The following is a 57186-nucleotide window of genomic DNA, read 5'->3' on the forward strand; positions in this document are numbered from 1 at the left end:
ACCTCACTCGGAGGTCTTCCTCATGTCATCGACCCACGCCGTCCGCCGTCACCAACGTCCGTGGTCAGTACAGCTAGTCGGGCCGCTGGGTCCGGCGCACGTCGGCACCCAGGCCGCGCAGCTGGTCGACGAAGTCGGGGTAGCCCCGGTCGACGTGGTGCACGTCCTGCACCTCGGTGACGCCGTCGGAGCACAGCCCGGCGAGCACCAGCCCCGCCCCGGCACGGATGTCGGTGGCGAGCACCGGCGCGCTGGAGAACCGCTCACGACCACGGATGACGGCGTGGTGGCCGTCGATGCGGACGTCGGCCCCCAGCCGCACCAGCTCGTTGACGAACATGAACCGGCCCTCGAAGACGTTCTCGGTGATGAGGGCCGTGCCGGTGGACACCGCGGCCAGCGCCACCGCCATGGGCTGGAGGTCGGTCGGGAAGCCCGGGAAGGGCAGCGTGACGACGTCGACGCAGCGCGGGCGCCCGTCCATCGCCACCCGGATGCCGTCGGGCAGCGCCTCGACGGTCGCCCCGGCGTCGGTGAGCTTGTCCAGGGCGACGGTGAGGTGCTCGGCCACCCCGCGCTCGATGACGACGTCGCCGCGGGTCATGACCGCGCCGATGGCCCAGGTGCCGGTCACGATCCGGTCCGGGACGGTCGTGTACTCGACCGGCGAGAGCGACTCGACGCCCTCGACGGTGATCGTGGACGTGCCCGCCCCCTCGATGCGGGCCCCCATGGCCCCGAGCATGCGGCAGAGGTCGACGATCTCCGGTTCGCGGGCGGCGTTGTCGACGACCGTCGACCCCTGCGCGAGGACGGCGGCCATGACCAGGTTCTCCGTGGCGCCGACCGACGGGAAGTCCAGCCAGATCGAGGTGCCGGTGAGCCGCGGTGCGGTGGCGATGAGGAAGCCGTGCTCGCTGACGATCGTGGCGCCCAGCCGCTCCAGGCCGGAGATGTGCATGTCCAGCCCGCGTGAGCCGATGGCGTCGCCGCCGGGCAGCGCCACCCGGGCGCTGCCGCACCGGGCCACCAGCGGGCCGAGCACGCTGATCGAGGCGCGCATGCGGCGCACGAGGTCGTAGTCGGTCTCGGTCGAGGGCTTGTCCGGCACGTCGATGGTGAGCCGCCCACCGCCGCCGCTGCCCAGGGTGAGCTCGTAGGCGACGCCGCAGCCCAGCCGGCGCAGCACCTCGCTCATGATCGTGACGTCGAGGATGTCGGGGACCTCGTGGATCGTCGACCGGCCGGGGGCCAGCAACGCCGCCGCCATGAGCTTGAGGGCGCTGTTCTTGGCGCCGGTGACCCGTACCCGGCCCTCGAGCCTGGCCCCGCCGGTCACCTCGAAGCAATCCACCGGCCCACCCTACGCACCCAGCCCGCGACACCCCCGGCACCGCACGGAGCGCGCCGCCTAGGCTGCGGCCATGACGGTCCGGCTGACGCGCATCTACACGAAGACCGGCGACGCCGGGCAGACGCACCTGGGCGACATGAGCCGGGTGTCGAAGACCGACCCGCGGCTGATCGCCTTCGCCGACGTCGACGAGGCCAACAGCGCGATCGGCGTGGCCCTCGCCCTGGGCGCCGCCGATCCCGCGGTCGCCGAGCTCCTGCGCAGCATCCAGAACGACCTGTTCGACGTCGGTGCCGACCTGTGCACGCCGATCGTGGAGTCCCCGGCCTACCCGCCGCTGCGGATCACCGCCGAGTACACCGAGCGCCTCGAGGCGGCCTGCGACAGCTACAACGAGACGCTGCCGAAGCTCAACAGCTTCATCCTGCCCGGCGGCACTCCGCTGGCCGCGCTGCTGCACCAGGTGCGGGTCCTGGTCCGGCGGGCCGAGCGGAGCGTCTGGGCCCTGCTCGAGGACGACGCCGAGCGGACGAACGCCGAGACGGCCCGCTACCTCAACCGGCTCTCGGACCTGGTGTTCATCCTGGCCCGGGTGGCCAACCCCGACGGCGACATCCTCTGGGAGCCCGGCGCGCACAGCGGCGCGCACAAGCAGCGCGAGGCGGCCGCCGGCACGGAGTGACCGGTTGGCGCCGCCCGCGGACGGCTCACGTACCGGGCGGCGCCGACTCCAGCCAGGACAGCAGACCGGTCTCGGTCGAGGGCTCCATCGCCAGCTCGCGGGGCCCCTCGGCGGTGCTGCACGCCAGGACGACCACGTCCGGGGGCAGCGCCAGGTCGTCCCGGCCGGCCGGTCGACGATTCAGGACGCGGAACTCCGCGCGGCTGAGCCGGTGCTGCGGCCGCACGGACAACGACAGGGCCCGGTACCAGAGCAGCGCGTCGCCGCCGTACCAGGCGACGCCCACCGACCATCGCGGCGAGCCCTCCGGGCGGAGCCACATGGTGACCGCCCCGAGGCCGAACAGCAGGAACCGACGGCGCAGCAGGAAGACCACCACGACCAGCAGCAGCAGGACGCCGGCCAGGACCAGCAGGACCGTGGTCATACCGCTGGAGCCCGGGTCAGGCGCGGGTCAGACGTTCTCGCCGGCAGCCCTGAGCCGGGACTGCGCCCGGCGGACGGCCGCCTGCGCCTCGGGGCTGTCGTCCTCGCCCTCGGCGCGGCGCAGCGCCTCGCGGGCGCGCTCGACGTCGATCTCGGAGGAGATCTCGGCGGTCTCGGCCAGGATGGACACCCCGGACTCGCTCACCGACAGGAACCCGCCGTGGGCGGCGACGACCAGGTCCTCACCGGAGTCGGTGCGGATGGTCACGACTCCGCCGTCGGCGAGCTGACCCAGCAGCGGGGCGTGACCGGGCAGGATGCCGAGCTCGCCCTCCGTGGTGCGGGCGACCACGGTCGTGGCCTCACCCGACCAGATCTTGCGCTCGACGGCCACCAACTCGACCTGCAGGGTCGCCACGACACTCCTCGGTTGAACGATCGGTTGGTGTCACTGTAGCGGCGCGCCGACACGGCCCCCTCCCGGGCACCGCCCCGAGCTCGCGCGGGGTGGGGAGGAGCGGTCCTCTGTCAGGCAGCGCGGCGGTACAGCAACGTCCAGCGCCCGACGCGGACCCAGGGATGGCGGACACAGGTCGGCGGGGCCCAGCGGTCGGTGTCGAAGCTCCACTCCGGGGCCTCGACCGGCGCGTACGGGGGCCACGTCCAGTCGCCCGGCTCCCCGTCGGGGAAGCGCAGCACCGCGCTGTCCTGCTCCACGTCGCCCCTCGCCCTGCCGCCCGTCGCTCGGGCGCACCTGCGGGAATGGTCGGCAGTCCGGCCGTCCCGGCGGAGGATCCGGGCCGCGAAATCACCCGATCCGGTGACGTGGCGAGCGCGCCCCTGCCGGGGGACGCCGACGGCCGGGCCCCTCGAGAGGGGACCCGGCCGTCGACGACTGCTGGAAGGTCAGGCCTTCTTCAGCTTGGCGGCGTTCTTCTCGAGGTCCTCGAGACCACCGCACATGAAGAACGCCTGCTCCGGCACGTGGTCGTAGGTGCCCTCGGTGAGCGCCTTGAAGGACTCGAGGGTCTCCGACAGCGGCACGAACGAACCCGGCTGACCGGTGAAGGCCTCGGCCACGAACATGTTCTGCGAGAGGAAGCGCTCGATGCGCCGGGCCCGGTTGACCGTGACCTTGTCCTCCTCGCCGAGCTCGTCGATGCCGAGGATCGCGATGATGTCCTGCAGCTCCTGGTAGCGCTGCAGGATCCGCTGGACCTCGCGGGCGACGTCGTAGTGCTCCTGCCCGACGTACTGCGGGTCGAGGATCCGGCTGGTGGAGTCCAGCGGGTCGACGGCCGGGTAGATGCCCTTCTCCGAGATCGGCCGGGAGAGCACCGTCGTCGCGTCGAGGTGGGCGAACGTGGTGTGCGGCGCCGGGTCGGTGATGTCGTCGGCGGGCACGTAGATCGCCTGCAGCGAGGTGATCGAGTGACCACGCGTCGAGGTGATCCGCTCCTGCAGCAGACCCATCTCGTCGGCCAGCGTCGGCTGGTAACCCACGGCCGAGGGCATGCGACCCAGCAGGGTCGACACCTCGGAACCGGCCTGGGTGAACCGGAAGATGTTGTCGATGAAGAGCAGGACGTCCTGGTTCTTCTCGTCCCGGAAGTACTCCGCCATGGTGAGCGCCGAGAGGGCCACGCGCAGACGCGTGCCCGGCGGCTCGTCCATCTGGCCGAAGACCAGCGCGGTCGAGTCGATGACGCCCGACTCGGTCATCTCCGTGATGAGGTCGTTGCCCTCACGGGTGCGCTCGCCGACGCCGGCGAACACCGACACACCACCGAACTCCTGCGCGACCCGGCGGATCATCTCCTGGATGAGCACGGTCTTGCCCACGCCGGCACCGCCGAAGAGGCCGATCTTCCCGCCGGCCACGTAGGGGGTGAGCAGGTCGATGACCTTGATGCCGGTCTCGAGCAGCTCGGTGCGGCCCTCGAGCTGGTCGAACCGCGGCGCGCGCCGGTGGATCGACCAGCGCGGGGCGTCGTCGCCGTACCCGGGGGTGTCCAGGCACTCGCCCAGGGTGTTCCAGACGTGTCCGGTGACGGCGTCGCCGACCGGCACCATGATCGGGTTGCCGGTGTCGGTGACCTCGGCGCCGCGGACCAGGCCGTCGGTCGGTGCCATCGAGATGGTGCGGACGACGTTCTCACCCAGGTGCTGGGCGACCTCGAGGGACAGCGTCTTGCCGAGGTCGGCCAGCGTCACCTCGACCTTCAGGGCGTTGAAAAGGTCGGGCATCGCGTCGCGGGGGAACTCGACGTCGACGACCGGCCCGGTGACCCGCACGACGCGGCCGGTGGCCTGCGTCTGCTGGGTGGTCGGACGGTCCTCGGTGACGGTCATCTGTACTGCTCTCCTGCCCTGGGGCTCGGTGGTTCAGCTGTTCGGTGAAGGTCAGTCGTTCGAGCCGGCCGAGACCAGTGCGTCGGCACCGCCGACGATCTCGCTGATCTCCTGGGTGATCTCCGCCTGGCGAGCCTGGTTGGCCTGCCGGGACAGGTTCTTCGCCAGCTCCTCGGCGTTGTCCGACGCCGACTTCATCGCACGCCGGCGCGAGGCCGACTCGGAGGCCGCCGCCTCGAGCATCGCCGCGTAGATGCGCGTGGTGATGTACTTCGGCAGCAGCGCGTCGAGCAGTCCCTCGGCCGAGGGCTCGAACTCGTACAGGGTCGGCACACCGGAGTCGTCGGTGCGGCCGGCCTCCCGGTCCTCCCGCTCGTAGTCGAACTCCTCGACCTCCTCGACCTCCAGCGGAGCCATCCGCTTGGCGACCGGGACCTGCGAGAGCAGGGAGCGGAACTCCGTGAAGACGATGTGCAGCTCGTCCACACCGAGGATGCCGTCGTCGCCGGCACCACCGGTCTCGTCGTCGTCCGCACCAGCGGTGAAGACGTCGATGAGGGCCCGACCCACCTCCTGCGCGTCGGCGTAGTCGGGCATCTCGGAGAACCCGGTGAAGGTGGCAGCCATGGGGCGGTCACGGAAGGAGTAGTACGTCTCCCCCTTGCGGCCGACCACGTACAGGACCGGATCCTTGCCCTCCTGCCGGAGCAGGGAGAGCAGCTCCTCGGTCCGCCGGAGCACGTTGACGTTGTACGAGCCGGCGAATCCGCGGTCGGAGGTGATCACCAGCACGGCCGCCCGGCGCGGGGTCTCCCGCTCGGTCAGCAACGGGTGGTCGAGCGACGCGGACGAGGCCAGCGCGGACAGCACCCGCGTGATCTCCCGGGCGTAGGGCTTGGACGCCTCCACCCGTGCCTGGGCGCGCACGATGCGGGCACCGGCGATCAGCTCCTGGGCCGAGAAGATCTTCTTCGTCGACTGCGTGGAGCGGATGCGGCGCCGCAGCGCGCGGAGTGAGCCGGCCATGGGTCAGCTGCCCCGCTTGACCTGGACGCGCTCCTGGCCACGCTCGGACGCGTCCATGGCCTCGGCCTCGGGCTCGTTGACCCGGAGCGACTCGCCCTCGGAGGTCGTGAACTGGCCGTAGAACGTCTCCACCGCGCGCTCGAGGCTGGCCACCGTGTCGTCCTCGAGCTTCTTCGACGTCCGGATGGTGTCGAAGATGCCGTTGTCGCCACGGCCGATGTACTCCAGGAACTCCGACTCGAAGCGCCGGACGTCGGGCACCGGCACGACGTCGAGCTTGCCGGTGGTGCCCAGCCAGAGCGAGACGACCTCGCGCTCGACCGGGAACGGCGAGTACTGCCCCTGCTTGAGCAGCTCGACCAGGCGCTGACCGCGGTCCAGGGTGGCGCGGCTGGAGGCGTCGAGGTCGGAGGAGAACGAGGAGAACGCCTCGAGCTCGCGGTACTGCGCCAGGTCCAGGCGCAGCCGGCCGGCCACGGACTTCATCGCCTTGATCTGCGCCGAGCCGCCGACGCGGGACACCGAGATGCCCACGTTGATGGCGGGGCGGACACCGGAGTTGAACAGACCCGTCTCGAGGAAGATCTGGCCGTCGGTGATCGAGATGACGTTGGTCGGGATGTAAGCCGAGACGTCGTTGCCCTTGGTCTCGACGAGCGGCAGGCCGGTCATCGAGCCGGCGCCGAGCTCGTCGGACAGCTTCGCGCAGCGCTCCAGCAGGCGGGAGTGCAAGTAGAAGACGTCGCCCGGGTAGGCCTCGCGGCCCGGCGGGCGGCGCAGCAGCAGCGACACCGCGCGGTAGGCCTCGGCCTGCTTGGACAGGTCGTCGAACACGATCAGGACGTGCTTGCCCTCGTACATCCAGTGCTGGCCGATGGCCGAGCCGGTGTACGGAGCGATGTACTTGAAGCCGGCGGCCTCGGACGCGGGCGCCGCGACGATCGTCGTGTACTCCATCGCACCGGCCTCTTCGAGCGAGGCACGGATCGCCGCGATCGTGGAGCCCTTCTGGCCGACGGCGACGTAGATGCAGCGGACCTGCTGCTCCGGGTCGCCGGTCGCCCAGGCTTCCTTCTGGTTGATGATCGTGTCGGTGACGATGGCGGTCTTGCCGGTCTGCCGGTCACCGATCACGAGCTGGCGCTGCCCGCGGCCGATCGGCGTCATGGCGTCGATGGCCTTGATGCCGGTCTGCATCGGCTCGTGCACCGACTGGCGCTGCATCACGTTGGGGGCCTGGAGCTCGAGGGCGCGACGGCCGGTGGTGGCGATGGGGCCACCACCGTCGATCGGGTTGCCCAGCGGGTCCACGACGCGGCCGAGGTAGCCGTCGCCGACGGCGACCGAGAGGACCTCACCGGTGCGGCGGACCTGCTGGCCCTCCTCGATCCCGGCGAAGTCACCCAGGATGACGACGCCGACCTCGCGGACGTCGAGGTTCAGCGCCAGTCCACGCACGCCGCTCTCGAACTCGAGCAGCTCGTTGGTCATGACCGAGGGCAGGCCCTCGACGCGGGCGATGCCGTCGCCGGCCTCGGTGACGGTTCCGACCTCTTCGCGCGAGATGTCCGGCGAGTACTCGGTGACGTAGTTCTGGATGGCACTGCGGATCTCGTCTGCGGAGATCGTCAACTCGGCCATGGCTCGAAGTCCTCTTCCCTGCGGGTCGTGTCTGTGGTGGGTGGGCGGTCAGCCGGCCAGCTGCCGACGGGCAGCTTCCAGCCGATGGGCGATCGTTCCGTCGATGACCTCGTCGCCCACCTGGACCAGGAGTCCGCCGAGCACCGTGGGGTCCACGGTGATCTGCAGTCCGATGGTCCGTCCGTAGATCTGGGCCAGCACGCCGGCCAGCCGCTGCTCCTGCGCAGGCGTGAGCGGTGCGGCCGTGGTCACGCGGGCCACCGACTGCCCGCGCCGCCGGCTGGCGACGTCGGACAGCCGCTCGATCGCGACACCCGCCGTACCGACGTGCGAACCGGTCAGGACGTTCCGGAGTAGCTGCTCGGTGACCGGGCTGACCCGGCCCGACAGCAGCCGGTCCAGCAGCTGCGCCTTGCCCTCCGCCGACCCGGAGCGGTCGCTGAGGATCCGCGACAGCTGCTGGTCGTTGGCGACGATCCGGCCGAAGCGGAAGAGCTCGTCCTCCACGTCGTCCAGCTCGCCCCGGGCGTCGGCCGCGTCCAGCGCGGTCTCGGTGGCCAGCGTCGTGGCCGCCTCGACCAGGTCCAGCGGACGCGACCACCGCTGCCGGACGGTGACCTCGACGACGTCGAGGGTCACCGGCTGCAGGCGGGAGCCGAAGAGACGCTGGGCCAGGGCCGCGCGCTCCTCCGGCTTGCCGGCCGGATCCGACAGCGCCCGGCGCAGCGACGGCTGCCCGTCGAGCAGCCGCCCCACGGCGAAGAGCTCGTCGGCCAGCGCCAGCAGCTCATCGGCCGTGGTCGCCCGCGCCTGACCGGTCAGGCGGTCCCGCGCCTTCTCCACGATCCCCGCGGGGCCACGGGTCAGCTCGTCGAGCCGCTCCCGGGCCGCCACGAGGGCAAGCCGGCTGGAGGCCTCCATCAGCGCGTGCCCTCCGGAACGGCCACGGCGCCGGAGCCGGACATCCCGTCGAGCTCGTCCAGGAACCGGTCGACCGTGCCCGTGCGGCGGGCGTCGTCGGCGAGCGACTCGCCGACCACGCGGCCGGCCAGGTCGACGGCGAGCGCACCGATCGAGCCGCGCAGCTCGTTGATCACCTGCTGGCGGGAGGCAGCGATCTGCTCCGCACCGCGGGCGACGATCCGCTCCGACTCCTCCCGCGCCTGGGCCCGCATCTCCTCGAGGATCTGCTGACCCTCGGCGCGGGCCTGGTCACGAATCTGCGCGGCCTCGTTGCGGGCCTCGGCCAGCTGCGCGCGGTACTGCTCCAGCGCGGCCTTCGCCTCGGCCTGCATGGCCTCGGCGCGCTCGATGCCGCCCTCGATGGTCTTCTGCCGCTCCGCCAGCATGGTCTCCAGGCGGGGCACCACGTACTTCTTGTAGATGAAGTAGAGGGCAGCGAAGGAGATGATGCCGACGATCAGCTCACCCGGGTGCGGGATGACCGGGTAGGTCGACTCCCAGAAGCCACCCTCGCCACTCTCGGCGGCTGCGAGGACGCCGGCCGCGTTGTCGATCGCCATCAGATGTACTCCTTCCCGGTCCTCGCTCAGCTGAAGACGAAGGCCAGGGCGATGCCGAAGATGGCCAGCTGCTCACAGAGCACGAAGCCCAGGATGGCGATGGTCTGCAGCACGCCGCGGACCTCGGGCTGACGGGCCACGCCACTCACGTAGGCGGCGAAGATCAGACCGATGCCCACACCCGGGCCGATGGCCGACAGGCCGTAGCCGATGATCGCGAGATTGCCTTCCAGCATGGGTGTTTCCGTTCCTCTCGGTCGGTCAGTGCGGCCGGGCGGCGCACACATCGGTGGTGCAGTTCAGGGCAGGCCCTGCGGACGTCAGTGGTCGTCCGCGTAGACCTCGGCGATGTAGATGGAAGCCAACAGGATGAAGACGTAGGCCTGCAGGAACGAGATCAGGATCTCGAACGCGGAGAACAGGAAGAACATCAGGAAGGCCGGGATCGAGATCACCGTGAGCAGGCCGCCGCCGTGCAGCAGGAAGTACTCGCCACCCAGCGCGAACAGCAGCAGCAGGATGTGGCCGGCGAACATGTTGCCGAAGAGTCGCAGCGTGAGGGTGACCGGACGGGTGATCAGGAACGTCACCAGCTCGAGCACGAACACGACCGGGACGACCCACCACGGCAGCCCGCTGGGCACCAGGTTCTTGAGAAAGCCCACGATCCCGCGTCGGCGGACACCGGCGACCAGGTAGACGACGTAGACCCCGAGGGCGAGGGCCAGCGGGAAGCCGATCCGGCTCATCGTCGGGAACTGGATGGGCGGGATGATGCCCATCAGGTTGTTCACCAGGATGAGCGTGAAGAGCGTGAACAGCAGCGGGATGTAGGGCTTGAAGTGCGCCGACCCGATGATGTCGCGGCCGATCGAGTTCCGGACCAGGCCGTACATGCCCTCCAGGCGGAACTGACCACGCCCGGGGACCACCGCGAGGCGACGCGTCACCATCATCATGACGACGGCGAGCCCGATGGTGACCAGGACCATCACGACCATGCTCCGCGTCAGCGCGAAAGCGCCCTCACCGACCAGCGGCTGCCAGAAATCGGGCGCGCTCGGCGGGACGAACTCCTCGGCGGCCGAGACCACGGTCGTCACTACTCAGCCTCCGTCACGAACTGCTGCGGGTCATGTCGTACATCGGCCCGGAGGGCTGCCGCGCGCTCATGCGGCGTCGCGCTCCTCACGGGCCGGGGTCACTGTAACGGACCCATATCGTGAAGATCGCGGCGGCCATCCCCAGGACCAGGGCCACGGGCAGCACCCACACCTGATCGATGGCCTCGCTGAGCCACCAGGCCGGCAGGCCGAAGACCAGCATCGCCGACAGCAGGGTGCCCAGGGCGTCCCACCCCTCGCGCAGGTGCTGCCCCGCGACCATCTGGTGGTGCACCGGCGACGAGCCCTCGGGCCGGTCGGTGGTGCCGTCGGTCAAGACCGGACCTCGGAGGACGGTTCGTCGTAGATGTAGGTCTTGACCCGCGTGAAGGCGACGATCTCCCCGATGGTGCCGGCCAGGGACACCACGATCGCGGTGATCGCGAAGGCGATCGGCGAGAGCCACTCGGCGTTCCGGAACAGGATGAGGAAGACCCCGAGCAGCATGACCTTGAAGAAGTAGCTGACCATCGCGCCCATGAAGACGATGCGCGGGTCCAGGCCTGCCATCTTCCGCAGGATGAGCATGGTCGAGACCGTGCTCAACACGACGAGGGCGGAGGCGAGGGCGCTGCCGGCGAACCCCAGCGAGCCGTCCAGCAGGGTGAACACCGCGATCGCGACGACGGCGACGGCGATCGAGGGCGCCGCGCCACCGCGGAGCATCGCGCCGTAGGGGTCGGGGGCCTTGACGGCCCCGGGCTCAGAAGTCACGCCCCAGTCTATCCAGCGCCGGGCCGGCACCGGCCGGCCGCGGCGGGGCGACCACCCGCGGGAGTCACCGGACCACCTCCCGGTCGACCGACGGCGTCGCCGGCTCCGGCCGCCGCACGCGGGAGCTGGGGTGGTCCGCCCGGCTCTTCTGCCGCTGGGCCTCCAGCTCGGCGGCGCGGGCCTCCCGCGCCGCCCGTCGCGCCCGCGGGCTCAGCACCACGACGACGCCCACGACCAGCAGGACCGCGATGACGACGAGCAGCTCGGCCCGGCCGCCGGTGATGGACAGCCCCACGGCGCCGAAGGAGAGCAGCGCGGCCCAGAAGTACACGACCAGGACCGCCCGACGGTGCGAGTGACCGATGGACAGCAGCCGGTGGTGCAGGTGCATCTTGTCCGGGGAGAACGGGGACTGCCCCCGCAGCGTGCGACGGAACACCGCCAGCACCAGGTCGGTGAAGGGGATGAAGAGCACCGCGATCGGCACCAGCAGCGGCAGGGTCAGCGGGAGCAGGCTCGCCGCGGAGCCGAAGGACTGGGCGTCCACCGTCCCGGTCGCGCTCACCGCGGCGGCCGACAGCATCAGGCCGACCAGCATCGAGCCCGAGTCGCCCATGAAGATCCGGGCCGGGCTGAAGTTGTGCGGGAGGAACCCCAGGCACGCGCCGGCCAGCACCGCCGTGATGAGCGCCGGTGTGCTCGCCACCTCGACGTAGCCGTCCAGGCCCAGGCTGTAGCTGTAGGCGAAGAAGGCCAGGGCCGCGATCGCCGAGACACCTGCGGCCAGCCCGTCAAGGCCGTCGATGAAGTTGAGCGCGTTCACCGCCAGGACGGTGAGCAGGATCGTCAGCGGGACGCCGATCTGCGGCCCGAGCGAGATGGTGCCGATGTCGGCGACCGGCAGGAACACGTAGGCCAGCTGGATGCCCAGGATCACCATCACGCCGGCCGCGGCGATCTGCCCGGTGAGTTTCGTCAGGGCGTCCAGGCCCCACTTGTCGTCCAGCACCCCCAGCAGGCAGATCAGACCGCCGGCGACGAGCACCGCGTAGGCCTGCGAGTCGTCGAACGTCCCCTGCAGCGTGGGCAGCCGCGAGGCGACCAGCGTGGCCGCCACCACCCCGAGGTACATGGCCACGCCGCCGCCCCGCGGCGTCGGGATCACGTGCACGTCGCGCTCCCGCGGCGCGGCCATCATGCGGAGCCGGATCGCCGCCATCCGCACCACGGGCGTGGCCAGGAAGGTGACCAGCGCCGCGGTGAGGAGGACGACGACGTACTCGCGCACGGCTCAGACGGTCCGACTGGGCTCTGGGTAGGCGGGGTGGGCGCCGACCAGGTCACGGACCCCGGCGGCGACCTCGGCGGTCCGGCTGCCGTCGACATCGTGGATCGCGGTGCCGATCAGCGAGGCGATGGACTTCATGTCCGACTCGGTCATGCCCTGCGTGGTCACCGCGGGGCTGCCGACCCGGATGCCCGAGGCCACCGAGGCCGGCTGCGGGTCGAAGGGGATGGCGTTCTTGTTGAGCACGATCCCGGCGGCGCCGCAGCGCGTCTCGGCGTCGACACCCGTCACGCCGGTCTCCTGCAGGTCCAGGAGCGCGAGGTGGGTGTCGGTGCCCCCGGCGACGGGGCGCAGCCCCTCGGCCGCGAGGCCCTCGGTGAGCGCCTGCGCGTTGGCGACGACCTGCCGCGTGTAGGCCTGGTACTCCGGCTGCAGGCACTCCTTGAAGTTCACCGCCTTGGCCGCGACGGCGTGCATCAGCGGGCCGCCCTGCATCATCGGGAAGGCGGCCTTGTCGATGGCCTTGGCGTGCTCGGCCTTGCAGACGATCGCGCCGCCGCGCGGCCCCCGCAGCACCTTGTGGGTGGTGAAGGTGACGACGTCGGCGTAGGGCACGGGGCTGGGGATCGCCTTGCCCGCGACGAGCCCGATGAAGTGCGCGGCGTCGACCATGAGGATCGCGCCGACCTCGTCGGCGATCTCGCGGAAGGCGGGGAAGTCGATCAGCCGCGGGATGGCCGAGCCACCGCAGATGATCATCTTGGGCCGGTGCTCGCGCGCCAGGTCGCGGACCTGGTCGTAGTCGATGTGCTCGGTCTCGCGGTCCACCCCGTACGGGACGGCGTTGAACCACTTGCCGGAGAAGGACACCTTCGCGCCGTGGGTCAGGTGACCGCCGTGCGGCAGGGCCATGGCGAGGAAGGTGTCCCCCGGCTCCATGAACGCCCCGTAGACCGCCAGGTTGGCGTTCGCGCCGGAGTGCGGCTGGAGGTTGGCGTGATCGGCGCCGAAGAGCTCCTTGGCCCGGGCGATGCCGATCTCCTCGGCGCGGTCGACGACCTCGCACCCTCCGTAGTACCGGCGGCCGGGGTAGCCCTCGGCGTACTTGTTCGACAGCGTGCTGCCCAGCGCGGCCAGGACGGCGGGGCTGGTGAAGTTCTCGCTGGCGATCAGCTGGAGACCGCTGCGGAGGCGGTCCAGCTCGTCGGTGACGACACCGGCGATGTCGGGGTCGAAGGCGGCCAGGGCGTCGAAGTCCGGGCCCCAGTAGGGGGTGCTCATCGCGGGCGCGCTCCAGAAGGGTCGGGGCGGTGCTGTCGCACCACGGTATCGCTACGGCGGTGCGGACCTCCCGGCTTCCCTCGCACGGTGTCGCGGTTCAGTCCTCGATCTCGGGCACGACCTCGCGCAGCCGCTCGACCGGGACCGCGCCGACCCGCAGCACCCGCGGCGTCGAGCCGGTGCAGTCGACGATCGTGCTGGCCGCGGAGCTGGTCCGGGGACCACCGTCCAGGACGACCGCGGCATGCTGCCCCAGCTGCTGCTCCGCCTCCTGCGCGGTGGTCGCCGCCGGCCTCCCCGACCGGTTGGCGCTGGACACGGCGAGGGGTCCGGTGCGGCGGAGCAGGTCGCGGGTCAGGTCGTCGGCCGGCAGCCGGACGGCGACGGTGCCCTCGGCGTCCCCGAGGTCCCAGGCCAGCGACGGCGCGTGCTCGACGACCAGCGTGAGCCCCCCGGGCCAGAACTCCTGGGCGAGCCTGGTCGCCGTCGCCGGCGTCTGCAGGACCAGCCCGGCCAGGGTCGAGGCCTCGCCGATCAGGACCGGCACCGGCATGGCGCGGCCGCGGTTCTTGGCCGCGAGGAGGCGGGTCACCGCAGCGGGGGTGAACGCGTCCGCGCCGACCCCGTACACGGTGTCGGTGGGCAGCAGGACCAGCTCGGCACGGGCGATGGCCGCCGCGGCGGCGTCGAGCCCGGCGGCGCGGGCGGCGGGATCGGTGCAGTCGTAGTTGTCGGCCACGAGCGCCGAGTCTCCCAGCAGGCCCGGGCGGTGGTCGACGGGTGTCACTCCCCGCCGCGTTCCTCCTGCTCCTCCTCCCGCTCCTCCTGCTCCTCCTCGCGCTCCTTCTTCCGCGCCTCCTCGGCCTCCTTGCGCGCCTCCTCGGCCTCCTTCCGCGCCTCCTCCGCCTCCTTGCGCTGCTCCTCCTGTTCCTCCTGCGCCTCCTCGGCGTCGCCCGGGTCGGCCGGGGCGGGAGCGGGCGCCGGGACGGGCGGGACCGCGTAGGACAGCCGCACGAGGTCACCGGGGGCGAGCGTGCCGGCCGGGTCGACGGCGGTCACCTGCCCGGCCGGCACGCCGGCCACCTCGACGGGCACCAGTTCGACCAGCAGACCACGCCCGATCAGCTCCGCCTGGACGTCCTGCACCGGCCGGCCGACGAGGTCTTCGGCCAGCACCTCGATGCCGGCCGGGGCGCTCGGGGCGGTGTCCTCCCCGGTGGCGGGCGTGCCCGGCCGGTCCGGCAGGACCGTCGCCAGGACGGCGACTGCCACGGCGAGCGCCAGGAGGGCCGCCAGGGCCGGGATCAGCCAGCGGCGGCGCGTGGCCGCCGGCCGGGCAGCCGGCTGGGCGGCCAGCGGGACGGTGCCCGGTGCGGGCACCGGCAGCACCGCCGTGGCGGCCGGCCGCGCCGACCGCGCCGGGGAGGTGGGCAGGCCGGCGTTCAGCCGAGCGGCGGCGTCGCGGAGAGCCGCCCCGTCGGGGAACCGGTCGCGCGGCTCCTTGGCCATGGCGCGCTGCACGAGCGCCCGGACGTCGTCCGGCACGCCGGCCGGCAGGGGCGCAGGCTCGTCCCGGATGTGCATGACCGCGACCTGGACGGGGTTCTCCGCCTCGAAGGGCCGGTGGCCGGCGAGGCACTCGTAGGCGACCGCGCCGAGCGCGTACACGTCGCTGGCCGGGGTCGCCTGGCCGCCGGCCGCCTGCTCGGGCGAGAAGTAGTGCGCCGTCCCGATGACCTGGCCGGTGCCGGTGACCGCGACGCTGGAGGCCGAGCGCGCGATCCCGAAGTCGGTGATCTTCACGACGCCCTGCGGCGTCACCAGCACGTTGGCCGGCTTGACGTCCCGGTGCACCACGCCGGCGGCGTGCGCCGCCGCCAGGCCGTCGGCGGCCTGCCGCACGATGTCGACGGTCCGCGCCGGGTCCAGCTGCCGCTCTCGGGCCAGGAGGTCGGCGAGCGACTCCCCCTCGACCAACTCCATGACCAGGTAAGCCAGCGGGACGCCGCCGGGGCCGGTGACCTCGCCGTAGTCGAACACCGCCGCGATGTGCGGGTGGGTCAGGACGGCGGCGTGCTGCGCCTCGGCCCGGAACCGGGTCAGGAACGTGGCGTCCCCGGCGAACTGGTCACGCAGGACCTTGACCGCGACCGGCCGGTCCAGCAGGGCGTCGTGACCGCGCCAGACCTGGCCCATGCCCCCGCCCGCGATCAGCGACGTGAGCCGGTACCGGTTCGCGAGCAGATCGGTCTGTGGTCGCATCGCCCCTCCTCCTGCCGTCCGTTGCCGGCGTTCGCCCGTCGGACCGTCAGGTCCGGTGGGCGGTGGTGAACCGCGCCCGGCCGGCGAGGTCGGGATGGTCCTCGATCCTGGCGTAGCCGCCGTGGGCACGGACCACCGAGGGCAACGACGCCCCCTGCTGGTCGGCGTGCTCGATGCCCAGGCCGCCGCCGGGCCGCAGCAGCCGGGCGGCGGTGACGACGAGGCCGCGGACGACGTCGAGACCGTCGGGACCGCCCCACAGCGCCAGCGGCGGGTCGTGGTCGGCCACCTCCCGGGGCACCCGGGCCCCGTCGGGCACGTAGGGCGGGTTGCTGACGACGAGGTCGACGGAGCCGTCGAGCTCCCGGAGCAGCGCCGGGTCGGTCATGTCCCCGGAGATCACCTGGACCGGGGTGTCCCCCGCCGCCGCCCGGGCCCGCGCGTTGTGCCGGGTCCACTCGATGGCGCCGGGGTCGCGCTCCACCGCGGTCACCTGCGCGCCGGGGTGCTCGTGGGCGATCGACAGCGCGATCGCCCCGGAGCCCGAGCCGAGGTCGACGACCACCGGCTCGGCGATGCCGGCCAGCTGCGCCACCGCCCAGGTCACCAGCTGCTCGGTCTCCGGCCGGGGCACGAAGACGCCGGGGCCGACCACCAGCTCCAGGTACCGGAACGGGGCACGGCCGGTGAGGTGCTGCAGCGGGACGCGGTCGGCGCGCTGGGCGAGCAGCGCGCCGAAGCGGGCCGATGCGCCGTCGTCGAGCTCGTCGAGGATGAGCAGCCGGGTCCGCGGGACGTCGAGCACGTGCGCGAGCAGCAGCTCGGCGTCCACCCGCGGCGACTCGACGCCGGCCTCGGCGAGCCGCCGCGCGCCCTCGGCGATCAGGCTGCGGACGTTCAGGACCCGGCCGCCAGCAACTCGGCGGTGTGCGCGGTGGCGAGCGCGTCGATGACCGCGTCGAGGTCTCCGTCGATGACCTGGTCGAGGTTGTGCGCCTTGTACCCGACGCGGTGGTCGGCGATCCGGTTCTCGGGGAAGTTGTAGGTGCGCACCCGCTCGCTGCGGTCCATGGTCCGCACCTGGCTGCGCCGCTGGTCGCTGGCGGTCGCGGCGGCCTCCTCGCGCGCGGCGGCCAGCAGCCGGGAGCGCAGCACCCGGAGCGCGGACTCGCGGTTCTGCAGCTGGCTCTTCTCGTTCTGGGAGCTGACCACGATGCCGCTGGGCAGGTGGGTGATGCGGACGGCGGAGTCGGTGGTGTTCACGCTCTGCCCGCCGGGACCCGACGACCGGAACACGTCGATCCGCAGGTCGTTCGGGTCGACGGTGACGTCGACCTCCTCCGCCTCGGGAAGCACGAGGACACCGGCGGCGGAGGTGTGGATGCGGCCCTGCGACTCGGTGACCGGCACCCGCTGCACGCGGTGCACACCGCCCTCGAACTTCAGCCGCGACCAGATGCCCTCGTCGGTGCGCGACTTGATCGCCACCGCCACGTCCTTGTAGCCGCCGAGCTCGGCGTCCACGGCGTCGAGGACCTCGGTGGACCAGCCGCGCCGCTCGGCGTAGCGCAGGTACATGCGCAGCAGGTCGCCGGCGAACAGCGCCGACTCCGCGCCACCCTCCCCCGCCTTGATCTCGAGGATCACGTCCTTGTCGTCGTCGGGGTCCTTGGGCAGCAGCTGCTCGCGCAGCCGGCCGGTCAGCTCCTCGATCTGCCGCTCCAGCCCGGTGGCCTCGGCGGCGAAGGACGCGTCCTCGGCGGCCAGCTCCCGGGCGGCGCTGAGGTCGTCGCGGGCCTGGTCGAGGGCACGGGCGGTCTCCACCAGCGGGGCCAGCTGCGCGTACCGCCGGGCCAGCCGGCGGGCGCGGGACTGGTCGGTGTGGACCGCGGGGTCGGCCAGTTCCTGCTCCAGGCGCGCGTGCTCGGCGAGCAGCCCGGCCAGCCGGTCGGCCGCCGACGGATCGGTGCTCGTGCTCACGCAGACCTCCGACAGGAGGGCCAAAATGGCCATTTTGGCCCGGTTGGGTGCGGACATGACGACGGCGCCCGCCCCACCACGAGGGTGGGGCGGGCGCCGTCGGGGGTGCTACTGGGCGTCTGCGGACGCGCCGGTGTTGCGCTTGCCGAACCGCTTCTCGAAGCGGGCGACGCGGCCACCGGTGTCGAGGATGCGCTGCTTGCCGGTGTAGAAGGGGTGGCAGGCGGAGCAGGTCTCGACGGTCAGCTGACCGGTCGGGCTCGTGCTGCGGGTGGTGAACGTGTTGCCGCAGCCACAGGTCACGGTGGTGACGTTGTAGGCCGGGTGGATGTCGGGCTTCATGGCTGCTGCCTCTTCTGCGGAGTCTGTGTCGTTCGGTGCTGTGAACGCCGGGGACCGGACGGCTATTTCCGGCCGCGCCAGCGGGGCTCGGTCGACCAGTCTCCCAGATCGGCCGCGCGGTGCTGGAACGGCCCCCGTCCAGGGTCCCACCCCGAGCTCGCGAGGGGTGGGGTGGACGGGGGTCCTTCGTCAGTCCTGGCCCGGCCCCAGGGTGGTCTTCTGGATCTGCATCAGGAACTCGACGTTGTTGCGGGTCTTCTTCAGCTTGTCCAGGAGCAGTTCCAGGGCCTGCTGCGGTTCGAGCGCGGCGAGCACCCGGCGCAGCTTGATGACGATGGCCAGCTCGTCGGGCGACATGAGGATCTCCTCCTTGCGCGTTCCCGACGCGTTGACGTCGACGGCCGGGAAGACCCGCTTGTCCGCCAGCCGGCGGTCGAGCTTGATCTCCGCGTTACCCGTGCCCTTGAACTCCTCGAAGATGACCGTGTCCATCGTGGAGCCGGTCTCGACCAGCGCCGAGGCGATGATCGTGAGCGAGCCGCCGTTCTCGATGTTGCGGGCAGCACCCAGGAAGCGCTTGGGCGGGTAGAGCGCCGTGGAGTCCACACCACCGGAGAGGATGCGCCCGCTGGCGGGGGCCGCCAGGTTGTAGGCGCGACCCAGGCGGGTGATCGAGTCCAGCAGGACGACGACGTCGTGCCCCATCTCGACCAGGCGCTTGGCCCGCTCGATGGACAGCTCGGCGACCGTGGTGTGGTCGGCCGGCGGTCGGTCGAAGGTCGAGGCGATGACCTCGCCCTTCACCGAGCGCTGCATGTCGGTGACCTCTTCGGGACGCTCGTCGACGAGGACGACCATCAGGTGGCACTCGGGGTTGTTCGTCGTGATCGCGTTGGCGATCGACTGCAGCACCATCGTCTTGCCGGCCTTGGGCGGGCTGACGATCAGCGCGCGCTGGCCCTTGCCGATCGGCATGACCAGGTCGATGACCCGGGTGGTCAGCAGGTGCGACTCGGTCTCCAGCCGCAGGCGGTCCTGCGGGTAGAGCGGCGTCAGCTTGGTGAACTCCGGCCGGTTGCGCGCCTGCTCGGGGTCCAGGCCGTTGACCGTGTCGAGGCGCACCAGCGCGTTGTACTTGTCCTTGCGCTCCCCCTCGCGCGGCTGGCGGACGGCGCCGGTGATGGCGTCACCGCGGCGCAGGCCGTGCTTGCGCACCTGCGACAACGACACGTAGACGTCGTTCGGGCCGGTGAGGTACCCCGACGTCCGGACGAACGCGTAGTTGTCGAGCACGTCGAGGATGCCGGCGACGGGCAGCAGGACGTCGTCCTCGCTGACGGTCGGCTCGCCGGGCTCGAAGCGCTCCCGGCCGCTCGTGCGCTTGTTGCGGTCGCGGTAGCGGCGACCCCGGCGGCCGCGGCCGCCCTCGAAGTCGTCGTCGTCCTCGTCGTTCGGGTTGGGGCCTCGGCCACCGTCACCACGGCCACCGTCGGTCCGGTTGTCGTTCCGGTTGTCCGGACGCCCGCCCCGGTCGTTGCGGTCGCGGTCGGGACCGCGGTTGCCGTCGCGGTTCGCCCCGTCACGGTTGCCGTCGCGGTTGCCGTCCCGGTTCCCACCGTCGCGGTTGCTGTCCCGACCGGCGTTGTCGCGGTTGCCGTCCCGGTTCCCGCCGTCACGGCCGCCGCGCTCGGCGCGGTCGTTGCCGTCGCGGGCGCCCCGCTCGGCGCGGTCGCCGTTGTCCCGACCGCCGTTGTCCCGACCGCCGTTGTCCCGAGCGCCGTTGTCCCGGGCGCCGGCGTCGCGGTCGCCGCGGGTCCGGTTCCGGTCGCGGCTGCGGGGCGAGCGCTCGCCGTCGCGCTGGTCGTCCTCGCGCGGCTCGGCGGGCGCGTCCTCGGTGGGCGCGGACGCCTCGGCCGGTGCGGCGGCCTCGGCCCGGGCGGGCTCGGTGGGCGAGCCGGCCGGGCGGCTGGCGCCCCGGCGGGTGCGGGTCGGCGCCGGGGTGTCCTCGCCGGTCAGCGGGCCGCCGTTGGCGCCACCGGAGATCGGGGCCTCCAGCGGTGCGGAGGTGGCCGCGACTCCGCGCGCGGTGCCGGCTCCGTCGGTGGTCGCGGTCTCCGTCCGCGGCGCGGGGGCGGCGTCGGGGCCGCCGACCTGGCGCTCGGAGATGGCGGCGACGAGGTCGCTCTTGCGCATCCGGCCGGTGCCGGGGATGCCCAGCTCGCCGGCCAGCCGCTGCAGCTCGGGCAGGAGCATGCCCGACAGCCCGTTGCCGCGGCGGCGGGGTCGGCCCGCCGGCCCAGAAGCGGCAGTTCCCTCGGCGGAGGCGGCGGCGTCGGGCGCGCCGGTCACGTCGAGGTCGGTGGTTTCACTCACGTACAGGTCCTTCCCTGCGGTGACCTGCGCCGTATCGGCGCAGGGGTTCCCCGCATCCCTGCGGACCGGCTCGGGAGCGGGAGCGCAACGGGAGAACGGGTTGAGAGGTGCGAGGCGGATCAGCGGCGAAGAGATTCGATCGTCTGCTTCGGCCCCGCGCGAGGCTCGCCCGAGTGGGCGGCTACGCCGTGAGCCTAGACGCAGCTCACAGGCAGGACAACACCGGTGGTTTCCAGTGTGTTCCCCGTTACCGAGACGATATCTCCCCCGTCCCACCGGACACGCAGGCCCCCGCGGGGTCGACGTCGAGCGCCCGGACGTCCCAGTCCTCGGGGGTCGCCTCGAGGACGGCGGGCAGCGGGTCGCCGGCCGAGCCGTCGGCCAGCACCAGCACGCTCGGCCCGGCACCGGAGACGACCGCCGCCAGTCCGCGGTCGCGCAACCGGTCGACCAGCTCGAGGGACGCGGGCATGGCCGTCCCGCGCTGGCGCTGGTGCAGCCGGTCGTCGGTGGCGGGGAGCAGCAGCTCCGGGGCCTGCGTCAGGGCGGCGGTGAGCAGGGCGGCGCGGCCGGCGTTGTGCGCGGCGTCCCGGTGCGGCACGACCTCGGGCAGCAGCCCGCGCGCGACGTGGGTCGACAGCGTCCCGGCCGGGACCAGCACGAGCGGCACGATCCGCCGGTCGACGTCCAGCCGGTGTGCCCGCGCGCCGCCGTCCTCCATCCAGGACAGCACCGCCCCGCCCAGCAGGCAGGCCGCGACGTTGTCGGGATGGCCCTCGAGCTCGGTCACCAGCCGCAGCACCGCGGCGGTGTCGACCTCGTCGACGTCGGGGCACAGCGCCCAGGCACCCACCACGCCGGCCACCACGGCGGCGGCGGACGAGCCCATCCCGCGCCCCTGCGGGATCCGGTTCTCGGCCACGACGCGGAGGCCGGGCGGCGCCCAGCCCAGCTCGGCGCAGGCGGCACGGAAGGACCGGACGACGAGGTGGTCCTCGCCGGTGGGCAGCGAGTGCGCGCCCTCCCCGGTCATCGCGACCTCCAGGCCGTCCGCGGCGACGCTGAACCCGACGTCGTCGTGGCAGGTCAGCGCCAGGCCGGCGCAGTCGAAGGCGGGCCCGAGGTTCGCGCTGGTCGCGGGCACCCGCACCCGGACGCCGTCCCCGTGCGGGTGCGTCACAGGCCCAGCTGGGCCGCCGCAGCGGCGGCGTCGACCGGGACGGTGACCGGTGCGGGGGCGCCGGAGATGGCCCACTCGGGGTCCTTGAGACCGTTGCCGGTGACCGTGCAGACGATCCGCTGGCCCGGCTCGAGCTCGCCGGCGGCGTGCACCTGGAGCAGGCCGGCGACCGACGCCGCCGACGCCGGCTCGACGAAGACCGCCTCGGTCCGCGCCAGCAACCGGTAGGCCGAGAGGATCGCGCGGTCGGTGACGGCGTCGATGCGACCGCCGGACTCGTCGCGGGCGGCCAGCGCCTTGGTCCAGGAGGCGGGGTTGCCGATCCGGATGGCCGTGGCGATCGTGCTGGGGTTCTCCACCACGTGACCGGTGACGATGGGGGCGGCACCGGCGGCCTGGAAGCCCCACATCCGCGGGGTGTGCGTGGCCGGCCCCGGGGTCGCGGAGTCCGCGCAGTACTCGCGGTAGCCCTGCCAGTAGGCGGTGATGTTGCCGGCGTTGCCCACCGGGAGGCAGTGGATGTCCGGGGCGTCGCCCAGCACGTCGACGATCTCGAAGGACGCCGTCTTCTGGCCCTCGATGCGGAACTGGTTCACGCTGTTGACCAGGCTGACCGGGTAGTCGATGGCCAGCTTGCTGGCCAGCGCCAGGCAGTCGTCGAAGTTGCCGTCGACCTGGAGCAGCTTGGCGCCGTGCACCAGCGCCTGGGCGAGCTTGCCCATCGCGATCTTGCCCTGCGGCACCAGGACGGCGCAGACCAGCCCGGCGCGCACCGCGTAGGCCGCCGCGCTCGCGCTGGTGTTGCCGGTGGAGGCGCAGATGACCGCCTTGGCACCCTCCTCGGCGGCCTTGGTGATGGCCATCGTCATCCCGCGGTCCTTGAAGGAGCCGGTCGGGTTGGCGCCCTCGACCTTGAGGTAGACCTCGCAGCCGGTGCGCCGGGAGAGCTCCCGGGCGGGCACCAGCGGCGTCGCGCCCTCGTGCAGGGTCACCACCGGGGTGCTGTCGCTGACGGGCAGCCGGGAGCGGTAGGCCTCGATGAGACCGGGCCACCCCGGGGAGACGACGGACGACACGGTCATGAGAGCCCTTCCACGCGCAGCACGCTGGTGACGCCCCGGACGGCGGGCATCTCCCGCAGTGCGCCGATGGTGGCCGACAGCGCCGCGTCGGGGGCGCTGTGGGTGACGATGACCAGCGTGGCGGCGTCGCCGCGGCCGGTCTGGCGCACGGTCGAGATGCTCACCCCGTGCTGGGCGAACTCCTGCGCGACCGCCGCCAGCACACCCGGCTTGTCCGCCACGTCCAGGCTGACGTGGTACCGGGTCGGCGTCTCCGCCATCGGGCGGACGGCGAGGTTGGCGTACCCGGTGACTCCCGGGCCCGGGGCGCCGGTGACGCGGTTGCGCGCCACGGCCACCAGGTCGCCGAGGACGGCGCTGGCGGTCGGCTCACCGCCGGCCCCCTGGCCGTAGAACATCAGCTGCCCGGCCGCCTCGGCCTCGACGAAGACGGCGTTGAACGCGCCACCGACCGAGGCCAGCGGGTGCGTCGTCGGGATCATCGCCGGGTGCACCCGGACGGCCACGGAGTCGCCGTTGCCGTCACCGTTGCCGGGCACCCGCTCGCAGATGGCCAGCAGCTTCACGGTGCAGCCGATCTCCGCGGCGCGGGCGACGTCGGTGGCGGTGACCGTGGCGATGCCCTCGCGGTGCACGTCGGCCGCGGCCACCGGGGTGTGGAAGGCCAGCGAGGCGAGGATGGCGGCCTTCGCGGCGGCGTCGAACCCGTCGACGTCGGCGGTGGGGTCGGCCTCGGCGTAGCCGAGCTCGGTGGCCTCGGCCAGCGCCTCGCCGAACCCGGCCCCGGTCTCGGCCATGCGCGAGAGGATGTAGTTCGTCGTCCCGTTGACGATGCCGACGATGCGGGAGAGCTGGTCGCCGACCAGCGACTCCCGCAGCGGGCGCAGGATCGGGATCGCCCCGGCCACGGCGGCCTCGTAGTACAGGTCCACGCCGGCCTTCGCGGCCGCGTCGTGCAGGGCGACGCCGTCCTCGGCCAGCAGCGCCTTGTTGGCGCTGACCACGGACTTGCCGGCCTCGAAGGCGGCGAGCATCAGGGAGCGGGCCGGCTCGATGCCACCGATCACCTCGACGACGAGGTCGACGTCGTCCCGCGCGACGAGCTCGTGGGCGTCGGTCGTGAGCAGGTGCGCCGGGACGTCCGGGTGGTGCGACGGGCGGCGGACGGCGACGCCGGCCACCTCCACCGGGCGGCCGATGCGGGCCCCCAGGTCGTCGGCCTGCTCCTGCAGCGCGCGGAGCACCGCGCTGCCGACGGTGCCGCAGCCGAGCAGCGCCACCTTGAGGGGTCCGTTCACGAGGTCGCTCCCGCAGGGTGCTCGGGCGCCGGCTGGTCGATGGCCGGCGATGGGGCGGGGTGGTCGGCGAGGACCGCGTCGAGGGCGAACACGTCGGACAGTGTCTGACGTCGCACGATCTCGGTCGCGACGCCGTCCCGGACGGCGACCACCGGTGGCTTGAGCAGGTAGTTGTAGTTGCTCGCCATCGACCAGCAGTAGGCGCCGGTCGCGGCGACCGCGAGCAGGTCACCGGGCTGGACGTCCGAGGGCAGCCACAGGTCGCGGACGAGGATGTCGCCGCTCTCGCAGTGCTTGCCCACGACCCGGCACAGGGCGGGTGGGGCGTCGGAGCTGCGGTTGGCCAGCACACAGGTGTAGCTGGCGTCGTAGAGGGCGGTGCGGATGTTGTCGCTCATCCCGCCGTCGACCGAGACGTAGTTGCGCACCGACGGGGTGCCCGGCGCGCCGGAGGCGCCCAGGCGGACCGGCTTGATGGTGCCGATCTCGTAGAGGGTGACCGTGCCGGGACCGGCGATCGCGCGGCCCGGCTCGACCGCCAGCCTCGGCACCGGCAGGCCGAGCTCCGCGCACTCCGCGGCGACGACGGAGCGCAGCCGCCCGGCGACGTCGGCGGGGCTGATCGGGTCGTCGTCGGGCAGGTAGGCGATGCCGAAGCCGCCGCCGAGGTTGAGCTCGGCCAGCACGACGCCGGTCGCGTCGCGGACCGCGCCCAGCAGACCGACGACGCGGTGCGCGGCGGCCTCGAAGCCGGCGGTGTCGAAGATCTGCGAGCCGATGTGGCTGTGCAGCCCGGCCAGGCGCAGCGCCGGCTGCCCGATCACGCGGCGGGCGGCCTCCAGGGCATCGCCGGTGGCGAGGGAGAACCCGAACTTCTGGTCCTCGTGCGCGGTGGCGATGAACTCGTGGGTGTGCGCCTCGATGCCGACGGTGGTGCGGATGAGGCAGGGCACCGGGCTGCCACCGGCCGCGACCCGGGCGGCGGCCAGCGGGACCAGCCGGTCGATCTCGTCGAAGGAGTCGAGCACCACGTGCCCGATCCCGGAGTCGACCGCCAGCTGCAGCTCGACGAGGGACTTGTTGTTGCCGTGCAGCGCGATGCGCTCCGCCGGGAAGCCGGCCGCCAGCGCCAGCGCCAGCTCGTTGCCGCTGCAGGCGTCCAGGTGCAGCCCGTCGTCGGCGATCCAGCGCGCGACCTGGCCGCAGAGGAACGCCTTGGAGGCGTAGTGCACGTCGGCGTCGGCGAAGGCGTCGGCGAACTCGGCGGCGCGACCGCGGAAGTCCTCCTCGTCCAGCACGAACAGCGGGGTGCCGTGCGCGCGGGCCAGGTCGGTGACCGGGCGGCCGGCGAGGTGCAGCTCGCCGTCGATCCGCCGCGCCGAGCGCGGCCAGACCTGCGGGTCGAGCGCGCCCAGCTCGGCCGGCGGGGCGCCGGCGGCCGACGGCGGCGAGATGTTGCCGTGCAGCGGCCCCGCCGGGTGCGCCCGCATCACATCCGCTCCGGCGCGCTGACACCGAGCACGGATAGGCCGTTGCGCAGCACCACGGCGGTGGCGGCACACACCCACAGGCGGGCGGTCGTCAGCGCGGTCGCCTCCTCGTCACCGCGCGGGAGCACGCGGCAGGAGTCGTAGAACCGGTGGTAGGTGCCGGCCAGCTCCTCCAGGTACCGGGCCACCCGGTGCGGGGCGCGCAGCTCCGCCGCGGCGACCAGGACGCGCGGGAACTCGCCGAGCGCCCGCAGGAGGTCGTTCTCCCGCTCGTGGGTCAGCTGCGCGACGTCGACGTCCGCGGCCTCGCCGAGGGCCAGCCCGAGGTCGGCGGCGTTGCGCAGCACGGAGGAGATCCGGGCGTGCGCGTACTGGACGTAGAAGACCGGGTTGTCGTTGGTCTGCCGGCTCCACAGGTCCAGGTCGAGGTCGATCATCTGGTCGACCGAGGCACGGGCCAGGGCGTACCGGGCGGCGTCGGCGCCGACGGCCTCGACCAGGTCCTCCAGCAGGACGACGGTGCCGGCGCGCTTGCTCATCCGCACCGGCTGGCCGTCCTTGACCAGGTTCACCAGCTGGCCGAGCAGGATCTCCAGGGTGGCCTCGGGGTCGTCACCCACGGCGGCGGCCAGCGCCTTGTACCGGCCGACGTAGCCGGCGTGGTCGGCGCCGAGCATGATCACGACCTTGTCGAAGCCGCGGTCGCGCTTGTCCAGGTAGTAGGCGCAGTCGGCGGCGAAGTAGGTCGGGGCGCCGTCGCTCTTGATCAGCGGGCGGTCCTTGTCGTCGCCGAAGTCGGTGGTCCGCAGCCACACCGCGCCGTCGGCCTCGTACACGTGGCCGTTCCCCCGCAGCCGGGTGATCGCCTTCTCCAGCGCGCCCGTCTCGTGCAGGGTGCGCTCGCTGAAGTACACGTCGAAGACGACGCCGAAGTCGGCCAGCGTCCGCTTGATCTCGGCGAACATCAGCTCGACGCCGCTGATCCGGAAGCGCTCCTGCTGCTCGGCCTCGGGCCGCTCCAGCAGGCCGGGCTCGGCGTCGACGACCTGCTGGGCGATCTCGCCGATGTAGTCGCCGGCGTAGCCGTCCTCGGGCACCGGCCGGCCGTGAGCGGCGGCCAGGAGGCTCAGCGCGAAGCGGTCGATCTGCGCGCCCGCGTCGTTGAAGTAGTACTCCCGCGTCACCGAGGCGCCGCTGGCCTCCAGCAGCCGGCCGAGTGCGTCGCCCACGGCCGCCCACCGGGTGCCGCCGATGTGCACCGGGCCGGTCGGGTTGGCCGACACGAACTCCAGGTTCAGCTTCTGCCCGGACAGGGTGCCGGTGCGGCCGTAGGCCTCCCCCGCGGTGACCGCGTCGACCGCGATCTTCCCCAGCGCGCCCTGAGCGAGGGTGATGTTGAGGAAGCCCGGCCCGGCGATGTCGACGGCGGCGATGCCCGCGTGCGCGCGCAGCTCCTCGGCCACCAGACCCGCCACGTCACGCGGGGGGCGGCCGGCCGGCTTGGCCAGCCGGAGGGCGATGTTGGTGGCGTAGTCCCCGTGCTCCGGGTTCCGGGGCCGCTCGATCACGACGTCGGCCGGTACCGCGACGGCCAGCTCGCCTCGCTCGACCACCGCGCCCACGGCGGTACGAACGACGTCCTGAAGCTGCTCCGGTGTCACCGGGCGAGCGTACTGACCGCCTCGGATCGTCCGGCTACCAGCTGATGCACAGGCCCGCGACCTAGACTCGCGGCCGGTACGAGGACCCGGAACCGGGTCCACGGCACACGCGCGCACGCGCCCCGCATCGAGGAGAGGCCTTGGCCAAGGACCGCACGCCCGACAAGTCCCGCGCGACCGGCGGCGGGTCGTCCCGCTCCGGGGCGGGCGCCGGCGGCCGGGGCAAGGGCGGGCGCACGAGGCCCCCGACGCAGGTCGTGGCCCAGCAGCGGCCGTGGGGGCTGATCGCCGCGGCGATCGCGGTCGTCGTGTTCGCCGCCGCCGTCATCACCTACGCGGTCATCGAGGTGCGCAAGGCCGATGCGTCGAAGGTGGAGTCGATCGACGAGATCGCCGGCGCCGAGGTCTTCGACTACGAGGGCGGGCAGCACGACGACGGGCCGATCGAGTACCCGGAGTCCCCGCCGGTCGGTGGGCCGCACGCCAACATGTGGGCCGACTGCACCGGCACCGTCTACGACGTCGACATCCGGCACGAGAACGCGGTGCACAGCCTGGAGCACGGCGCGGTCTGGTTCACCTACGACCCCGACGCGCTCTCCGACGCGGAGATCGACACGCTCGCCGAGCTGGTGGACGGCGTCTCCGGCCGCCTGATGTCGCCGTACGAGGGCCTCGACTCCCCCATCAGCCTGCAGTCGTGGGGCGAGCAGCTGAAGGTCGACAGCGTCGACGACGAGCGGATCAAGCAGTTCGCCGACCTGATGACCTACAAGGCCGACAGCTTCCCGGAGCCGGGCGCCACCTGCGAGCGGCCGGACTTCCTGGCCGCCCCGCTCCTGGAGAGCGACGACGCCGCCGCGCCGGCCGAGTCGTCCGCCCCGGCCGGCGCCGACCAGACCCCCGCGTCCTGACCCACGCCCCCGCCGTCCAGGAGGACCTCGTGACCACCCCCGCCGGCCCGGGCCGCCGGCCGCTGCGCACCGCCCTGCTCGCCGTCATCGCGGTCGGGCTGGTGCTGCTCGGCGGCGGGGTGGCGGTCGCGCTCGGGATCGGCCGGGACGAGCAGCCCGCGGCGGACTCGGTCGACGCCGGCTTCGCCCGCGACATGTCCCGGCACCACCTGCAGGGGGTCGAGATGGCCAACCTCGTCGCGGAGCGCAGCGAGGACCCGGAGGTCGAATCACTCGCCTTCGACATCTCGGCCACCCAGACCAACCAGGCCGGCCGGATGCAGGGCTGGCTGGTGCTGTGGGGGGTGCCGCTGACCGGCGGGGAGACGATGGCCTGGATGCCCGCGGGCGAGCACGGTGGTCACGACATGGCCGGCATGGACATGGCGCCCGGCGCGCTCATGCCGGGCATGGCCACCGAGGAGGAGCTGGCCGAGCTGCGGAGCCTGACGGGCACCGAGTTCGACGTCGAGTTCCTCCGGCTCATGATCCGCCACCACCAGGGTGGCTTCGACATGGCCGACCACGCCGCCGAGCACGCCGACGTCCAGGCGGTGCGCGATCTGGCCCGCTCGATCCAGCAGTCGCAGGGCGTCGAGACCGAGACGATGACCGACATGCTCACCGCCCGCGGCGGCACGCCCCTCCCCGCACCGTGAGCCCGGCGCGGCAGGGAGCCGCCGTCCGGGCCGTCGTCCCGGGCTGGTAACTTCATCCCTGCCCCGAGCCCCCGTAGCTCAGGGGAGAGAGCACTGCCCTCCGGAGGCAGGGGCGCAGGTTCGAATCCTGCCGGGGGCACGCGACGGAAGGCCCCGGCCACCCCTCCAGGGGTGGCCGGGGCCTTCCGCGTCAGCGTCCCTGGCGCTCCCGGTAGCGGGCGGCGCGCTTGGCGGCGGCGGCCCGGCGGCGGACCCGGTCCCGGTCGTCGCGCAGCTGCGCGGCGCGGTCGCGGTACGCGGTGGCGGTGCCCGCCGGGTAGCCGGCCTTGACCACCCGGTTCTCCGTCGTCTCCGGCATGTAGGCCAGCGAGTAGATCAGCCCGAGGAAGATGCCGCCGCCGGCGACGGCCACGCGCAGCTGCCACGGAGCCGGCAGGAAAAAGAGGACCAGCGCGATCGGCACGGCCATCTGGACGAGCATGCGGGCGATGTGGCGGAGCCCCCAGGTGCGGGTCGTCGTGTCGTGCAGGACCCAGCCACGGTGCCGTGCCGGCAGCCGGCCGCCGAGCGCGTACCAGAGCCACCGGTGGGGGGCGGGGCGGACGACGGGTCCGGCCGGCGTGCCGTCGGGCCCGGTGGCCGGAACGGCACCCGGGTCGTGGGCATCCGCGGGCGGCTGGCTGGTCGGCACGCTGCCAGCGTAGGACCGCCGACGGGCCGTCGAGCGGCTCGTGACGGGCGTCGCACCCGCTGCGCAAAGCCTCCGTGCCACGGGGCGGGCCCGGCGGCACGGCATCCGGTCTTGACCCCTCGCCGCCCGGCCTCCTAGGTTGGGCTGACCGGCCGACCAGTCGGTAGAGAGAGGTGCTCGATGAGGAGCAGTTCTGCACGGGGCGTGGGCTACCGGGTGGCCGGCTCCACCGTCACCGTGGTCGACCGGGCCTGCGGCGCATGCCCGCCGTGCCAGGCCGGGCGGTCCTACTGGTGCTCCCGGCCACGCGAGGCCGGCCCCGAGCTGGTGACCGTCGACGGCGCCGGCCAGCGACCGGTCGCCGCCTGGTTGACCGGCTTGTCGGCCGTGCGCGCCGCGGGCCTCCCCCCGCACTCGACGGTGCTGGTGCTGTCCACCGCCGATCCCACCCCCGTCCGGGAGCTCGTCGGGCTCGTGCACCCCGGCCCCGTCCTCGCCATCGCTGACGCCCGCGACCCCGGGATCCGGGAGACGCTGGCGGCGACGACGGACAACGGCAGGGCGCCTGCGGTCCTGGCGCTCGCCGCCGCCCGCAGCGCCGTCCGGGCGGTCGACCGCGGCGGCGTGGTCTGCCTCCCCGACGCCGAGGTGGACCCCCCGAGCGTGACCGAGGTCGTCCAGCGCGAACTCACGGTCGTCGGCCCGCGCGACCTCACCCGGCTCGTGGCGACGAGCGGCTCCGCCGCCCTCGCCGATGCCCTGCACCGGACCGTCGGATCGGATGGAACGCGATGACCACCTCCCAGTCCCCCACAGGCGGCGTCGCCGTGGTCGCCGGCGCCGGCCGGGCGGGCAGCATCGGGCGCGCCTGCGTCGAACGGCTGCTCGAGGACGGGTACCGGGTGCTCGCGTCCGACGTGGGACGCCCGCTGGAGAGCCATCCCGACTACGAGGTGGCGCCGCCCGGCGACCTGGACGACCTCGCGGCGGCCCACGGACCGGACGTGCTCGGCGTCGCCGCCTGCGATGTCACGGACGAGGCCCAGGTCGCATCCTTGTTCGGGCGCGCCCGGCAGGAATGGGGGCGCGTCGACGTCGCCGTGAACTGCGCGGGGCTCGGGATCGGCCTCAGGCCGGTGGTCGAGCTGTCCCTGCGGGACTGGCAGGTGAACATCGACGTCATGGCGACCGGCGCCTTCCTGTTCGCCCGGGAGGCGGCGAGGACGATGGTGGACGGCGCCGCGGGGGGCCGCATCATCACGATCGCCTCCCAGGCGGCCAAGACGGGCATCCCCTACCTGGCGGCCTACTGCGCGGCCAAGTTCGCCGTCATCGGGCTCACGCAGAGCCTCGCCGCGGAGCTCGGCGAGAAGGGCATCACCGTCAACGCGGTCTGCCCGGGCACGATCGACACACCGCTGCTCGCCGTGAAGGGCGGCGTCTACGAGACGTTCTCCAAGGCGTCCGGCCGGAGCGAGGAGGAGTTCCGGGCACGGCTGCACCGCGGCATCCCGGTCCGGCGTCTCGGTCGGCCCGAGGACGTCGCCTCGGCCGTCGCCTACCTGGCCTCCCCCGAGGCGTCGTTCGTGACCGGCGAGGCCCTGAACGTCACCGGCGGCGAGGAGATGCACTGACATGACCCCCACCACGCGGTCGATGGCCTACGCCGACATCGCCCGGCTGGAACTTCGCACGGCGCCGCAGCCCGAGCTGCGCCGTTCGGACGTCCTCCTCCGGGTCGAGGCGTGCGGCATCTGCGGGTCGGACGTCGCGAGCTACCTGCACGGTCACTACGTCGAGCCCGGGCAGGTGCTCGGCCACGAGATCTCCGCCGTCGTGGAGCGGGTCGGCGCGGACGTCGACGGGCTGGACGTGGGCACCCGCGTTGCCGTCCGCACCGCCGGGTCCTGCGGGGACTGCCCCTACTGCGCTGCGGACAAGCCCTACCTGTGCGCCGGCTCGCGGGCCCGAACCATGGGGTACGGGCGCCCCGGCGGCTTCGCCGACCGGGTGGTGGTGCCGGACGCCGTCGTCGGTGCGGACGTGATCCCCGTGCCGGCCGACGTCCCCCCCGACGAACTGCTGTGGGCCGAGCCCTTGGCCGTCGCCGTGCACGCGGTCCGACGGGGGGACGTCGACCCGAGGACCCGCCTCCTCGTGGTGGGCGCCGGCTCCGTCGGCCTGTGCGTCATCGCGGCGGCCCGCGCGGCCGGCACGACGGACGTGGTCGCCGTCGAGCCCCGGGAGGAGCGGCGCCGGGCCGCGGCCCGGCTCGGAGCGCGCGCGCTGAGCGCCGAGGAGCTCGCCGGGGCCCCGGCCGACCGGTTCTCGGTGGTGGTCGACACCTCGGGTGTCGTGCCCGCCGTCACCGGGGCCCTCGAGCACCTGGAGCCGGGTGGCACCCTCACCCTCCTCGGGCTGGGCGACGCCGGCCTGCCGTGGCCGCTGGGGGACGTCGACGTCCGCGCGTCCTTCGCCTACACCGACGACGACTTCCGGCTGGCCGTGGAGCACCTGGTCACCGGACGGGCCCGCCTGCGGGACCTGGTCAGCCACCGTTTCGACCTGCCGGACACCGGCACGGCGATCGCCGCGTCCGCGGATGACCCCACGGTGATCAAGGCGGCCGTCTTCCCGCGGTCGAGCTGACTCCTCGGGGTGACGCGGCTACGCACCGCCAGACGGGGGCATACCGTCATGGGAGGCAGACGCCCGCCGCACACGGTGGACCGCACCCTCGAGTTCCGAAGCAGCACCGGAGGTACCCGCAGACATGACCACGAGCAACGCCTCCCTGCGCGCGACGCGCCGGAGGATGTCGGCTTCCCAGCGGCGGCAGCAGATCGTCACCGAGGCAGCCGGCCTGTTCGACAAGAGCAGCTACTCGAGCACCACCATGGACGACATCGCCCGGGAGATCGGGGTCGCGAAGCCGACGCTGTACCACTACTTCCCGAGCAAGGACGAGATCCTCCAGGCCATCCACGAGGAGTTCATCGACCTCCTCCTCACGCGGCACGAGCAGCGGACCAAGACGGGGATGCCCCCGGAGCACCTGCTGCTCGGCGCCATGACGGACATCCTCGATCTGATGGAGACCCATCGCGGGCACGTCCGGGTCTTCTTCGAGCACCACCGGGAGCTGCCGGCCGACGCGCGGCCCGGGATCCGCAGCAAGCGGGACCAGTACGAGGCCATGGTCGAGGAGCTGTTCGCCACGGGGATGCGCCGCGGGGTCTTCCGCGAGGTGGACGTCCGCCTGGTGACGCTCGCGACCTTCGGCATGTGCAACTGGGCCTACCAGTGGTACCGCAGCGGGGGGCAGCTGCGGCCGCAGGACATCGCCCGGCAGTTCTGGAGCTTCCTGATCGACGGAGTGGGCACCGGGACCGCCTCCCTGCCAGAGCCCACCGGGGCGGCCGCGCTTCCCGCGGCGCACTGAGGGACGCCTCGGCCGGGCAGCCGGGTCAGGCGGGAAGGCGGGCCGTGGCCAGCGCGGGCCAGAAGTCGGAACGACCCAGCGCGAGCGGCAGGAATGCGTCGGCGTCCATCCGTGCCACCGGGGAGCAGGTGGCCTTCATCCCCGTCTCCACGTAGACGGCGTCGCGCAGCTCGAGCACCTCGAGCTCGTGCAACGGGTCGTGGACGGTGCCCGTCAGGCGCAGGGTGGCCGGCCCCTTGCGCCTGACGCTGGTGCGCTGGGCGAACTCCGCCACCATGAGCGTGGGCGGGCCGGTCAACGTGGAGGCGTCCGGAGCCAGCTCGTACTTCACGTTGAAGTTGCGTCCGAGGACGGTGGTGGGGCCGCGGTCCTCGCCCAGGTCCGCCTCCAGCTCGATCAGCCGCCTGCCGTGTCGGTCCAGGGTGCCGGTCATGTGGCCGTCGTTGCGCCAGAGGGACGACGTGCCGATCTTCTTCGGTTCGCCGTACAGCTCGCGCCCGAACAGCATGGGCACGTCGGAATCCATGAACATCTGAGCACGTAGGCGCCGGGCACGCCGTCGTGGCGGGCGCTCACGTAGACCGCCGAGGCCGCGAAGTCGCCGACGCAGTTGCTCCGCCACCTGCTGACCTGCACGGTCAGCAGGGGCTCGGCGCCCGGGTCGAGTTCCACGGGCAGGATGTCCCGCACGGTCTCGGGACGGGTGAGGAAGTCGACGCTCAGGGACTCACCTCCGACGAACTCCACGTCGGAGAGGGTCGTGCGCAAGACCTCGATCTCCCATGCGGTGCGCCGGTACCCCATGGTTCTCCTCCGCGTGCGCTCGGTGCTCGGTGCTCGGTGCTCGGTGCTCGGTCAGGGATGCGGGACGACGCGTCCCGGCCGGTCGGGGGTCAGCCCAGTGCGGCGAGCCCGGCCTCGACCAGCGCCGGCGTGGCCCCCGCCGCGCTGGAGCCACCTCCCGCGTCCGAGCCCTGCTGGGCACGGAAGGCGATGCCCTCGCTGATCACGGCGAGCTTGAGGTAGGCCAGCCCCAGGTAGAACGGCCAGTCCGGCAGGTCCTGCCCCGACGCTCGGGCGTAGGCCTCGGCCAGGTCGTCGGCCGAGGGCATGCGCGGGCTCGCCCAGGCCGCTTCCTGCCCGAGCACCAGGTCGAAGGACGGGTGCCGGTAGACGCACATCAGCGCCACGTCGGTGAACGGGTCACCGAGGGTGGACAGCTCCCAGTCGATGACGGCCCGGACGACGGCGGGCTGCCCGGCGTCCAGGATGGTGTTGTCGATGCGGTAGTCGCCGTGCACGATGGCCGCCCGGTCGGACGCCGGCAGGCGCTGGGACAGCCGGCGGTGCAGCTCGGCGACCCCCGGCAGGTCCTGGGTGCCCACCCGCTGCCACTGCGCGAGCCAGAGCTCCACCTGCCGGCCGAGGAAGCCGTGCGGCCTGCCGAAGCTCGCGAGGCCGACACTCCCCGGATCGACCGCGTGCAGATCGGCCAGCGTGCGCACCAGGCTGTGGACGACGGCGCGGACGTCGTCATCGGAGAGCGCCGACAGGTCCGCCCGGTCGCGCACCACGAGCCCGTCGACGTGCTCCACCACCGTGAACGGGGCGCCGAGCACCGACGGGTCCTCGCACAGCGCCACCGCCCGCGGTACCGGCACCGCCGTGCCCTGGAGCGCACTCGTGACCCGCCACTCGCGCACCATGTCATGGGCCGAGGGGGTGAGACCCGACACCGGAGGCCGTCGCACGACCCACCGGGAGGCGCCGTCGGTGACGCCGTAGGTCAGGTTGGACCGGCCCCCGCTGATGAGCGCCACGTGCAGCGGTCCGCTGAGCGGCACACCGGCGCGCTCGAGGAACTCCGCCAGCACAGGTGCGGGGTCGACGACGTCATGCACGCCCGGCCTCCTTCAGGGCCCGGGCGACCGCACGTCGCGCGATGGCCCACCGGTGCACCTCGGACGGGCCGTCGTAGATCCGGAACGGCCGCACCTCCCGGAAGATGCGCGCGACGGGCAGGTCGTCGGAGACGCCGGCTCCGCCGCACAACTGCATGGACCGGTCGACCACGCGGAAGATGGCCTCGGCGGCGAACGTCTTGGCGATGGACGTCTCGTCGGCCGCCCGGGATCCGGCGTCCAGGGCGCGGCACGCGTCCATGAGCAGCGCCCTCGTGGCGGCGATGTCGATCTCGTTGTCGGCGATCGCCTGCTGGGCCATGCCCTGGTCCGCCAGGCGGCCGCCGAACACCTGGCGATCGGCCGCCTGGAGGAGCGCCACGTCGTGCGCCCGCCGCGCTGCCCCCAGCCAGCGCATCACGTGCGTCATGCGGGCCGGGCCGAGTCGCACCTGCGCGTACTGGAAGCCGGCGTCCACCGCGCCCAGCACGTCCTCCGGCTCCACGCGCACGTCCTCGAAGCGCACCTCGCAGTGCCCTCCGACCATGGAGCGGTCCAGCGTGCCGATGTGCCGCTCGACGGTGAGGCCGGGGGCGTCACCCGGCACCAGGAACATCGTGGCGCCGCCGCGGTCACCCGGCACACCGGAGGTGCGGGCCATGACGATGAAGAAGCCGGCGCCGTCGGCCCCGGTGATGAACCACTTCCGGCCGCGGATGCGCCAGCCCCGGCCGTCACCGACGGCCGTGGTGGCGAGAGCCGACGGGTCGGACCCGGCGCCGGGCGCGGGCTCGGTCATGGCGAACGCCGAGCGCACCTCTCCCCGCGCCAGCGGCTGCAGGAAGCGCTGCCGTTGCTCCTGGTCGGCGACCACCGCCAGCAGATGCACGTTCCCCTCGTCCGGGGCCGCGATGTTCAGCGCCGTCGGTCCGAGGACCGAGTAGCCCGCCTCCTCGAACACCGGCGACCGGTCGACCATGCCGAGGCCGAGGCCGCCGCAGTCGGTCGGCGCGTGCGGCGCCAGCAGGCCGCGGTCGCGCGCCTCCTGCTGGAGGCGCCGGCGGCAGTCGTCCCCGCCCGCGGCCTCGATGTCCCCGCGGAAGCGGTCGTCGACCGGCAGCACGTGCTCCCGGACGAACGTCCTGGTGCGGGCGGTCAGCTCGGCGACGTCCGGCGAGGTGGTGGTGTCCGTGATCATGCGAGAGCTCCTGACGTCGTGCGTCTCAGTACCGGGCGATGTCCGTGATGGCGGCGCCCAGGTCCTCCGCCGTCGGGACGACGTACTGCTCGAGGTGGGTGCTCTGCGGTACCGGCGTCTCGATGCCGCAGATCCGGCGGACGGGCGCCTCGAGGCTGGTGATGCACTCCTCGGCGATGATGGCGGCGATCTCCCCGCCACCGCCGCCGGTCTTGCCGGCCTCGTGCGAGATGATCACCCGCCCGGTCTTCTCGACGGTCGCCACGATGGCGGCGACGTCCAGCGGTCGCAGGCACCGGAGATCGAGGACCTCCACGGAGATGCCGTCGGCAGCCGCCGTCTCCGCGGCCTCCAGTGCCCGGTGCACCATCCGTCCCCAGGTGATGATGCTGACGTCGTCCCCCACCCGCTTCAGGTCGGCCTGGCCGAGGGGGATGGTGTACTCCTCCTCCGGCACCTCGCCCTTGAGGCCGTACATGCCCTTGTGCTCGAAGTAGGCGACCGGGTTGTCGTCCCGGATGGCCGACTTCAGCAGGCCCTTCGCGTCATAGGGCGTCGAGGGGATCACGATGTAGGAGCCGGCGGCCGCGAGCAGGGCGGCCTCCGGGCAGGTCGAGTGCTCGGGGCCCGCGCCGCCGGCTGCACCCTCGGGGAGGCGCAGCACCATCGGCACGGTGAACAGGCCACCGTGCATGTAACGCCACTTGGACATCTTGCCGACGATCTCGTCGCCGGCGTTCCAGAGGAAGTCGGCGTACTGCATCTCCACCACCGGTCGCAGTCCGGTGATGGCCGCCCCCACACCCCCGCCGACCAGGAACATCTCCGAGATCGGCGTGTCGATGACCCGCTCGCCGCCGAACCGGGCGTGCAGCCCTCGGGTCACGCCGAACGCGCCGCCGAAGGCGCCCACGTCCTGCCCCATGATGAAGACCCGCTCGTCGCGGGCCAACTCCTCGGCCAGGGCTTCGTTGATGGCGCGCGAGTAGGAGAGCTTGCGCACCGTCGGGGTCGTGGTCATGCGCGGGTCTCCTCGCAGTAGGGGTGGTCAGACATAGAGGCCCTCCGACAAGCGCTCACGGCCGGGCACCGTGCCGGTGAGCGCTTCCTCGAGGGCCGCCTCGATCTCCGCGTCGACGTCGTGCTGGAGGCGGTCGAGCTCCTCCTCCGTGCGCAGCCCGTCCTCGAGCAGCCGCAGCCGGGTCCGGACGACCGGGTCGAGGTCCTTGCCGGCGGCCAGCTCCTCCTTGCTGCGGTAGGTCCCGGGGTCCCCCTCGTAGTGCCCGCGGAACCTGACGACCCGGCCCTCCAGGAGCGTCGGCCCGCCGCCGCCACGCGCCCGTTCGACGGCTTCGGCCATGGTCTCGTAGACCAGGAACGGATCCATGCCGTCGATGGAGACGCCCGCCATCCCGTAGCCGGCCGCCCGTTCGGCGAACGACTCGATCGCGGTGACCTGGGACTGCGGCGTGGAGATCGCCCAGCCGTTGTTCTGCACGATGTAGATCACCGGCAGCTTCCAGGCGCCGGCGACGTTCGCCCCCTCGTGGAAGGTGCCCCGGTTCGCCGCGCCGTCCCCGAAGAAGTTCACGACGACCTGGTCGGTCTTGCGCAATTTGATGGACAGGCCGACGCCGGCCGCGAGGACGTGCCCACCACCGAGGGTGCCGGACTGTCCCAGGACGCCGTGGTCGGGGTCGGCGATGTGGACGATGCCCGCCCCGAGGCCCTTGGTCGACCCCTTGTCGTTGCCCAGGAAGTCGCCGAAGAGGCTGACCATGCTCATCCGCTTGGCGAGCATGTGCGCGCAGCCGCGGTGGTCGTAGAGCAGGTAGTCGTCGTCCCGCAGGGCGACCATGGACGCCACCTCGAGCGCTTCGTGCCCGCGCCCGGCGTGGTAGAAGCCGGACACCAACCCGTCGTCCAGCAGTCGCAGCAGCCGCTGCTCCCATGTCTGGGCCAGGTACATCATCCGGTAGATCTCGATCTTCAGCTCATCCGTCAGCACGGGTGCTCCTCCTCAGGCTCGATCCGGTGCGGTCGTCGTCCGCCGGTCACCCGCCCGCCTCCAGCCGGGCCTTGAGCGCCGACGTGAAGCGAGCCCCGGTCATCCCGTCGACGACCCGGTGGTCGTAGGCCACCGAGACGTTGAGGATCGGCCGGATGACGATCTGGCCCTCCCGCACCACCGCCTGGTCGGAGAGGGACCCGACGAAGACGATGGCGCTCTGCGGGGCGTTGATGATGGGGGTCCCGGTGTCGATGCCGAAGGCCCCGAGGTTGGAGACGGTGATGGTCCCGTCCTTCGTGTCCTCAGCCGTCAGCCGTCCCTCCCTGGCCCGCGCCGCCAGGGCCTTGACCCCAGCGGCGACCTCTTCGATCCGGAGGTCCTGGGCGTTGCGCAGGACGGGCACCAACAACCCGCGGTCGGTGGCCACCGCGATGGAGACGTTGACGTCGCCGTAGCGGAGGATCTCCTCCCCCGTGAAGCTGGCGTTGACCTCCGGCACCTCGCGGGCGGTCAGCGCGGTGGCCGAGACCAGGAGGTCGGTGTAGGTCACCCCCGCGCCCTCGTACTTCAGCCGCTTGTAGCGCGCGACGAGTGCTCCGGCGTCGAGGCTGACCTGCTGCACGAACTGCGGGATCTCCTGCCAGCTCCGCGTCATCGCCCCGGCCATGGCCCGGGTGACGCCACGGACCGGGATCCGCTCGGTGATCCGTGCCGGCCCGGTGCTCCGGCCCGCCGGGGCCGGTGCCGCAGCCGGTTCCGCCGCCTGACCGCCGCTGCGCTGTGCGGCCTCGCGGACGTCCCGGACGCGGATGACGCCGCGGTTGCCCGATCCGGTCACCCGCGAGAGGTCGACGCCGAGTTCCCGGGCGACCTTCCGCGCCTTGGGCACCGCGCGCACCCGTCCGTCCCCGCTCCCGAGCGGCGGCGCGGATCCCTCCGCCGGCACGGACCCCGCGGCCGTCGTGGCGGCGCTCGGGTCCGCGGCCGTGGGCGGGCCGGACGAGGGCGGGGGCAGCGGTGGCGCCTCCTCCTGGTCGCGGGCGGCCGGGCCCGGTTCCGCCACGGACGTCCCCGCCGGCCGGGGGGCGTCCGGAGCCGGCTGGGGGACGTCGGCGGCCGGCGCGGGGGCAGCGGGGACCGGCGGGGGGACGTCGACGGGTTCGCCGTCCTCGCCGACCTCGACGGCACCGGCGGGCTGCGAGCTGAGAAAGGCGTCGACGTCCGCGTCCGACACCGAGGCGCCGGCCTCGGCGATCACCGCGAGCGGGGTTCCGACGTCCAGGTCGGTGCCGGCCGGCGCGAGGATCCGGAGCAGGACGCCGTCCTGCTTCGCCTCCACCTCGCTCACCATCTTGTCGGTCTCGACCTCGTAGAGCACGTCGCCCAGGGAGAAGTCCTGCCCCTGCTGCCGTCGCCAGACCGTGACGATCCCCGTCTCCATGGTCTGCCCCAAGCGGGGCAGCCGAATGATCTGCATCCTCAGACTCCGACCTCTCGCTGAACGGTGGATGGGGCGTTCGGGGACAGTGCCGGACCGCCGGTGCTCCGCAGGAAGCGCAGGACGGCCGACACGGTCTCGTAGGGCTGCTCCAGGACCACGGCGTGACCGCCGCGGGGCAGGACGCGGAGCCGCGCACCGGGGATGGCGTCCGCCAGTTCCACGGCCAGGTCCACGGTGGTGAGCACGTCCTCGGCGCCGACGAGGACCAGGACGGGGACCGCGAGGTCGCCCAACCAGCTCCGGGCGTCGAAGTCGTCGAGCGCGCGCGCCTGCGCCCGCAACCCCGCGGGCCCGGCGGCTGCCCCCGCGGCGTTCGCCCGGGTCAGCGCGAGCACCCGCTCCTCGTCGCTGCAGGCGGCGGGGGTGAACATCCAGGGCAGCGCGGCGGTCTCCGCGACCTGCCGGTCGACGTCGGCGTCGGCCAGCGCCAGCCGGGCGCGTGTCCACAGCCGCTGCACCGGGCTGCGCCGGGCGCTGGTGCTCAGCAGCAGGAGCGCTGAGACGACGCCGGGGTGGCGGTGCGCCACCTCCTGCGCCACCGCGCCGCCCATGGACCAGCCGAGCACGGCCGCCGGGCCCAGCCCGGCCGAGCGCACGACCGCCGCCACGTCGTCGGCCATGCCGGCGACGCTGACCTCGCCGCGCGAGTCACCCACGGCGTCCAGGCCCCGGTTGTCCAGGGTGATGCACGAGAAGCGGCTGGTCAGCCGTGGCAGCACGCCCGACCAGACCAGCGCCGGCTGCCCCCAGCCGGCGACCAGCACGAGCGGCGGCCCCTGTCCGTCGACCCAGAAGCGCACGCCCCCCGGGGTGGTCCCCGCCCGCACGCCGTCACCCGTCTCCGGCACGGCCCCCGTCCCGACCTGGATGCCGGTCACGCGCGGTAGCTGTCCGGGCCGGCCCGCGACACGACGATCTCGGGGACCACCGCCCTGGCCGACATCCGCAGCAGCGCCTCGGCCATCTCCACCACGTCGGCGACGGAGATCATGGTCTCCGGCGGGATCTCGCCCTGCACCCACGCGCTCATGTCCGTGTCGACGTAGGCGGGTGCGATGGCGGTCGCGGAGACACCCCCCGCCGACTCCTCGACGTTCACCGAGCGGCAGATCGAGAGGAGGGCCGCCTTGGCCGCCCCGTAGGCGGCCAGCCCCGGTTCGGCGTAGATACCGCCGATCGACGCGAGCGCCACGATCCGGGACCCGTGCACGGGCTCCGCCGCAGCCGCCGCGCGCAGCTGCGGGAGGGCCCGGGATATGGCGAAGAACGCAGCCCTGGTGTTGACCGCGAACTGCTTGTCATAGCGGCTGAGGGGGTAGTCCGCGATGGGTCCGGCGGAGCCGACGCCCGCCGCCAGGACGAGCGCGGTCATGCTGCCGTACGACTGCTCGTGCGCGTCCACCATGCGGGCGATGTCGTCCTCCGAGGCCATGTCCCCCGGCGCGATCCGCACCTCGTCGGCGCCGGCGGCCTGCAGCACCTCGGCGACCCGCTCGAGGTCCGCTTCGCGCCGGGCCGCGATGGTGAGGCCGTATCCGCGCTCCGCCAGGCGCACGGCGATCCCGCGGCCGATGCCCCGGGTCGCCCCCGTGACGAGTGCGGTCTTGATGTCTGGCATGAGTTCTCCTCCCGGCACCGGCGAGCGCCGATGAACCACCCGACTCGTCGGTCGGTGTGTTCGCGGACGCCGGTCCCCTGGATTGCGGGGCCGAGGGGCGGGCCGCCGACGGCGGCCCGCCCGGATCACTTGCGCCGGGTGGTCACGAAGCCGGCCGCGAAGACGGCGAACAGGAGCAGCAGCCCGCGCACGACGTACTGCCAGAACGTCTCCACGCCGAGCAGGCTCAGCCCGTTGCTGATGACGCCGATGAGCAGCACCCCGATCACCGTGCCCAGGATGTGGAAGCGCCCCGGCCGCAGCGTCGAGGCGCCGATGAAGGCAGCCGCGAAGGCGTCGAGCAGGTAGGTGTCGCCGACGCCCTGGGGCCGCCCCACGCCCAGGTTCGCCGCGACGACCATGCCCCCGAGGGCCGCGCAGGTCGCGGCGATGCCGAGGGCGATCATCGCGTAGCGGCGCACGGGGATGCCGGAGAGCCGGGCGGCCTCGCTGTTGCTCCCGATCGCGTACATGTGCCGCCCGGGCTCGGTCTGCTCGAGGAACACGTAGAGCAGCACCGCGACGAGGATGAGGAAGACGACAGGGTTCGGGACGGGCCCGACCTTGCCCTGCCCGAAGTCCAGGAACGTCTGCGGGATGCCGGACAGGACGGTCTGGGACTCGGACACCCCGAGCACAGCGCCGGTGAGGATGGACCCCATCGCCAAGGTCTCGATGAACGCCGAGATGCCCAGGTAGCTGACCAGCACCCCGTTCAGGACCCCGATCAGGGCGGCGATGCCCAGGACGATCACGAGCACGAGCCAGGCGTTCGAGATGAGGCCGTCCGCCAGCCACTTGGTCGCCAGGTAGCCCCCGAGCGTCGCCATCCCGGCGATGCTGAGGTCGAACAGCCCCATCGACAGGGCGACCGTCAGGCCGAGGGCGAGCATCCCCAGGATGGCGACCTGGTTGAGGATGTTGAAGAAGTTGTCGCTGGTCGCGAAGGAGTCCGGCCGCAGCACCGTGAACACGATGATCAGGACGACGAGGCTGCCGATGGTGCCCCACCGGCTCAGCGCGGTGAAGGCACGGTCGGAGAGCGCCGGCCGACGGTCGGCCACGTCCGGCGCAGCGGTGTGGTCGACCACGGAGTCGGACACGCTGTTACTGGTCAACGCTGCTCCCGAATGACATGCGGAGGATGGCTGCGACGGTCAGGTCGTCGCCGGTGAGTTCGCCGACGATCCGTCCCCCGTGCAGGACGACGACCCGGTCGCAGAGCCGCACCAGCTCCTCCACCTCGGTCGAGGTGAAGATGACTGGGGCGCCGGACGAGGCCAGCTCCCGCGCGAGGGCGTAGATCTCGGACTTGGCGTGCACGTCGACCGCCGCCGTCGGCGAGTCGAGCAGGTAGACGTCGGACTGCCGGACGAGCCACCGGCCGATGACCACCTTCTGCGCGTTCCCCCCGCTCAAGGAGCTGATGGACGTCTCCAGGGACGGGGTCTTGACCTGCAGCCGTTTCATGACCGACGCCAGGGTCTGGCGTTCCGACCGCCGGCTCATGAGGCGGGTGACGACATCGGTGCGGAACCGGTCGGTCGCCGCAAGGGTCGCGTTCTCCCGGACCGACATGTCGGGCACGAGCCCGTGCGCCTGCCGGTCGCGCGGTACGAGGGCCACACCCGACCGGACGGCGCGCCGGGGGGAACCGACGTCGAGCCGCTTCCCGCGCAGGAGCACCGAGCCGCCGGCCCGCCGGAGGCCGAAGAGCGCCTCGACCAGGGCCTCGGATCCCTCCCCGGGCAGGCTGGCGACCCCCAGCACCTCCCGCTCCCGGACGTCGAACGAGACGTCGTGCAGCCCTGCCGCCGACAGGCCGCTCACCTCCAGCACGGGGGGCCCGATCTCCTCCGTGGCCCGGGTGATCTCCGCGAGCGCCTTCTCCGGTCCGACGAGGTGGTCGACGAGCGCGTCGTGGTCGAGCTCCGCACGGTCCCAGCTCCCCACCAGGCGGCCGTCACGCATCACCGTGATCCGGTCGCAGATCTGGAAGACCTCACCGAGCCGGTGCGTCACGTAGACGAAGCCGATGCCCTCCGCCGCGAGCTGCCGCATCTGGCCGAACAGGCGCTCCACCTCGTCCGGCAGGAGGGCCGCCGTCGGCTCGTCGAGGATGACGACGCGCGCGTCCCCGGCCAGCGCCTTCGCCAGGGACACCAGCGCGACCTCGTGCGGGGACAGGTCCCGCACCAGCACGTCGGGCTTGCGTTCCACCCCGACCCGGGCCAGCACCTGCCGGACCCGCTCCCGCGACCGCTTCCAGTCGACCAGGACCCCGGCACGGCGATACATGCCCTCGGTCAGGAGCACGTTCTCGAGGATGGACAGGTCGGTCACGAGGTTGCCGTGCTGGTGGACGACGCTGATGCCCGCGGCCCGGGCGACGTGCGGCGTCCGCATCTCCATCTCGGTCCCCCCGACGGAGATCGATCCGCCGTCCACCCCGATCGCGCCGGCGACCGCCTTGATCAGCGTGGACTTGCCCGCTCCGTTCTCCCCGAGGAGCGCATGGATCTCCCCCTCGCGCAGCGTGAAGTCCATGTGGTCCAGCGCTCGCTGGCCCGGGTAGTCCTTGACCAGCCCCCGCACGTCCAGGAGCGGGCCGGGGCGGTCGGTCGTCGACCGCCCCGGCGTCGTCGTCGAGGCCACGTCAGCTACCGATCTGACCCGGGAAGTACGCGCAGTCGTCCCAGTTCGGGAACTCGCCCTCCGCCGGGACCGTCTCCCGCGTGATCAGGCACGGCTTCATGTAGATGACGTTGCTCTCCAGCTCGCCACCCTGCAGCAGGCAGTTGGCCGTGGTCACGGCCTGCTCCCCCATCGGCTCGAACGGGTTGGCCGGCTCCATGATGTAGGGCGAGCCCGAGCGGATGAGGTCCCAGGCGAAGGGGTTGCCGTCGAAGCCGACGATGATGATCTCGTCCTCGAGTCCGGCCTCCTGCACGGCGCGCACGGCCGGCGGCGCGAGCTCGTCCCAGCCGAGCCAGATGGCGTCGATGTCCTTGTCGGCCTGCAGGAAGTTCGTGATCTGGGCGTAGGCGTCGTCCACCTGGCCCGGCACCTTCACCTCGATCTCCCGTGCGATCTCCACGTTCTTCGCCTCGTCCATCACCGCGTGGAAGCCGGCGTCGCGGTCCCGCAGGGCCTGCAGCACGGTCCAGTTGAGCTTGAGCACCCGGCTGCCGTCCTCGAGCCGGTTGACCATCTCCTGGGTGATGAGCGAGCCGTTCACCGTCTCGTTGGTGCCGATCTCGGCGTCGACACCGGGCGCCGCGCCGCCGTAGATGGAGACGAAGGGGACCCCCGCGGCCTCGGCGGCCTGGATGACCGGGCCCATCTGGTCGTTGGGCGAGGAGTTGTTGACGAGCAGGTCCACACCGCGCTGGAGGAGGTTCTCCGCCGCGTTGTTGGTGGCGTTCTGGTCCCCCTGGCCGTCGAAGACCTCGACGGTCCAGCCGCGCTCCTCCGCGGCCCTCTCGAAGTTGTCGGCGATGCGGGCGATGCTCGGCGAGTTGAGGTTCACCGCCACGAGGCCGACCGTCACGTCCTCGACGTCCTCGCTGCAGTCGCCCGATCCCGCGGCTCCCTGCCCCTGGGGGGCTGCCGACCCGCCGCCCGACGACGACTGGTCGCTCTCCGCACCGCTCGTGCAGGCGGTGAGCAGGCACGCGGCCACCACGGCGGTGCCGAACGTCCTGAGGTTGACCTTCATGGAGGAACTCCTTCGTTCCGCGGCCGGGACGGCCGGGTGGGTGTGCCGGACCGGCGCGCGAGTCGCCGGTTGGGTTGGTGCGGGGACCGTCACGGCGGGGCCGCGACGGGAACTGCCTGGACTACGGGGTCCGCATGAGGGCCTTGAGGACCTTGCCCCCGGGATTGCGGGGCAGTTCTGACCGGAAGTGCACCGTCCTGGGGGCCTTGAAGGCCGCCAGCCGGCTCCGGCAGAAGTCGGTGATCTCCTCGGCCGTCGCCTCGGTCCCCTGCCGCAGGACCACGTGCGCGGCGACGGTCTCGCCGTAGACGGGATCGGGTACGCCGAGCACCGCCGCCTCGAGGACGGCGGGGTGCTGGTGCAGCACGTCCTCGACCTCGATGCAGTAGATCGACTCACCGCCGCGCTTGATGACGTCCTTGAGCCGGTCCTGCAGGATCACGAAACCGTCCTCCAGGCGGGCGGCGTCGCCGGTGCGGAACCAGCCGTCCTCGTCCGTCAGCGGCCGGAGCGAGGAGGGCGCCCAGTAGCCGGATGCGACCTGCGGCCCCCGGACGGCGATCTCGCCGGTCTCCCCCGGCGGGACCTCCTCCCCCGTCGACGGGTCGACCAGCCGCAGCTCGGTGATGGGCAGGGGCCGACCGACGCTGCTGGGGTGCGCCAGCGCGTCCGCGCCGCCGAGGTAGGTGATCATCGAGCAGGTCTCGGTCAGCCCGTAGCCGTTGCCGAACGTGGCGTCCGGCAACGCCGCCACCAACCGGTCGAGCAGCGCCGTGGGCATCGGGGCTCCGCCGTAGGCGGCCAGCCGGAGTGTCCGGAGGGCCTCGGGCCGGTCCGACGCGGCGTCGAGGATGCGCCACCACATCGTGGGCGCCCCCACCGTCGTCGTGACCCCGTGCTGCTCCACGAGGTCGACCACCCGGGCGGGGTCGAAGCCGTCGAGCAGCACCCCGGTCATCCCGCGGTGCACCACGGGCACCGTCTGCGAGTTGAGCCCGGTGACGTTGAACTGCGGCACCATGATCAGCTCGACGTCGTCCGTGCGCCGGCCGAGCACGAGCGTGCAGGTGCCGCTGTTCTGCACCGCGTTGCGATGCGAGAGCACCACGCCCTTGGGGCGGCCGGTCGTCCCGGACGTGTACATGATCTGGGCCGGGCTGTCCGCGGTGAGAGCTCCCGTGGGCACCGGTGCGGCCGCACCGGAGGCGAGGTACCGCCCGGTGGCCGGGTCCTCGTGGGCCACCTCGACCGCTGCCTCCCTGCCGATGTGCGCCGCGGCGTCCTCGCGGCCGCTGCCGGCCAGGAGCACCCGCGGTCGCGCGTCGAGGACCAGGCGGCTCATCTCGTCGGGATGCAGCCGGTTGTTCAACGGGACGACGACCCCGCCGGCCGTCCAGACCGCCCAGACCGCGACCGTGTACGGGACGCCGTTCCCCGAGAGCAGCGCCACCCGGTCCCCGGGCTCGACACCGGCACCGACCAGCCGTCCGGCCAGCTCGTCGACCTCGGCTGCGAACCCCGACCAGGTGAGGGACCGGTGGGAGTCCACGAACGCGGTCCTGTCCGGCACCTCCGCCACCGTCCGGTGGAGCATGTCGACGAGGTGGGCGGGCAGGTCGGCGTCGTACTCGCGCACGCGACCGGCGGGACGGACGGGGACTGTCACGTCGCCCCCTCCTCGGCCTCGAAGAGGGACACGAACTGGTCGCGCAGCTGCCGCTTGAGGATCTTGCCCGAGGCGTTGCGGGGCAGCTCCTCGATGTACACGACCGCCGTGGGCTTCTTGTAGCTGGCGAGGTTCTGCTTGGCCAGCTCGATGATCTCCTCGGCCGGCGGCTCCACCCCGGCCCGGGGGACGACGACCGCCACCGGCGTCTCCACCCACTTGGGGTGCGGCACGCCGACGACCGCGACCTCGGCCACCGCGGGATGCCGCTCGACCACCCGCTCCACCTCGGCCGGGTAGATGTTCTCCCCGCCGCTGATGATCATGTCCTTGGTCCGGTCGACCACGTAGATGAAGCCCTCGTCGTCCTGGCGCACCAGGTCCCCGCTGTGGAACCAGCCGCCCTCGAAGGCCGCCCGGGTCGCTTCCTCGTTCTTGTAGTAGCCGGCCATCACGGTGGGTCCGCGGTACACGATCTCGCCGATCTCACCCGGTGCCACGTCCGCCATGGCCTCGTCGACGATGCGCACCTCGACGTTCACCGCGGGCTTGCCCACCGAGCCCATCTTGCGCACCGCGTCGGCCGGCTTGAGGAAGGTCGTGTTCGACGACATCTCGGTCTGCCCGAACGCGTTGACGATCCCGACCGACGGGAAGGTCCGCGTCAGCAGCTCCAGCGTCGAGGGCGGCGCCTGCGACGCCCCCCACAGCGCGACCCGCAGCCGGCTGGTGTCGATGTCGGCCACACCCGGCAGGGAGCAGATCTGCTGCCATTGGGTCGGCACGAAGTAGCAGAGCGTCACCTCGTGCCGGGCCAGGAGCTGGAGGGACAGCTCCGGGTCGAAGTTCGTGGACGCGGTGATGACGCAGGTGGCGCCCAGGTAGATGAACGGGAGGACGCCGTTCACCCCGCCGATGTGGAACAGCGGGAGCCCCGAGAGCCACACGTCCTCACGCGTGGCCTGCAGCTCCGTGACCCAGTTGACGGTGTTGGTGACCAGGTTCCGGTGCGTGAGCATGGCCCCCTTGGGCAACCCCGTCGTCCCGGACGTGTACATGAGGAAGGCCAGGTCGCCCTCGTCCACGAGGACGTCGGGCGCCTCGTCCGGCGCGGACTCCAGGGCCGCCTCGTAGCTCTCCGCCCCCTCCGGCGCCGACCCGCCCGTCACGAGGGTGAAGCCGATCTGCGCCGAGCGGCCGGCCGCCTCCATGGCGAGCGGGGCCAGTTCCTCGTCGGCCAGGACCCCGACGGTGTCGGAGTTGCCGAAGATGTAGGCGACCTCTCCCGGAGCCAGCCGGAAGTTCATCGGCACCGGGCAGGCGCCGATCTTCTGGCAGGCGAAGTAGGACTCCACGACCTCGAGGCGGTTGTACATCAGGACGGCGACCTTGTCGCCGGGCGCGACACCGCGCGCGAGCAGGGCCTGGGCGAGCTTGTTCACCCGGGTGTCGAGCTCACCGAAGGTGCGCTGCTCGCCCTCGAAGATGAGCGCCACCTTGGCGGGGTCCCGGCGGGCGTTGCGCGCCAGAATCTCGCCGAGGACGAGCCGGCGGCTGCGCTCGAGCTCACGGGGCACCAGCGTGCTGGTGGTCATGCCGGTCCTCCCAGGGGACTCGACGGGCTGACGCCGCCACGCGGCGGCACGGTCACTTGATGACGACGGGGTTGGCCGGCGAGCCCGACGCGTTGGTGACGTTGAGCGGCGGGGCCGAGATGAAGAACTCGTAGCGGCCGTCCCGCGCGCAGGCCTCGGACAGGTCCTCGAGCCACCACACCTCGCCGAGGGTCAGGCCCAGGTCGCGGATGAGACGCGCGTGGATCGGGTAGACGTGCTCGGCGCCCTCCTCGAAGGGCTCGACCTCGATGGCGATGTTGTCCATCGCCAGGGCAGCCACGTCCTTCTCGTGCAGCCACTCGACGCAGGCCTTGGACAGGCCGGGCGCCCCACCGGTCCAGAACTGGCTCTTGTCCTCGAGGCTGTAGAACCACGGCACGTGCCCGGTGCGGACGACGAGGATGTCGCCCTCGCCGATCTCGACGCCATGGGCCTCCGCCGCGGCGTCCAGGTCGGCCGGAGTGATCGCGTAGCCCTGCTCGAGGCGCTCGACGCCGCGCAGGCGCGGGAGGTCGAGGAAGACGCCCCGCCCGACGAGGGTGTTCTTCAGGTGGTGGATGCTCCCGCGACGGGCGCCGGCGAAGGACTCGACGTTCCCGATCCAGAAGCCGTTGTACATCGTGTCCTTATAGAAGAAGTGGGCCATGCCGTCCCACTGCGTGCTGCCCTGCAGCGGCATGAAGATGTAGTCGTCGGTGCCCTGGAAGTTGGGGTACTGCTTGCCCGCGACCGAGCCGGCCACGAAGTCGGCCCCCGTGTAGCCGTACAGGTGCACGACGCCGGTGCGGGTGGGGTGGACGGGCCCGGTCGAGTCGAGCGGGATCGCGCAGCTGATCACCTCGCCGGTCTGGATCAGCGCTCCGGCCCGGGCGATCTTGTCGGGGGTGATGAGGTTGACGGTGCCCTTCTCGTCGAGCTCGCCCCACCGACCCCAGTTGTTCGGCGTGCGGTCGTTGACGTAGCCGATGACCTTGCCGTTCGCGTCGACGCTGAACGCCGGGGGCGTCCACTCCTCCGACCACTGACCGTCTGCCGTGCGACCCATCGACTCCTCCTCCGCCTGCGAGCGGGCCCTGTCGGCCCGATCTCGTCCTGACTCCCGTGCTCCCGGACGACGCGCACCGGCCGGTGGGAGGAGCGCGCCCGACGCCGGGCCGCGCTGTCCTCCACCGGCCCCAGCTCCCGCCTACCGAGGTCCCGGACACTGACACCACCGTCCCGACCGACTCATCGGTCGGGAGTTGTCGTGAAGCTATGGCGTAGATCTCATTCCCGTCAATAGCGTCGGCCAGGACTTCTGGATCGATCCGCGGCGGGTCCCCGCCAACGGGTCGCCGGGGGACGCGCCACGAGCCGCTCACGCCGCGTGATCTCGCAGGCGTGGGTCGCGAGACCGCCGACGGCGGGGCCTCGTGCGACCGCACCCCGGCGGCTTGACACCGGGGCGCGGCAGCGAGATATTCCCGACCGGTGGGTCGGTTGGCAGAGAGACTCGGAGGCGCTGTGCGGTTCGATGGCGGGCGGTCGCCCGGGGTGGGGACGTCGTGCCGCTGATGCGCCAGGTGGTGCAGCGCCGCACCGGTCGCCCGGCCGAGGTGGTGGAGGTCGTCGAGGTACCGGTGCCCACGCCCGGGCCCGACGAGCTGCTCGTCCAGCTCGACGCCGCCCCCGTCAACCCGGCCGAGCTGCTGATGTTCGAAGGCCGCTACGGGTACGGACCCAGCAGGCCGTCGTTGCCCCGGCTCGCGGGCATCGAGGGCGTCGGGACGGTGGTCGGGGGCGCTACCGACCGGGTGGCCGAGGGGACGCCCCTGGCACTCCTGGGGATCCCCGGCCTGTGGTCGGACTACGTCGTCATCCCGGCCAGACGTGCGCTGGTGCTACCGGAGGACATCGACCGGCAGCAGGCGTCGATGGGACTGGTCAACCCGCAGGCGGTCCTGCTCCTGCTGGAGGACCACGTCGGGCTCGAGCCGGGCGACGTCGTGGTGCAGAACGCGGCCAACTCGGCGTTCGGCCGCGTGCTCGATGCGATCGCGAGACGTCGCGGGCTGACGCTGGTCAACGTCGTGAGGTCGCAGGCGGCCGCCGATGCCCTCGCCGGAGTCGCGCACGGCGCCGTCGCCATCGACGGCCCCGACCTGCCCGAGCGCTTCCTCGAGCTCACCGGCGGCCGCCCCGCCCGGCTGGCCGTGGACGCGGTGGGCGGTGGGTCGACCAACCGGCTGGCGCACTGCCTGGCCACTGGGGGCGTCGTCTCGCTGTACGGACTGCTGTCCGGCCGGCCCGCCGTCCTCGACCTCGACCTCGTCGTCTTCCACGGCGTCCGTCTCGAGGGCTACTGGACGCCACGCTCGATGTCCCGGCGCAGGCCCGAGGAGATCCGCACGCTGTTCCAGGAGTCCCTCGAGCTGCTGCGCAGCGAGGCCTTCCACGTCCCCGTCGAGGCGACGTACGGCTTGGACGACGTCGCAGCGGCACTGGAGCACGCCGCCCAGGAGGGGCGGCGGGGCAAGGTGCTGCTCACCCGGTGACCCGCGCCGCCCCGCCTCCGGCAGGTCGGGCCGCAGCTCAGCTGGTCAGCATGCCGCCCTCGACCGGGAGGGTCGTCCCGGTGACGTACCCGCCGGCGTCGCTGACGAGGAAGACGAGCGCGGCGGCCAGCTCTTCCGGGTCGCCCTTCCGGCCGACCAGCACCCGCGACATCTGCGTCTCCAGGTAGCCCTCGGGGTACTGGTCGGTCATCTCCGAGGCGAAGAATCCGGGCGCCAGCGCGTTGACCCGGATGCCCTTGCGGCCGGTCCACTGCTGGGCGAGGTCGCGGGTGAGGCCGATCAGGGCGGCCTTGCTCGCGGCGTACGCCGCCTGCGGCAGCCCGGCCGTCGTCAGCCCCAGGACACTGGAGATGTTGACGATGGAGCTGCCCGGCTTCATCACCCGGCCGCAGGCCTGCGCCATCCAGTAGCAGCCGTTGAGGTTGACGTCGATGACCGACCGGAACTGCTCCGGCGTCTCCCGCGTGCCCGGGATGGCGGTCGCGACACCGGCGTTGTTCACCAGGATGTCGACCTTGCCGAACTCGGCCATCGCGGCGTCGACCAGGCCCTGGCAGTCCTCCACCTTCGCGACGTCGGTCTGCACGGCGATGGCGCGGCGGCCGGTCTCCTCCACGGCGCGCTGGGTCTCGGCCAGCCGGTCGACCCGGCGGGCACCGAGGACGACGTCGCAGCCGGCCTCGGCGAGCGTGCGGGCGAAGACGGCACCGAGCCCCGAGGACGCCCCGGTCACGATCGCGACCCGGTCGTCGAGGCGGAACATGTCGAGGACGGTGCGGTCGGGCATGGGTGGGTCTCCCCCGGGTCGAGTGCTCGGCGTGCGGTCGCCCCACCGTATCCACCCTGTGCGGTAGATCACCCGTCGAGGCGGGTAGGGGCCCCCGGTCCAGCCACCGGGCACCAGGGGGATCCGTTCCATGACCAACCTCGCGCAGAACCTGCTCCGCTCCGCCGACGAGGGACCCGACCGGCCCGCCCTGCGCATGGACGACGCCGTACTCACCTACGGGCAGTTCCGGGACGCGGCGCTGCGGGTCGCTGCCTCGCTGCGCGACCGCGGGGTGCAGCCGGGCGACCGCGTGGGCCTGGTCCTGCCCAACGTCCTGGCGTTCCCGGTCGTCTTCTACGGCGCGCTGCTCGCCGGTGCCGCCGTCGTGCCGATGAACCCGCTGCTCAAGGCGCGGGAGGTCCAGTACTACCTGGAGGACTCCGGCGCCCGCGTCGTCGTCACCCTGGAGACCACCGCGGAGCCGGTGCGCGAGGCAGCGGCGACCGTCGGGGTCGAGGCCGTCATGGTGGGGCCGGCGTCGCCGGCCGAGCTGATGGCCGACGAGCCGCTGGCCGAGCCGGTGGACCGCTCCGACGACGACCTCGCGGTCATCCTCTACACGTCCGGCACGACGGGGCAGCCCAAGGGCGCCGAGCTCACCCACGCCAACCTCGGCCGCAACGCGCTCACCACCGCCGAGACCCTCGCCGAGAACACCGCCGACGACGTGATCATGGGCTGCCTCCCGCTGTTCCACGTCTTCGGCCTGACCTGCGGGCTGAACACCGCGGTGCTGCGCGGCTCGCTGCTCACGCTCATCCCCCGGTTCGACGGCGCCAAGGCCCTCGAGGTGATCGAGCGCGACTCCGTGACAATCTTCGAGGGCGTGCCGACGATGTTCGCGGCGATGCTGCACCAGCCCGACGCCGAGCGGCACGACGTCTCCAGCCTGCGGCTGTGCGTCTCCGGTGGATCGGCCATGCCGGTGGAGATCATGCGGTCGTTCGAGGAGCGGTTCGGCTGCATCATCCTCGAGGGCTACGGCCTGTCCGAGACCTCGCCGGTGGCCTCCTTCAACCACCCGCACGCCGAGCGGAAGCCGGGCTCGATCGGCACCCCGATCCGGGGCGTGGAGATGCGCCTGGTGGACGACGACGGCAATGATGTCGCCGCGGGCGAGGTGGGCGAGATCGCCATCCGCGGCGAGAACGTGATGCAGGGCTACTGGGGGCGCGCCGAGGAGACGGCGAAGGCCATCCCGGACGGCTGGTTCCGCACCGGCGACCTGGCCCGCACGGACGACGACGGCTACTTCTTCATCGTCGACCGCAAGAAGGAGATGATCATCCGCGGCGGGTACAACGTCTACCCGCGGGAGATCGAGGAGGCCCTCTACGAGCACCCGGCGGTGGCCGAGGTGGCCGTCGTCGGCATCAACCACCCCGACCTCGGCGAGGAGGTCGCCGCGGCGGTCGCCCTGAAGCCGGGGGCCGGCGCCGAGGTGGACGAGCTGCGGGAGTTCGTCAAGGCGCGCGTCGCCGCCTACAAGTACCCGCGGCACCTGTGGCTGGTCGACGCCCTGCCCAAGGGACCGACGGGGAAGATCCTGCGCCGCGCGGTGGAGGTTCCCGAGGAGGTCGGTTCGCGATGACCGGACCGCTGTGGCGGCAGGCGTACGACGCCGTCGAGAAGGCGGTGTCGCCGCGGGCCGAGGACGTGGTGCGCAGCGAGCACTTCGCGCTGGCCACTGCCCTCCTGCGTCGCGCGCAGAACATCGCAGGCACCTCGGTGCAGGTCCTGAGCGCACGCGCGTGGCACCTGCTCAACCTTCCCGCCGGCAGCGACATCAGCCGGCTGCGCGCCCAGATCGGCTCGCTCGACCGCGAGGTGCGACGGCTGACCATCCAGCTGGAGCAGGAGCGGCGACGCGGCTCCGCGTCGCGCCCGGGCTCGTCCCAGCCGACCACAGAACCCACCACGGAGGACAGCGATGCCGACGGTGCCCAGCCCGCAGACGGTGCTCGACCGCGTCCGGCGCGACGTCGAGCGCAACGCCCTCAGGGCGCGTAACGGCATCAAGCTCGTCGCCGGGGTCGACCGGCCAGGCGTGGGCTGCAGCCCCAAGGACGTCGTCTGGCAGCGCGGCCGCACCCAGCTGTGGCACTACCGGTCGGACAAGGTGCAGCACTCCCCGCCGCTGCTGCTGGTGTTCAGCCTGATCAGCCGCAGCTACATCCTCGACCTGTCCCCGGGCAACAGCTTCGTCGAGCAGCTGGTCGAGGCCGGGTTCGACGTCTACATGCTCGACTGGGGCGAGCCGGACGAGCGGGACGCCGGCAACGGCCTCGAGGACTACGTCGACGACTACATCCCGGCCGCCATCGACCGGGTCCGCGAGATCTCCGGCGCCGACGAGGTGAACCTGTTCGGGTACTGCTTCGGCGGCGTCCTCTCGCTGCTGCACGCCGCCCACCACCCCGACTCGCCGCTGCGGAGCCTGAGCGTGCTGGCCACCCCGGTGGACTTCCGGCACATGGGCCCGCTGGCCGACGTGTTCGCCGTCGGCGGGCTCCGGGTGGACTCGGTGCTGGACGAGAACGGGAACGTGCCCCCGCAGGTCGTCGTCCAGGGGTTCCGGACCCTGACGCCGACGGCGGAGGTGACCCGCTACGTCACCCTCTGGGAGCGGCTCTGGAACGACGAGTACGTCGCCTCCTACCAGGCGATGACCGGGTGGTCGGACGACCACGTGCCCTTCCCGGGGCAGGCAGCCCGGCAGACCGCCGACATGCTGGTGCGGGACAACGGGATGCTGAACGACCGGCTGATCGTGGGCGGGGACCGCGTGCACCTGGCCGACATCCGGGTGCCGTTCCTGACCGTCCGGGCCGAGCGGGACCACATCGTGCCCACGGCCGCGACCGAGCGCCTGATCGACCTGGTCGGCTCGCCGGACAAGCACGAGCTGGTGCTGCCGGCCGGGCACATGGGGCTGGTGGTCGGCCGCACCGCGGCGAAGACCACGGTGCCCCGGATCATCGACTTCCTCCGCCGGCGCAGCGAGACCGTGGACCGGCCGACCGAGGGCAAGGGAGCCTGACATGACCGGGACAGACCAGGTGGACGCCTCCGGGACGACGATCGTCGCGCTCGACGCGGCGCACACCGACGCGCTCGTGCGGTTCTTCGCGAGCCTCCCCGAGGGGGACCGCACGTTCATCAAGGAGGACGTCACCGACCCCGCGACCGTGCGCGGGTGGGCGGAGGACGCCTCGACGCGGTGGGTGGCACGGGGCGCCGACGGGGAGGTCGACGGGTACGTCGCGGTCCGCCGGTTGCCCGGCTGGTCCGACCACGTCGCCGAACTGCGGCTGGTCGTCGGTCCCCGACGGCGCGGCGCGGGGCTCGGCCGCGAGCTGGCCCGGCACGCGGTCACGGAGGCGATCGCGTCGGGGGCCAGGAAGCTGGTCGTCGAGGTGGTGGCCGAGCAGGGGGCCGCGCTGGCGCTGTTCACCGGCCTCGGCTTCCGCGGCGAGGCGCTGCTGGAGGACCACATCCGCGACCGCTCCGGGCAACTGCAGGACCTGATGGTGCTGGCCCACCGGGTGGACGCCACGTGGTCGGCCATGGACACCCTCGGGCTGTCCGAGGCGCTGGACGGCGACGGCGGACCCGACCCCGCCTGAGCCGCCGCGCGGACCGGCAGGCACCCTGACCGGGTGACGGCCGCCCCGCCCCGGACCCCGCGCCGGGCATGGCTCCCGGTGGCCCTGACGATGTTCGCCATCGGCTGGGGCGCCAACCAGTTCGTCAGCCTGCTGGTGGCCTACCGGGAGCGCTCCGGGCTGTCGGTGGCGACCGTCGATGCGCTCGTCGGCGCGTACGCGCTCGGCCTGATCCCGGCGCTGCTCGTGCTGGGCCCGATCTCCGACCGCCGGGGACGCACCCCGGTCCTGCGCGCCGCCGCGCTGGTGTCGCTGGTCGCCACCGCGGTGCTGATGATCGGTGACCTGTGGGCGCTCTACGCCGGCCGGCTGCTGGCCGGGCTCGCCAGCGGGGCCGCCTTCGCCGCGGGCAGCGCCTGGGTGGAGGAGCTCTCCGGGGAGCGCTGGGACCCCACTGCCCGGCCCGGGGCCGGTGCGCGGCGGGCGGCGATGTCCCTGACCGCCGGCTTCTGCCTGGGCCCCGTGGTCGCCGGGCTGCTGGCCCAGTGGGCGCCGGCGCCGTTGGTCACCGCCTACCTGCCGCACCTGGTCGTGGTCCTGGCCGTGCTCGTACCGCTGTGGCGGTCGCCCGAGACCGTCGATCCCGCCCGGGCGTCTCCCGCCGCGGGCTCCCCGCTGGCCAGGCTCCGGGTGCGCTCGGCCGCCGATCCCCGATTCCGGCGCTCGGTCGCACCCGTGGCGCCCTGGGTGTTCGGCGGCGCGACGGTGTCCATCGCCGTCCTGCCCGGGCTGGTCACCGACACGACGCCGGGCTGGACGGTGGCCTTCAGCGCGCTCATCGCCGGCGTCACCCTGGGCACCGGGTTCGCCGTGCAGCCGACCGCCCGACGGATCGCCGCCGCCTCGCCGCGGCGGGGCGTGGCGGTGGGGCTCGGCGCCATCGTCGCCGGGCTGGTCGTCGCGGCGGCCGCCGCGGCGACCGAGTCACCCTGGCTGGTGCTGCCGGCCGCGGTCGTCCTGGGCACCGGGTACGGCTGCTGCCTCGTGGCCGGGCTGCTGCAGACCCAGCGGATCGCCGCCCCCGGTGAGCTGGCCGGCCTGACCGCCGTCTACTACGCGCTCACCTACGTCGGCTTCGTCGCGCCGGTGCTGCTGGCGCTCCTCGCGGCGGTGGTGCCCTACTGGGTCCTGCTGCTCGGCGCCGCCGGACTGGCGGCGGTCACCCTGGCGGTGGCGCTCACCGCTCCGCGCGAGCCGGCGCTCACACCTCGGTGACGCGCCCGCCGTCGACCTCGAGCCGGCGGTCGGTCTGCACGGCGGCCAGCATCCGGCGGTCGTGCGTGACCAGCAGCAGCGTCCCGGTGTAGCCGGCCAGGGCCTGCTCGAGCTGCTCGATCGCGGGCAGGTCGAGGTGGTTGGTCGGCTCGTCGAGGACCAGCACGTTCACGCCGCGGGCCTGCAGCAGCGCCAGGCCCGCGCGGGTCCGCTCCCCCGGCGAGAGCGTCACGGCGGGGCGCAGCACGTGGTCGGCGGTCAGCCCGAACTTGGCCAGCAGGGTGCGCACCTCCGCCGTCGGCCAGTCCGGCACCTCGGCGCCGAACGCGTCCATCAGCTGCTCCGGGCCGAAGAACCGGGCCCGCGCCTGGTCGATCTCACCGACGCGCACCGAGGGGCCCAGCGTCGACTCGCCGTCGTCGAGGGGCACCCGGCCGAGCAGGGCGGCCAGCAGAGTCGACTTCCCCGACCCGTTGGCGCCGGTGATGGCCACCCGGTCACCCCAGCCGACCTGGAGGTCCACCGGGCCGAGGGTGAAGCTCCCCCGGCGGACGACGGCGCCGCGGAGCGTGGCGACCACCGCACCGGCGCGCGGCGCGGAGGCGATCTCCATGCGGAGCTCCCACTCCTTGCGGGGCTCCTCCACGACGTCCAGCCGCTCGATCATCCGCTGGGTCTGCTTGGCCTTGGCCGCCTGCTTCTCCGAGGACGCGCGGTTGGCCGCCTTGATGTGCTTGTCGCCGTCCTTGGACTTCTTGATCGAGTCCCGGACGCCCTTGGCCATCCAGTTC

55 protein-coding genes, 1 tRNA gene and 1 pseudogene (1 of these 57 only partly in view) are annotated in these 57186 nt (G+C 72.8%); 14 read left to right on the forward strand and 43 right to left on the reverse strand.

What is annotated here, in order from left to right:
* Positions 1–73: 73 nt before the first annotated feature.
* Positions 74–1354 (reverse strand): UDP-N-acetylglucosamine 1-carboxyvinyltransferase, encoded by a 1281-nt coding sequence (murA, locus tag GCU60_RS05320; protein ID WP_163202958.1) that lies wholly within the window; start codon positions 1352–1354, stop codon positions 74–76.
* Positions 1355–1424: 70 nt separating this feature from the next.
* On the opposite strand from murA, the gene GCU60_RS05325 reads away from it, so the two are divergent.
* Entirely contained in the window at positions 1425–2036 is a 612-nt protein-coding gene (locus GCU60_RS05325) for a cob(I)yrinic acid a,c-diamide adenosyltransferase (RefSeq protein WP_163202960.1), read from the forward strand.
* A gap of 25 nt (positions 2037–2061) precedes the next feature.
* On the opposite strand, the gene GCU60_RS05330 is transcribed toward GCU60_RS05325, so the two are convergent.
* From GCU60_RS05330 to argS, 25 genes are all read right to left on the reverse strand, one after another.
* Positions 2062–2463, reverse strand: coding sequence for a DUF2550 domain-containing protein (locus tag GCU60_RS05330; protein ID WP_163202962.1), 402 nt, complete (start codon positions 2461–2463; stop codon positions 2062–2064).
* A gap of 27 nt (positions 2464–2490) precedes the next feature.
* Positions 2491–2880, reverse strand: coding sequence for a F0F1 ATP synthase subunit epsilon (locus GCU60_RS05335; RefSeq protein WP_163202964.1), 390 nt, complete (start codon positions 2878–2880; stop codon positions 2491–2493).
* A gap of 110 nt (positions 2881–2990) precedes the next feature.
* Positions 2991–3179: a hypothetical protein gene (locus GCU60_RS05340; RefSeq protein WP_163202965.1), complete on the reverse strand. Its 189-nt coding sequence runs from the start codon at positions 3177–3179 to the stop codon at positions 2991–2993.
* Between the two features lie 189 nt (positions 3180–3368).
* Complete coding sequence (gene atpD / locus GCU60_RS05345) at positions 3369–4814, reverse strand: F0F1 ATP synthase subunit beta (protein ID WP_163202967.1); 1446 nt, start codon at positions 4812–4814, stop codon at positions 3369–3371.
* 51 nt (positions 4815–4865) lie between these two features.
* Positions 4866–5840: a F0F1 ATP synthase subunit gamma gene (locus GCU60_RS05350; protein WP_163202969.1), complete on the reverse strand. Its 975-nt coding sequence runs from the start codon at positions 5838–5840 to the stop codon at positions 4866–4868.
* 3 nt (positions 5841–5843) lie between these two features.
* Positions 5844–7481: a F0F1 ATP synthase subunit alpha gene (atpA, locus tag GCU60_RS05355; protein WP_163202971.1), complete on the reverse strand. Its 1638-nt coding sequence runs from the start codon at positions 7479–7481 to the stop codon at positions 5844–5846.
* 48 nt (positions 7482–7529) lie between these two features.
* Positions 7530–8402, reverse strand: a complete 873-nt coding sequence (locus GCU60_RS05360; RefSeq protein WP_163202973.1) for a F0F1 ATP synthase subunit delta — start codon at positions 8400–8402, stop codon at positions 7530–7532.
* Positions 8402–9004 carry a F0F1 ATP synthase subunit B gene (locus GCU60_RS05365; RefSeq protein WP_163202975.1) on the reverse strand — a complete coding sequence of 201 codons (603 nt, stop codon included), beginning with the start codon at positions 9002–9004 and terminating at the stop codon, positions 8402–8404. The genes GCU60_RS05360 and GCU60_RS05365 overlap by 1 nt, the downstream gene beginning before the upstream one ends.
* Before the next feature lie 26 nt (positions 9005–9030).
* Positions 9031–9240, reverse strand: coding sequence for an ATP synthase F0 subunit C (locus tag GCU60_RS05370; protein ID WP_204261496.1), 210 nt, complete (start codon positions 9238–9240; stop codon positions 9031–9033).
* Positions 9241–9324: 84 nt separating this feature from the next.
* Entirely contained in the window at positions 9325–10107 is a 783-nt protein-coding gene (atpB, locus tag GCU60_RS05375) for a F0F1 ATP synthase subunit A (RefSeq protein ID WP_204261497.1), read from the reverse strand.
* A gap of 85 nt (positions 10108–10192) precedes the next feature.
* Positions 10193–10444 carry a hypothetical protein gene (locus GCU60_RS05380; RefSeq protein WP_163202977.1) on the reverse strand — a complete coding sequence of 84 codons (252 nt, stop codon included), beginning with the start codon at positions 10442–10444 and terminating at the stop codon, positions 10193–10195.
* On the reverse strand, positions 10441–10881 hold the full coding sequence (locus GCU60_RS05385; RefSeq protein ID WP_163202979.1) for a hypothetical protein: 441 nt from the start codon (positions 10879–10881) through the stop codon (positions 10441–10443). Before GCU60_RS05385 ends, GCU60_RS05380 begins: the two co-directional genes overlap by 4 nt.
* Positions 10882–10945: 64 nt before the next feature.
* Positions 10946–12169 carry an MraY family glycosyltransferase gene (locus GCU60_RS05390; protein WP_163202981.1) on the reverse strand — a complete coding sequence of 408 codons (1224 nt, stop codon included), beginning with the start codon at positions 12167–12169 and terminating at the stop codon, positions 10946–10948.
* Between the two features lie 3 nt (positions 12170–12172).
* Positions 12173–13450, reverse strand: coding sequence for a serine hydroxymethyltransferase (gene glyA, locus GCU60_RS05395; RefSeq protein ID WP_163202983.1), 1278 nt, complete (start codon positions 13448–13450; stop codon positions 12173–12175).
* Positions 13451–13547: 97 nt separating this feature from the next.
* On the reverse strand, positions 13548–14237 hold the full coding sequence (locus GCU60_RS05400; RefSeq protein WP_345770408.1) for an L-threonylcarbamoyladenylate synthase: 690 nt from the start codon (positions 14235–14237) through the stop codon (positions 13548–13550).
* Positions 14234–15712, reverse strand: a complete 1479-nt coding sequence (locus tag GCU60_RS05405; RefSeq protein WP_163202985.1) for a Stk1 family PASTA domain-containing Ser/Thr kinase — start codon at positions 15710–15712, stop codon at positions 14234–14236. The genes GCU60_RS05400 and GCU60_RS05405 overlap by 4 nt, the downstream gene beginning before the upstream one ends.
* 46 nt (positions 15713–15758) lie before the next feature.
* Positions 15759–16613, reverse strand: a complete 855-nt coding sequence (prmC, locus tag GCU60_RS05410; RefSeq protein ID WP_163203316.1) for a peptide chain release factor N(5)-glutamine methyltransferase — start codon at positions 16611–16613, stop codon at positions 15759–15761.
* Complete coding sequence (prfA, locus tag GCU60_RS05415; protein ID WP_345770409.1) at positions 16610–17692, reverse strand: peptide chain release factor 1; 1083 nt, start codon at positions 17690–17692, stop codon at positions 16610–16612. The genes prmC and prfA overlap by 4 nt, the downstream gene beginning before the upstream one ends.
* A gap of 108 nt (positions 17693–17800) precedes the next feature.
* Positions 17801–18034, reverse strand: coding sequence for a 50S ribosomal protein L31 (rpmE, locus tag GCU60_RS05420; RefSeq protein ID WP_163202987.1), 234 nt, complete (start codon positions 18032–18034; stop codon positions 17801–17803).
* 189 nt (positions 18035–18223) lie between these two features.
* Positions 18224–20407 (reverse strand): transcription termination factor Rho, encoded by a 2184-nt coding sequence (rho, locus tag GCU60_RS05425; RefSeq protein WP_163202989.1) that lies wholly within the window; start codon positions 20405–20407, stop codon positions 18224–18226.
* Between the two features lie 247 nt (positions 20408–20654).
* On the reverse strand, positions 20655–21587 hold the full coding sequence (gene thrB / locus GCU60_RS05430; RefSeq protein ID WP_163202991.1) for a homoserine kinase: 933 nt from the start codon (positions 21585–21587) through the stop codon (positions 20655–20657).
* Positions 21584–22669 carry a threonine synthase gene (thrC, locus tag GCU60_RS05435; RefSeq protein ID WP_163202993.1) on the reverse strand — a complete coding sequence of 362 codons (1086 nt, stop codon included), beginning with the start codon at positions 22667–22669 and terminating at the stop codon, positions 21584–21586. Before thrC ends, thrB begins: the two co-directional genes overlap by 4 nt.
* The gene (locus GCU60_RS05440) at positions 22666–23967 is read right to left on the reverse strand and encodes a homoserine dehydrogenase (RefSeq protein ID WP_163202995.1); all 1302 of its coding nucleotides are present in this window, start codon (positions 23965–23967) and stop codon (positions 22666–22668) included. The genes thrC and GCU60_RS05440 overlap by 4 nt, the downstream gene beginning before the upstream one ends.
* A complete protein-coding gene (lysA, locus tag GCU60_RS05445) occupies positions 23964–25457 on the reverse strand; it encodes a diaminopimelate decarboxylase (protein ID WP_163202997.1) in 1494 nt (497 codons plus the stop codon). Before lysA ends, GCU60_RS05440 begins: the two co-directional genes overlap by 4 nt.
* Positions 25457–27118 (reverse strand): arginine--tRNA ligase, encoded by a 1662-nt coding sequence (gene argS, locus GCU60_RS05450; RefSeq protein ID WP_163202999.1) that lies wholly within the window; start codon positions 27116–27118, stop codon positions 25457–25459. The genes lysA and argS overlap by 1 nt, the downstream gene beginning before the upstream one ends.
* Positions 27119–27258: 140 nt before the next feature.
* Between argS and GCU60_RS05455 the strand changes: the two genes are divergently transcribed.
* From GCU60_RS05455 to GCU60_RS05465, 3 genes are all read left to right on the forward strand, one after another.
* Entirely contained in the window at positions 27259–28032 is a 774-nt protein-coding gene (locus GCU60_RS05455; protein ID WP_163203001.1) for a DUF3105 domain-containing protein, read from the forward strand.
* A 29-nt stretch (positions 28033–28061) separates the two neighbouring features.
* Entirely contained in the window at positions 28062–28730 is a 669-nt protein-coding gene (locus GCU60_RS05460) for a DUF305 domain-containing protein (protein WP_163203002.1), read from the forward strand.
* 67 nt (positions 28731–28797) lie between these two features.
* Positions 28798–28869: transfer RNA gene (locus GCU60_RS05465), tRNA-Arg, on the forward strand.
* A 51-nt stretch (positions 28870–28920) separates the two neighbouring features.
* Here the strand turns inward: GCU60_RS05465 and GCU60_RS20920 are convergent.
* The gene (locus GCU60_RS20920) at positions 28921–29421 is read right to left on the reverse strand and encodes a DUF5313 family protein (RefSeq protein ID WP_345770410.1); all 501 of its coding nucleotides are present in this window, start codon (positions 29419–29421) and stop codon (positions 28921–28923) included.
* 180 nt (positions 29422–29601) lie between these two features.
* Here GCU60_RS20920 and GCU60_RS05475 point away from each other — a divergent pair, with 180 nt between their 5' ends.
* The 4 genes from GCU60_RS05475 (at position 29602) to GCU60_RS05490 (ending at position 32863) form a co-directional block, all read left to right on the forward strand.
* Positions 29602–30216, forward strand: a complete 615-nt coding sequence (locus GCU60_RS05475) for a hypothetical protein (RefSeq protein WP_163203006.1) — start codon at positions 29602–29604, stop codon at positions 30214–30216.
* Complete coding sequence (locus GCU60_RS05480) at positions 30213–31055, forward strand: SDR family NAD(P)-dependent oxidoreductase (RefSeq protein ID WP_163203008.1); 843 nt, start codon at positions 30213–30215, stop codon at positions 31053–31055. Before GCU60_RS05475 ends, GCU60_RS05480 begins: the two co-directional genes overlap by 4 nt.
* 1 nt (position 31056) lies before the next feature.
* Positions 31057–32070, forward strand: a complete 1014-nt coding sequence (locus GCU60_RS05485) for a zinc-dependent alcohol dehydrogenase (protein WP_163203010.1) — start codon at positions 31057–31059, stop codon at positions 32068–32070.
* Between the two features lie 124 nt (positions 32071–32194).
* A complete protein-coding gene (locus GCU60_RS05490; protein WP_163203012.1) occupies positions 32195–32863 on the forward strand; it encodes a TetR/AcrR family transcriptional regulator in 669 nt (222 codons plus the stop codon).
* Between the two features lie 25 nt (positions 32864–32888).
* On the opposite strand, the pseudogene GCU60_RS20130 reads toward GCU60_RS05490, so the two are convergent.
* The 14 genes and pseudogenes from GCU60_RS20130 to GCU60_RS05565 all read right to left on the reverse strand — a co-directional run bounded on the left by GCU60_RS20130 (position 32889) and on the right by GCU60_RS05565 (position 49176).
* A pseudogene (locus GCU60_RS20130) lies at positions 32889–33667 on the reverse strand (acetoacetate decarboxylase family protein).
* Between the two features lie 89 nt (positions 33668–33756).
* Positions 33757–34764, reverse strand: a complete 1008-nt coding sequence (locus GCU60_RS05505) for a phosphotransferase (RefSeq protein ID WP_163203018.1) — start codon at positions 34762–34764, stop codon at positions 33757–33759.
* Positions 34757–35962, reverse strand: coding sequence for an acyl-CoA dehydrogenase family protein (locus GCU60_RS05510; protein ID WP_163203020.1), 1206 nt, complete (start codon positions 35960–35962; stop codon positions 34757–34759). The genes GCU60_RS05505 and GCU60_RS05510 overlap by 8 nt, the downstream gene beginning before the upstream one ends.
* Positions 35963–35987: 25 nt before the next feature.
* Positions 35988–36983 carry an alpha-ketoacid dehydrogenase subunit beta gene (locus tag GCU60_RS05515; protein ID WP_204261498.1) on the reverse strand — a complete coding sequence of 332 codons (996 nt, stop codon included), beginning with the start codon at positions 36981–36983 and terminating at the stop codon, positions 35988–35990.
* Between the two features lie 27 nt (positions 36984–37010).
* Positions 37011–37970 (reverse strand): thiamine pyrophosphate-dependent enzyme, encoded by a 960-nt coding sequence (locus GCU60_RS05520; RefSeq protein ID WP_163203022.1) that lies wholly within the window; start codon positions 37968–37970, stop codon positions 37011–37013.
* A gap of 46 nt (positions 37971–38016) precedes the next feature.
* Positions 38017–39450, reverse strand: a complete 1434-nt coding sequence (locus GCU60_RS05525) for a dihydrolipoamide acetyltransferase family protein (RefSeq protein WP_275585434.1) — start codon at positions 39448–39450, stop codon at positions 38017–38019.
* A gap of 2 nt (positions 39451–39452) precedes the next feature.
* Positions 39453–40352: an alpha/beta fold hydrolase gene (locus tag GCU60_RS05530; RefSeq protein ID WP_163203026.1), complete on the reverse strand. Its 900-nt coding sequence runs from the start codon at positions 40350–40352 to the stop codon at positions 39453–39455.
* On the reverse strand, positions 40349–41092 hold the full coding sequence (locus GCU60_RS05535) for an SDR family NAD(P)-dependent oxidoreductase (protein ID WP_163203028.1): 744 nt from the start codon (positions 41090–41092) through the stop codon (positions 40349–40351). Before GCU60_RS05535 ends, GCU60_RS05530 begins: the two co-directional genes overlap by 4 nt.
* Before the next feature lie 125 nt (positions 41093–41217).
* Complete coding sequence (locus GCU60_RS05540) at positions 41218–42234, reverse strand: ABC transporter permease subunit (RefSeq protein ID WP_163203030.1); 1017 nt, start codon at positions 42232–42234, stop codon at positions 41218–41220.
* A 4-nt stretch (positions 42235–42238) separates the two neighbouring features.
* Positions 42239–43786, reverse strand: a complete 1548-nt coding sequence (locus GCU60_RS05545) for an ATP-binding cassette domain-containing protein (protein WP_163203032.1) — start codon at positions 43784–43786, stop codon at positions 42239–42241.
* Position 43787: 1 nt separating this feature from the next.
* Positions 43788–44849 (reverse strand): sugar ABC transporter substrate-binding protein, encoded by a 1062-nt coding sequence (locus GCU60_RS05550; RefSeq protein ID WP_163203035.1) that lies wholly within the window; start codon positions 44847–44849, stop codon positions 43788–43790.
* A 121-nt stretch (positions 44850–44970) separates the two neighbouring features.
* Positions 44971–46515 carry an AMP-binding protein gene (locus GCU60_RS05555; protein ID WP_163203037.1) on the reverse strand — a complete coding sequence of 515 codons (1545 nt, stop codon included), beginning with the start codon at positions 46513–46515 and terminating at the stop codon, positions 44971–44973.
* Positions 46512–48110 (reverse strand): acyl-CoA synthetase, encoded by a 1599-nt coding sequence (locus GCU60_RS05560; protein ID WP_163203039.1) that lies wholly within the window; start codon positions 48108–48110, stop codon positions 46512–46514. Before GCU60_RS05560 ends, GCU60_RS05555 begins: the two co-directional genes overlap by 4 nt.
* Before the next feature lie 52 nt (positions 48111–48162).
* Positions 48163–49176: a cyclase family protein gene (locus GCU60_RS05565; RefSeq protein WP_163203041.1), complete on the reverse strand. Its 1014-nt coding sequence runs from the start codon at positions 49174–49176 to the stop codon at positions 48163–48165.
* Positions 49177–49684: 508 nt separating this feature from the next.
* On the opposite strand from GCU60_RS05565, the gene GCU60_RS05570 reads away from it, so the two are divergent.
* Complete coding sequence (locus GCU60_RS05570) at positions 49685–50665, forward strand: zinc-dependent alcohol dehydrogenase family protein (RefSeq protein ID WP_239520506.1); 981 nt, start codon at positions 49685–49687, stop codon at positions 50663–50665.
* Between the two features lie 37 nt (positions 50666–50702).
* Here GCU60_RS05570 and GCU60_RS05575 read toward each other — a convergent pair whose 3' ends face one another.
* Entirely contained in the window at positions 50703–51473 is a 771-nt protein-coding gene (locus GCU60_RS05575; protein WP_163203045.1) for an SDR family NAD(P)-dependent oxidoreductase, read from the reverse strand.
* 130 nt (positions 51474–51603) lie between these two features.
* Here GCU60_RS05575 and GCU60_RS05580 point away from each other — a divergent pair, with 130 nt between their 5' ends.
* Genes GCU60_RS05580 through GCU60_RS05600 form a run of 5 tightly spaced genes read left to right on the forward strand, consistent with a single transcriptional unit; the run spans position 51604 to position 56395 of the window.
* Positions 51604–53106, forward strand: coding sequence for a long-chain-fatty-acid--CoA ligase (locus tag GCU60_RS05580; protein WP_163203046.1), 1503 nt, complete (start codon positions 51604–51606; stop codon positions 53104–53106).
* Entirely contained in the window at positions 53103–53525 is a 423-nt protein-coding gene (locus GCU60_RS05585; RefSeq protein WP_163203048.1) for a hypothetical protein, read from the forward strand. Before GCU60_RS05580 ends, GCU60_RS05585 begins: the two co-directional genes overlap by 4 nt.
* Positions 53446–54555: an alpha/beta fold hydrolase gene (locus GCU60_RS05590; RefSeq protein ID WP_163203050.1), complete on the forward strand. Its 1110-nt coding sequence runs from the start codon at positions 53446–53448 to the stop codon at positions 54553–54555. The genes GCU60_RS05585 and GCU60_RS05590 overlap by 80 nt, the downstream gene beginning before the upstream one ends.
* A 1-nt stretch (position 54556) precedes the next feature.
* Positions 54557–55141 (forward strand): GNAT family N-acetyltransferase, encoded by a 585-nt coding sequence (locus GCU60_RS05595; protein WP_163203052.1) that lies wholly within the window; start codon positions 54557–54559, stop codon positions 55139–55141.
* Between the two features lie 33 nt (positions 55142–55174).
* A complete protein-coding gene (locus tag GCU60_RS05600; RefSeq protein WP_163203054.1) occupies positions 55175–56395 on the forward strand; it encodes an MFS transporter in 1221 nt (406 codons plus the stop codon).
* On the opposite strand, the gene GCU60_RS05605 is transcribed toward GCU60_RS05600, so the two are convergent.
* Positions 56382–57186, reverse strand: the final stretch of a protein-coding gene (locus GCU60_RS05605; protein ID WP_163203056.1) for an ATP-binding cassette domain-containing protein. Its footprint extends 833 nt past the window's final position; the window shows 805 of its 1638 coding nt (coding positions 834–1638); the start codon falls outside the window, past its right edge; the stop codon is at positions 56382–56384. The two genes, GCU60_RS05600 and GCU60_RS05605, sit on opposite strands and share 14 nt — an antisense overlap.

This window comes from Blastococcus saxobsidens (genome assembly GCF_010682065.1).
Classification (GTDB): domain Bacteria; phylum Actinomycetota; class Actinomycetes; order Mycobacteriales; family Geodermatophilaceae; genus Blastococcus; species Blastococcus saxobsidens_B.

Coding starts and splice junctions, on each gene's coding strand:
- GCU60_RS05570 (WP_239520506.1), top strand. CDS start 49,685: ATGCGCCAGGTGGTGCAGCGCCGCACCGGTCGCCCGGCCGAGGTGGTG.
- GCU60_RS05480 (WP_163203008.1), top strand. CDS start 30,213: ATGACCACCTCCCAGTCCCCCACAGGCGGCGTCGCCGTGGTCGCCGGC.
- GCU60_RS05535 (WP_163203028.1), bottom strand. CDS start 41,092: ATGCCAGACATCAAGACCGCACTCGTCACGGGGGCGACCCGGGGCATC.
- GCU60_RS05560 (WP_163203039.1), bottom strand. CDS start 48,110: ATGACCACCAGCACGCTGGTGCCCCGTGAGCTCGAGCGCAGCCGCCGG.
- GCU60_RS05490 (WP_163203012.1), top strand. CDS start 32,195: ATGACCACGAGCAACGCCTCCCTGCGCGCGACGCGCCGGAGGATGTCG.
- GCU60_RS05370 (WP_204261496.1), bottom strand. CDS start 9,240: ATGCTGGAAGGCAATCTCGCGATCATCGGCTACGGCCTGTCGGCCATC.
- rpmE (WP_163202987.1), bottom strand. CDS start 18,034: ATGAAGCCCGACATCCACCCGGCCTACAACGTCACCACCGTGACCTGT.
- thrC (WP_163202993.1), bottom strand. CDS start 22,669: ATGACCGTGTCGTCCGTCGTCTCCCCGGGGTGGCCCGGTCTCATCGAG.
- GCU60_RS05575 (WP_163203045.1), bottom strand. CDS start 51,473: ATGCCCGACCGCACCGTCCTCGACATGTTCCGCCTCGACGACCGGGTC.
- GCU60_RS05515 (WP_204261498.1), bottom strand. CDS start 36,983: ATGACCACGACCCCGACGGTGCGCAAGCTCTCCTACTCGCGCGCCATC.
- glyA (WP_163202983.1), bottom strand. CDS start 13,450: ATGAGCACCCCCTACTGGGGCCCGGACTTCGACGCCCTGGCCGCCTTC.
- lysA (WP_163202997.1), bottom strand. CDS start 25,457: ATGCGGGCGCACCCGGCGGGGCCGCTGCACGGCAACATCTCGCCGCCG.
- atpA (WP_163202971.1), bottom strand. CDS start 7,481: ATGGCCGAGTTGACGATCTCCGCAGACGAGATCCGCAGTGCCATCCAG.
- GCU60_RS05350 (WP_163202969.1), bottom strand. CDS start 5,840: ATGGCCGGCTCACTCCGCGCGCTGCGGCGCCGCATCCGCTCCACGCAG.
- GCU60_RS05330 (WP_163202962.1), bottom strand. CDS start 2,463: ATGACCACGGTCCTGCTGGTCCTGGCCGGCGTCCTGCTGCTGCTGGTC.
- GCU60_RS05475 (WP_163203006.1), top strand. CDS start 29,602: ATGAGGAGCAGTTCTGCACGGGGCGTGGGCTACCGGGTGGCCGGCTCC.
- GCU60_RS05580 (WP_163203046.1), top strand. CDS start 51,604: ATGACCAACCTCGCGCAGAACCTGCTCCGCTCCGCCGACGAGGGACCC.
- GCU60_RS05405 (WP_163202985.1), bottom strand. CDS start 15,712: ATGCGACCACAGACCGATCTGCTCGCGAACCGGTACCGGCTCACGTCG.
- atpD (WP_163202967.1), bottom strand. CDS start 4,814: ATGACCGTCACCGAGGACCGTCCGACCACCCAGCAGACGCAGGCCACC.
- GCU60_RS05595 (WP_163203052.1), top strand. CDS start 54,557: ATGACCGGGACAGACCAGGTGGACGCCTCCGGGACGACGATCGTCGCG.
- GCU60_RS05550 (WP_163203035.1), bottom strand. CDS start 44,849: ATGAAGGTCAACCTCAGGACGTTCGGCACCGCCGTGGTGGCCGCGTGC.
- GCU60_RS05510 (WP_163203020.1), bottom strand. CDS start 35,962: ATGATCACGGACACCACCACCTCGCCGGACGTCGCCGAGCTGACCGCC.
- GCU60_RS05590 (WP_163203050.1), top strand. CDS start 53,446: ATGCCGACGGTGCCCAGCCCGCAGACGGTGCTCGACCGCGTCCGGCGC.
- GCU60_RS05325 (WP_163202960.1), top strand. CDS start 1,425: ATGACGGTCCGGCTGACGCGCATCTACACGAAGACCGGCGACGCCGGG.
- GCU60_RS05565 (WP_163203041.1), bottom strand. CDS start 49,176: ATGGGTCGCACGGCAGACGGTCAGTGGTCGGAGGAGTGGACGCCCCCG.
- GCU60_RS05485 (WP_163203010.1), top strand. CDS start 31,057: ATGACCCCCACCACGCGGTCGATGGCCTACGCCGACATCGCCCGGCTG.
- GCU60_RS05585 (WP_163203048.1), top strand. CDS start 53,103: ATGACCGGACCGCTGTGGCGGCAGGCGTACGACGCCGTCGAGAAGGCG.
- GCU60_RS05525 (WP_275585434.1), bottom strand. CDS start 39,450: ATGCAGATCATTCGGCTGCCCCGCTTGGGGCAGACCATGGAGACGGGG.
- GCU60_RS05365 (WP_163202975.1), bottom strand. CDS start 9,004: ATGGCGATCGACAACGCGGCCGGCGTCCTCGCAGCCGCCGAGAGTGGC.
- GCU60_RS05360 (WP_163202973.1), bottom strand. CDS start 8,402: ATGGAGGCCTCCAGCCGGCTTGCCCTCGTGGCGGCCCGGGAGCGGCTC.